This is a genomic window from Aquabacterium sp. (genome assembly GCF_035476535.1).
Taxonomy (GTDB): domain Bacteria; phylum Pseudomonadota; class Gammaproteobacteria; order Burkholderiales; family Burkholderiaceae_C; genus Pseudaquabacterium.
In genome coordinates this window covers 1-40,436 of the sequence record NZ_DATILJ010000050.1, presented here as the reverse complement: position 1 = coordinate 40,436, position 40,436 = coordinate 1, and the positions used below count along the sequence as shown (strand labels likewise).

At 68.5% G+C, this 40,436-nt stretch carries 32 protein-coding genes and 2 pseudogenes; 19 read left to right on the top strand and 15 right to left on the bottom strand.

The window, feature by feature from the left end; all coding sequences use genetic code 11:
* The 5 genes from VLK61_RS05290 to VLK61_RS05270 form a co-directional block, all read right to left on the bottom strand.
* Positions 1-1,700 (bottom strand): NADPH-dependent 2,4-dienoyl-CoA reductase (locus tag VLK61_RS05290; protein WP_325419018.1); only part of this gene is annotated, 1,700 nt, incomplete at its 3' end.
* Positions 1,701-3,254, bottom strand: coding sequence for a hypothetical protein (locus tag VLK61_RS05285; protein WP_325419016.1), 1,554 nt, complete (start codon positions 3,252-3,254; stop codon positions 1,701-1,703). It abuts the gene before it with no gap.
* A 3-nt stretch (positions 3,255-3,257) separates the two neighbouring features.
* Positions 3,258-4,058 carry an enoyl-CoA hydratase-related protein gene (locus VLK61_RS05280; protein ID WP_325419013.1) on the bottom strand — a complete coding sequence of 267 codons (801 nt, stop codon included), beginning with the start codon at positions 4,056-4,058 and terminating at the stop codon, positions 3,258-3,260.
* Positions 4,059-4,070: 12 nt separating this feature from the next.
* Entirely contained in the window at positions 4,071-6,227 is a 2,157-nt protein-coding gene (locus VLK61_RS05275) for an acetate--CoA ligase family protein (RefSeq protein ID WP_325419011.1), read from the bottom strand.
* Positions 6,228-6,295: 68 nt separating this feature from the next.
* The gene (locus tag VLK61_RS05270) at positions 6,296-6,949 is read right to left on the bottom strand and encodes a GntR family transcriptional regulator (protein ID WP_325419009.1); all 654 of its coding nucleotides are present in this window, start codon (positions 6,947-6,949) and stop codon (positions 6,296-6,298) included.
* A 195-nt stretch (positions 6,950-7,144) separates the two neighbouring features.
* On the opposite strand from VLK61_RS05270, the gene VLK61_RS05265 reads away from it, so the two are divergent.
* Complete coding sequence (locus VLK61_RS05265; protein ID WP_325419007.1) at positions 7,145-7,429, top strand: hypothetical protein; 285 nt, start codon at positions 7,145-7,147, stop codon at positions 7,427-7,429.
* A gap of 33 nt (positions 7,430-7,462) precedes the next feature.
* Here VLK61_RS05265 and VLK61_RS05260 read toward each other — a convergent pair whose 3' ends face one another.
* Both VLK61_RS05260 and VLK61_RS05255 read right to left on the bottom strand, forming a co-directional pair.
* The gene (locus tag VLK61_RS05260) at positions 7,463-7,675 is read right to left on the bottom strand and encodes a hypothetical protein (protein ID WP_325419005.1); all 213 of its coding nucleotides are present in this window, start codon (positions 7,673-7,675) and stop codon (positions 7,463-7,465) included.
* Between the two features lie 6 nt (positions 7,676-7,681).
* A complete protein-coding gene (locus tag VLK61_RS05255) occupies positions 7,682-8,203 on the bottom strand; it encodes a substrate binding domain-containing protein (protein WP_325419003.1) in 522 nt (173 codons plus the stop codon).
* Positions 8,204-8,345: 142 nt separating this feature from the next.
* On the opposite strand from VLK61_RS05255, the gene VLK61_RS05250 reads away from it, so the two are divergent.
* The 6 genes and pseudogenes from VLK61_RS05250 to VLK61_RS05225 form a co-directional block, all read left to right on the top strand.
* The gene (locus VLK61_RS05250) at positions 8,346-8,591 is read left to right on the top strand and encodes a carboxymuconolactone decarboxylase family protein (protein WP_325419002.1); all 246 of its coding nucleotides are present in this window, start codon (positions 8,346-8,348) and stop codon (positions 8,589-8,591) included.
* A 7-nt stretch (positions 8,592-8,598) separates the two neighbouring features.
* Positions 8,599-9,717: an alpha/beta hydrolase gene (locus VLK61_RS05245; protein ID WP_325419000.1), complete on the top strand. Its 1,119-nt coding sequence runs from the start codon at positions 8,599-8,601 to the stop codon at positions 9,715-9,717.
* 151 nt (positions 9,718-9,868) lie between these two features.
* Positions 9,869-10,294, top strand: coding sequence for a CopG family transcriptional regulator (locus tag VLK61_RS05240; protein ID WP_414636772.1), 426 nt, complete (start codon positions 9,869-9,871; stop codon positions 10,292-10,294).
* 25 nt (positions 10,295-10,319) lie between these two features.
* A complete protein-coding gene (locus tag VLK61_RS05235) occupies positions 10,320-11,510 on the top strand; it encodes an alpha/beta hydrolase family esterase (RefSeq protein WP_325418996.1) in 1,191 nt (396 codons plus the stop codon).
* A gap of 58 nt (positions 11,511-11,568) precedes the next feature.
* Complete coding sequence (locus VLK61_RS05230) at positions 11,569-12,831, top strand: phospholipase D-like domain-containing protein (protein WP_325418994.1); 1,263 nt, start codon at positions 11,569-11,571, stop codon at positions 12,829-12,831.
* Positions 12,832-12,858: 27 nt separating this feature from the next.
* Positions 12,859-12,957: pseudogene (locus VLK61_RS05225) on the top strand (VOC family protein); the annotation flags it as partial.
* Positions 12,958-12,960: 3 nt separating this feature from the next.
* On the opposite strand, the gene VLK61_RS05220 reads toward VLK61_RS05225, so the two are convergent.
* Positions 12,961-18,831, bottom strand: a complete 5,871-nt coding sequence (locus tag VLK61_RS05220; RefSeq protein WP_325418992.1) for an AAA family ATPase — start codon at positions 18,829-18,831, stop codon at positions 12,961-12,963.
* A 119-nt stretch (positions 18,832-18,950) separates the two neighbouring features.
* On the opposite strand from VLK61_RS05220, the gene VLK61_RS05215 reads away from it, so the two are divergent.
* The 4 genes from VLK61_RS05215 to VLK61_RS05200 all read left to right on the top strand — a co-directional run bounded on the left by VLK61_RS05215 (position 18,951) and on the right by VLK61_RS05200 (position 22,141).
* The gene (locus VLK61_RS05215) at positions 18,951-19,439 is read left to right on the top strand and encodes a TRAP transporter small permease (RefSeq protein ID WP_325418990.1); all 489 of its coding nucleotides are present in this window, start codon (positions 18,951-18,953) and stop codon (positions 19,437-19,439) included.
* A 12-nt stretch (positions 19,440-19,451) separates the two neighbouring features.
* Positions 19,452-20,735 (top strand): TRAP transporter large permease, encoded by a 1,284-nt coding sequence (locus tag VLK61_RS05210; protein WP_325418988.1) that lies wholly within the window; start codon positions 19,452-19,454, stop codon positions 20,733-20,735.
* Between the two features lie 11 nt (positions 20,736-20,746).
* Complete coding sequence (locus tag VLK61_RS05205; RefSeq protein WP_325418986.1) at positions 20,747-21,748, top strand: TRAP transporter substrate-binding protein; 1,002 nt, start codon at positions 20,747-20,749, stop codon at positions 21,746-21,748.
* 177 nt (positions 21,749-21,925) lie between these two features.
* Positions 21,926-22,141, top strand: a complete 216-nt coding sequence (locus tag VLK61_RS05200; protein ID WP_325418984.1) for a SlyX family protein — start codon at positions 21,926-21,928, stop codon at positions 22,139-22,141.
* 178 nt (positions 22,142-22,319) lie between these two features.
* Here VLK61_RS05200 and VLK61_RS05195 read toward each other — a convergent pair.
* Positions 22,320-22,790 (bottom strand): annotated as a pseudogene (locus VLK61_RS05195) (Bug family tripartite tricarboxylate transporter substrate binding protein); the annotation flags it as partial.
* Positions 22,791-23,104: 314 nt separating this feature from the next.
* Between VLK61_RS05195 and VLK61_RS05190 the strand changes: the two are divergent.
* The gene (locus VLK61_RS05190) at positions 23,105-25,711 is read left to right on the top strand and encodes a TonB-dependent receptor (RefSeq protein WP_325418982.1); all 2,607 of its coding nucleotides are present in this window, start codon (positions 23,105-23,107) and stop codon (positions 25,709-25,711) included.
* Positions 25,711-28,962, top strand: coding sequence for a response regulator (locus tag VLK61_RS05185; RefSeq protein ID WP_325418980.1), 3,252 nt, complete (start codon positions 25,711-25,713; stop codon positions 28,960-28,962). Before VLK61_RS05190 ends, VLK61_RS05185 begins: the two co-directional genes overlap by 1 nt.
* A gap of 58 nt (positions 28,963-29,020) precedes the next feature.
* On the opposite strand, the gene VLK61_RS05180 is transcribed toward VLK61_RS05185, so the two are convergent.
* Positions 29,021-29,503: a nuclear transport factor 2 family protein gene (locus tag VLK61_RS05180; protein WP_325418978.1), complete on the bottom strand. Its 483-nt coding sequence runs from the start codon at positions 29,501-29,503 to the stop codon at positions 29,021-29,023.
* 178 nt (positions 29,504-29,681) lie between these two features.
* Between VLK61_RS05180 and VLK61_RS05175 the strand changes: the two genes are divergently transcribed.
* Together VLK61_RS05175 and VLK61_RS05170 are read left to right on the top strand one after the other, a co-directional pair.
* On the top strand, positions 29,682-30,620 hold the full coding sequence (locus VLK61_RS05175; RefSeq protein WP_325418976.1) for a putative quinol monooxygenase: 939 nt from the start codon (positions 29,682-29,684) through the stop codon (positions 30,618-30,620).
* Between the two features lie 178 nt (positions 30,621-30,798).
* The gene (locus VLK61_RS05170) at positions 30,799-31,128 is read left to right on the top strand and encodes a hypothetical protein (protein WP_325418974.1); all 330 of its coding nucleotides are present in this window, start codon (positions 30,799-30,801) and stop codon (positions 31,126-31,128) included.
* Positions 31,129-31,222: 94 nt separating this feature from the next.
* Here VLK61_RS05170 and VLK61_RS05165 read toward each other — a convergent pair whose 3' ends face one another.
* From VLK61_RS05165 to VLK61_RS05150, 4 genes are read right to left on the bottom strand one after another with little or no spacing between them, the layout of a single operon-like run.
* Complete coding sequence (locus VLK61_RS05165; protein ID WP_325418972.1) at positions 31,223-32,227, bottom strand: amidohydrolase family protein; 1,005 nt, start codon at positions 32,225-32,227, stop codon at positions 31,223-31,225.
* 57 nt (positions 32,228-32,284) lie between these two features.
* Positions 32,285-32,980 carry a type 1 glutamine amidotransferase domain-containing protein gene (locus VLK61_RS05160; protein WP_325418970.1) on the bottom strand — a complete coding sequence of 232 codons (696 nt, stop codon included), beginning with the start codon at positions 32,978-32,980 and terminating at the stop codon, positions 32,285-32,287.
* Positions 32,981-33,026: 46 nt separating this feature from the next.
* Entirely contained in the window at positions 33,027-33,938 is a 912-nt protein-coding gene (locus VLK61_RS05155) for an alpha/beta hydrolase (protein ID WP_325418968.1), read from the bottom strand.
* A gap of 59 nt (positions 33,939-33,997) precedes the next feature.
* Positions 33,998-34,300 (bottom strand): superoxide dismutase, encoded by a 303-nt coding sequence (locus VLK61_RS05150; protein WP_325418966.1) that lies wholly within the window; start codon positions 34,298-34,300, stop codon positions 33,998-34,000.
* Positions 34,301-34,608: 308 nt separating this feature from the next.
* Between VLK61_RS05150 and VLK61_RS05145 the strand changes: the two genes are divergently transcribed.
* Positions 34,609-35,565, top strand: coding sequence for a LysR family transcriptional regulator (locus VLK61_RS05145; protein WP_325418964.1), 957 nt, complete (start codon positions 34,609-34,611; stop codon positions 35,563-35,565).
* A 3-nt stretch (positions 35,566-35,568) separates the two neighbouring features.
* On the opposite strand, the gene VLK61_RS05140 is transcribed toward VLK61_RS05145, so the two are convergent.
* Positions 35,569-36,477, bottom strand: a complete 909-nt coding sequence (locus tag VLK61_RS05140; protein WP_325418962.1) for an AraC family transcriptional regulator — start codon at positions 36,475-36,477, stop codon at positions 35,569-35,571.
* 412 nt (positions 36,478-36,889) lie between these two features.
* Between VLK61_RS05140 and VLK61_RS05135 the strand changes: the two genes are divergently transcribed.
* The 3 genes from VLK61_RS05135 to VLK61_RS05125 all read left to right on the top strand — a co-directional run bounded on the left by VLK61_RS05135 (position 36,890) and on the right by VLK61_RS05125 (position 40,410).
* On the top strand, positions 36,890-37,366 hold the full coding sequence (locus tag VLK61_RS05135; protein ID WP_325418960.1) for a (2Fe-2S)-binding protein: 477 nt from the start codon (positions 36,890-36,892) through the stop codon (positions 37,364-37,366).
* A 10-nt stretch (positions 37,367-37,376) separates the two neighbouring features.
* A complete protein-coding gene (locus tag VLK61_RS05130; RefSeq protein WP_325418958.1) occupies positions 37,377-39,671 on the top strand; it encodes a xanthine dehydrogenase family protein molybdopterin-binding subunit in 2,295 nt (764 codons plus the stop codon).
* Positions 39,672-39,954: 283 nt separating this feature from the next.
* Positions 39,955-40,410, top strand: coding sequence for a (2Fe-2S)-binding protein (locus VLK61_RS05125; protein ID WP_325418956.1), 456 nt, complete (start codon positions 39,955-39,957; stop codon positions 40,408-40,410).
* Positions 40,411-40,436: the final 26 nt, after the last annotated feature.

Sequence of the window (40,436 nt, the reverse complement as noted above, 5' to 3'; positions counted from 1 at the left end):
TGGATGCGCCGCGGCGAGGCCTCGACACGCGGCGCGCGCAGGCCGCTGTGCGGGCCGGGGCGCGTGTCCACGCCCCATTCCGCGTAGAACTTGTCGGCATCGAGCGCCGCAGGATCGCCGCTGGGGCCGCTGGGGCCGCTGTGCGCCAGGTAGGTCGCGACATCGAAGCCGATGCCGCCCGCGCCGATGATGGCCACGCGCTCGCCCACCGGCCGGTGGTCGCGCAGCACCGCCAGGTAGTCCAGCACGCTCGGATGATCCAGCCCTTCGATCTCGGGCCGGCGCGGCAGCACGCCGGTGGCCAGCACGATCTCGTCGAAGCCCGCCGCGTCCAGTTCCGCGGCCGTGACGCGGCAGTTCAAGCGCAGGGTCACGCCGGTGATGTCGATGCGGCGGCCGAAGTAGCGCAGCGTCTCGACAAATTCTTGCTTGCCGGGAATCTGCTTGGCCAGGTTGAACTGGCCGCCGATCTGCGCATCGGCTTCGAACAGCGTCACCGCGTGTCCGCGCTCGGCGGCGGTGGTCGCCGCCGCCACGCCGGCCGGTCCGGCACCGACCACGGCGATGCGCTTGCGCCGCGCGGCCACTTCGATGCGCAACTCGGTCTCGTGGCAGGCCACGGGGTTGACCAGGCACGAGGCGACGATCTGCTTGAAGCCGTGGTCCAGGCAGGCCTGGTTGCAGGCGATGCAGGTGTTGATGGTGTCGGCCTCGCCGCGCTCGGCCTTGCGCATGAAGTGCGGGTCGGCGAGCAGCGGGCGCGCCATCGACACCATGTCGCAGCTGCCCTCGGCGAGCAGGCGCTCGGCCACCTCCGGCGTGTTGATGCGGTTGCTGGCGACGATGGGCACCGAGACCTGGCCCTTGAGCAGCCCGGCCACCCAGGCCCAGCCGGCGCGCGGCACCAGCGTCGCGATGGTCGGCACCCGCGCCTCATGCCAGCCGACGCCGACGTTGATGATGCTGGCGCCCGCCGCCTCGATCGCTTTCGCCAGCTCGACGCCCTCGGTCAGGCTCGATCCGCCTTCGACCAGCTCCAGCATCGACAGGCGGTAGACGATGATGAAGTCGGCGCCGACCGCCGCGCGCGTGCGCCGCACCACCTCGAGCGCGAAGCGCATGCGCTTGGCCCACGAGCCGCCCCAGTCATCGCTGCGCTGGTTGGTGCGCGGCGCCAGGAACTGGTTGATCAGGTAGCCCTCCGAGCCCATGATCTCGACGCCGTCGTAGCCGGCCTCGCGCGCCAGCACGGCACAGGTGACGAAGTCGGCCAGCGTGCGCTCGATGTCCTCGGCCGTCATCTCGCGCGGCACCTGCGGCCAGGTCGGCGACTTGATGGCGCTGGGGGCCACGGCCATGCCGTGCTTCACGTTGCGCCCGCAATGCAGCACCTGCATCGCGATCTTGCCGCCGGCGGCGTGCACGGCATCTGTGATGAGGCGGTGCTGCGCCACCTCGGCGGCCGAGCTGAGCTTGGGACCGTGCGCGAAGGGTTTCGCTTCGTCGTTGACCGCCACGCCGCCGGTGACGATCAGCCCGACCCCGCCGCGCGCGCGTTCGGCATAGAAAGCCGCCAGGCGCTCGAAGCCGTGCTCCACCGGCTCCAGCCCGACATGCATGGAGCCCATCAGCGAGCGGTTGGCCAGTGTCGTGAAGCCGAGATCCAACGGCTGCAGAAGGTGCGGATACGGTGTGCTCATTCAATGCTCTTGTGATGCTGAAAAACGCCAGTCGACCAGGCCATCGGCGCCGTGCGTGGCCACGCCGTTGCGGCCGACGGGTTCGTGCTCGCCCGAGGTCAATGCCGCCAGGGTCGCGCCGTCGGTGGGCGGCACCCGGCAGAGAAAACGCTGGCCGGTCGGTGTGCGGGCGATAACGGTTGAAAAGCGCGGCTGCCCGGCGCGGTCGTAGGGCAGCATGTAGGTCTCCACCACCCCCGGGCCGGTGTAGCCCTCGATCAAGGCCGGCACCGGACCACGCAGCGCATCGGCCTCGGCCTGGTGCGCGTGGCGCTGCGGAAAACTGCCCGCGGGCACCGGCTCGCGCGTCAGCACCAGCGTGTGGTGGTGGGTGGCATAACCGCCATTGGCATAGATCAGCCCGTGGCGGCCGGCCCTGCGCAGCATCTGCGTCATCGTGGCCACGGCGTGCGTCATGCAGTTGGCGATCGGGCCGCCGCCGAAGGTCAGGCCGCCGTAAACGCTGTGGCGCCGCTCCAGCGGCCAGGGCAGCAGGCGCCGCGCCATCTTGGGCACGCAGGGAAAGCAGCTGTACAGCTCGACCAGGTCGAGATCGCCGGCGCTCAACCCGTTCAAGGCCAGCGCGCACTGGATCGACACGGCCATGCTGGGCGAGCCGTCATAGCGGTCGCGCGCCAGGAAGTCCGCAGGCTCGTGCGCGGACGCGCCGGGACCGAGATAGACCAGTTGCTCGTCGGGCACGCCCATCTCGCGGGCCTTGGCCAGGCTGGCGACGATCACCGCCGCGCCCTGGTTGACGCTGCTGTTGGCCACCATCAGCTTGCTGTAGGGGAACGAGACCGGCCGGTTGTCCGCCGACGTGGCGAGCAGTTCGGCGGGCTCGTGGCCACGGCGTATCCAGGCCTCCGGGTTGTCGGCCGCGGCGGCGGACAGGCCGGACCAGATCGCCGCGGTCTCGGCCTGCGCCTGCGCCAGGCTCTGGCCCCAGGCTGCGCGGCAGGCGTTTTCGTAGAGCGGGTAGACGTCGGTGGCGGTGAGCAGGCCGTATTGCTTTTTCAGCGGGCCGGCGCGCTGCTCGGTCACGGCGCGGAGCAGGTCCTGCTGCGGCGCGCCCGAGGTCGCCGCGCGGCGCGCCGCCGTGCGCAAGGCCTCGCCACCGACGACGGCCGCCACGTCCACCTCGCCCGCGCCGATGCGGTTGGCGGCATCGTTGAGCAGCCGCAGCGGGCTGTCACCGCTGGGCTCCGGCGTCAGCGCCACATGGGCCGGCGCGATGCCCAGCGCAGCCAGCAGGTAGGGCGTGATCTTGTTCGGCCCGGGCCAAGCGGCCGTAGGCCACGACATCTGCTCGACGATGTCCAGGGATTGCACCTGGCGCAGGAAGCCGCCGCCGGCATCGCTGTCGGCCCGGTGGAGCGCGGAAACCATCAGCGCCAGCGTGTCGAGCGCGGCGCTGTCGTCGTCGGGTCGGTCGTTGAGCTGGCCCACGCCGACGATGACGGGAATGCGCCGCGCCGCGGCGTGGTCATCAATCCTTGCGTCAAGCCTCGCCATGGCTCAGCTCTTCCACACCGGAGCACGCTTCTCGACGAAGGCGCGTGGACCTTCACGTGCGTCTTCCGAGGCCATCACCCGCGCCGTTGCCTCGGCGCTGAGCCGGCGCAAGGAGCCTTCGTTCAGCTCGGCGGCGGCGCGGCCGATGGCCAGGCTCTCGCGCACCGACAGCGGCGCGTTGGCCGCCACCTGGGCCGCCAGCGCCAGAGCCGCCTCCGGCAGCGCAGCGAGGTCGACCACGCGGTTGACCAGGCCGAGTGCATGGGCCCGCTGCGCGTCGATGCTGGCGCCGGTGGTCAGCATCTCCAGCGCAACGGCGCGCGGAATGGCACGCGGCAGGCGGTAGACGCCGCCCGCCGCGGCCAGCAAACCGCGCTTGGGTTCGGGCAGGCCGAACACCGCGTCCTGCGCCGCCACCACCATGTCGCAGGCCAGCGCGAATTCCAGTCCACCGCCCATCGCAAAGCCGTGCACCGCGGCGATCCAGGGCTTGTGCCGCGTCGCATAGACGAAGCCGGCGAAGCCACCGTCGCGCGTCATCAGCGACGGGCCACGGCCGGCCGCGATGTCGGCCAGATCGGCCCCGGCGCAGAACGCCGGACCCGGCGCGGCGGCGAGGATCGCCACGCGCAGCTCGGTATCGGCTTCGATGCTGCGCACGATCTCTTCCAGGCGCAGCGTCATCGCGACGTTGACGGCATTGCGCGCCTGCGGGCGGTTGAGCGTCACCCGCGCGATGTGGCGGTCGATGCGCTCGAACAGGATGGGCTCGTCGGCCACCTGCGGTGTCGATTGATTCGGCATGGTGCTCATCCCTCAGTGCGTCGACGCGGGCGCATCGGCCCACACCGCCAGCGCGTCCAGCGCCTCGATGTCATCGCCGCGCACCCACAGCGGGTTGACCTCCAGCGCGGCGAGCGTGTCGCCCAGTGCGAGCGCGGCATCGCCGATGGCGGCGATCGCCGCGGCCAGGCGGTCCAGGTCCACCGGCGGGCTGCCGCGAAAGCCCTGCAGCAGCTTGGCGGCGCGCAGCCGGCCGAGCAGGGCCTTGGCCTCCTGCGGGGAGACTGGCAGCACCTGCAGCTGGGTGTCGGCCAGCGCCTCGACCCACACGCCGCCGAGGCCGACCGCCAGGGTCAGGCCCCACTGCGGATCCCGCACGGTGCCGACCAGGATTTCGAGGCCGCCGCTGCGCATCGGCGAGACCAGCACACCGTCGACCCGCGCGTCGGGCCGGGCCTGGCGCACGCCGGCCAGCATGGCGTCGAAGGCCGCGCCGACGGCCGCGTCGCCCTGCAGATCGAGCCGCACGCCGCCGACCTCGGTCTTGTGCGCGATGTCCGGCGAGGCGATCTTCATCGCCACTGGTACACCCAGCGACGCGGCAAAGTCGATCGCCTCGCCGCGCGTTGCCGCGAGCCGGGCGGGAATCACCGGCACGCCGCGGCTGGCCAGATAGTCCAGCGTCGCGCGTTCGCTGTCGGGCCGCGCCATGCCCGGTGGCATCGGCAGCACCGGCAGGGGCCGCTCGGCGCTCGCCTGTGCGGCCAGCCAGGCACTCCAGCGGCTGATGTGGCCCAGCGCCACCACCACCGCCTCCAGGCCGCCAAAGGCCGCGGGCACGCCGCAGGCGGCCATGATGTCGCGGCTCTTCTGCGAGACCGGCCGCAGCGTCTGGTTGAGCATGGCCGATGGCTTGTCGAGTTGGGACAATGCCCGCCCGATGACTTCGATCGCCGGCACCTGCTGCCACTTGTCGTTCCACGGCATGCTGTAGACACAGCCGACGAAGCCGATGGCCGGGTCGTCGCCCAGCGCTTTCAGCACGCGGGCGAACAGGCCCGGGTCGCGCACCGCGAGACCGGTGATGTCGAAGGGATTGAGGGCTTCGCCCGGCCCGGGCACGGCCTCGCGCAATGAGGCGCGTGTGGCCGGCGAGAGCGTGGGCAGGCTCACGCCATGCGCCTCGGCGCGGTCGGCGATCAGCGTGCAGGCGCCGCCGGAAATCGACACGATGCCCACGCCGGGCGCGCGCAGCGGCCCGGTGTGGGCCAGCAGCCCGGCGGTGATCACCAGGTCTTCGAGCGTGTGCACACGCAGCACGCCCAGCTGCCGGCAGGCCGCGTCGAACACCGCATCGTTACCCACCAGCGCGCCGGTGTGGGCAGCGGCCACCTGGGCCGTCAGCTCGGTGGCGCCGGCCTTGAGCATCACGATGGCCTTCTGCTTGGTTGCCGCGCGACGTGCGGCGGCGGCGAAGGTCGCGGTGTCGCGCAGCGTTTCGGCAAACACCATGATGACCTGGGTGTTGTCGTCGTCCACCAGGAAGTCCACGCAGGCGGCGACGTCCAGCATCGCTTCGTTGCCGGTGGCGATGCACATCGACAGGCCGATGTTGCAGTCCTGCGCCATGTCGACGATCTCGATGCTGGTGGCGCCGCTCTGGCCCACCAGCGCCACCTTGCCCGGCAGGAAAGGCGGGTGGATCGGGATGGGTGTCATCGCGGCACGGATCGCCAGGTTGGCGAAGCCCAGGCAGTTGGGGCCGAGGAACGTGACGCCGGCCGCGCGCGCACGCCGCGTCAGCTCGGCCTGCAGCGCGGCGCCTTCGGGCCCGGCTTCGGCAAAGCCGGAGGTGAGGATGACCGCCGATTGGATGCCGCTGTCGACCACGTCGTCGAAGGCCTCGAGCACCGCTTCCAGCGGCACGAACAGGTAGGCGGCATCCACCGCTTCCGGAATCTCGCGGCAGGCCCGATAGCCCGGATAACCGTGCGCGGCGGCGCCGGTCTTGTTCACCGCGTAGATGCGGCCGGCGTAGCCGACCCGCTGGATGTTGGCATGCAGCAGCTGCGACCACGGTGAGCGCTCCGAGGCGCCGACCAGCGCGATCGACTGCGGATAGAACAAGCGCTTGAGTGCGGCCGGACCTGCCGCGTCTGCCGCACCTGCGGCGACCTGGGGGTGATTCATGTCTCTTCCTTCTTGTCGGACCCAAGCGTGCCGCGGCACGCGGGCATCACAGAAACATCACTGCAGCATCACAGGAAGGGCGCCAGCGCCTCGACGTCCTGCTGGAAGCTGTCCATCAGGTCGCGGCAATGCCCCACCGCGGCCTGCGGATCGCCGGCCTCGAGCGCCTGCACCACGGCCTCCATGCCTTGCAGGCGCAGGGGGCCCTTGATGCGCCACAGCACGACGACACGCTCGATGGTCGAAAACAGCTGGATCAGCATGCGGCGCAGCGGGCGGTTGCCGCTGGCCCGCAGCACCACGTCCTCATAGGCGCGCGCGGCCGTGATGAAGGCCTGCGGGTCGCCGTCGTGAGGGATGCGCTTGATCAGCTCCAGCGCCTTGCGCATCTCCTTCACGCCCTTGGCGTCCACCCGCGGGGCGCCCCACTCGTAGGCGGCGATCGTCAGCAGCTTGAAGACGGCCACATGCTCGCGCGCGCTTTGGCGATCGATGTGCGTCACCTGCTTGGGCCGGTTGGGCGGCATTTCGATCAGGCCCTCCGCCGTCAGCAGCGTCACCGCTTCCCGCACGGGGCTGGTGCTGGCGTCGTAGCGCTGGGCCAGTTCCAGGTCGCGAATGATGGTGCCGGGCAGCAAGGCGCCGCTGACGATGTCGCGCCGCAGCCTGTCGGCCACCGATTCCTTCAGCGTCTTGGTGGGGGTCTGGGTCGTGGTCGGCATGGCGTCGTATCCCCTTGCGCTGCGGCATCCCGCAGCTTGGGTCGACAAAAATGTATCACAGAATGCATTCTACAAAGCATTAATGAATCTACCTACGGCCCGAACGAACAGTCGCTGGTGGTTTGCCAGAAGGCCATGGCCTTGTTTCCGCACCGGCACAGGAACATCGAGAACACGGCGGCCGACTAGGCCGCCATGAGCGCCGTGCGGCTGCGCCGCCTGGACCTGGCGATCGAGCTGAGCACGTTTTCCATCGAATGCACCAAGGAGAACCGCAACGACGAGGACAAGCGCTCCCTGCCCTATCGCGTCCGCGGTGAAGCCCACATGCTGGGCGGCGACTGGGACAAGGCACAGGCCGATCTGACGCAGGCGCCGCCGTGGGCCTGGGCCAACGGTGTTGCGAACTGGCTGCTGGGCCGCGTGCATCACCACTTCGGCGACGGCAAGCAGCCGAAGAGGCATCAGCATCCTCGGTGAGAGTCCAGTCTGGCGCGCGGCAGACCGGTGTCTCTATTGGCTCGACATCTTTGGGCAATGGGCCTTTCGACCTTTGCTCTCGGCGGACGCCAATTCTCTTGACGTGAGCACGAACGAGGTCGAATCGACCAGCCGCTCGATGGCCAGGTCGATGAAAGCACGCACCCGTGCGGGCTGGGCAGCCCGGCTGCCGTAGTACAGGTGCATGCTCAGGTGATCCGCGACATGCTGGCTGAGCAGCGGCACCAGGCGTCACGTGCGGATGGGGCCGGCGCCGGTGACGCCGGTCAAGACGCCGATGACCTGCCCGGCCAGCACGGCGTCGATCTCCAACTCTTCCTCGTTGGTGCAGAGCGCCGCCACCACATCGTGATCGACGACGACGTTGCCCTCCTTCACATGCCATGCCGTCACCCTGCCGGTGATGGGATGGCGGAAGGCGCTGCAGCGGTGGCCGCTCAGCGCAGCCAGGCTATCGGGCGCTCCGTAACGCGCCAGGTAAGCGGGCGCCGCACAGATGATCAGTTGAATCGGGAACAGCCGGCGCGCGATGACGCCGTCCGCCGCCGCCAGGCCCATGCGGAAGCCGACATCCACCCGGTCTTCGACCCAGTTGCCGATGCGGTCGTCGAGTTGCACGTCGGGCTGCACGTCCGGGTACAGGCGGCAGAACTCCTCCAGCACGGCCCAGATGACGGCACGAAAGCTCGAGCGGGGCCCGACGATGCGCAGCGGCCCGGCGACCTCGTCCTTGGCACGCCGCGGAACCTGCATGGCCCGCTGCAGACCCAGCAGCGGCGGCTGGGCGGCAAGAGCGTGACCTGGCTGGAGAAGTTGAGCCAGCGCGGCTCGGCCTTCAAGGGCGCAACAGCTCTTCGGTGAAGTCGCGCCGGGCCTGGCCCAACTCACCGATGAGGTGCTCTACGGCGACGTGTGGATGCGGCCGGGACTGTCCAAGCGCGACCGCAGCCTGGTCACAGTCAGCGCCCTGGTCGCGATGAACCGGCCGGATCAGCTGCGCTCGCATCTGGCGCTGGCCGAGCAGAACGGGGTGACCCAGCAAGAGTTGGTCGAGGCCATCACGCACCTGGCCTTCTACGCCGGTTGGCCGAGTGCCGTGTCGGCGGCCGTGGTCGCCAAGGAAGTCTTCAAAGCGCCCTGATTGCACGATGGCCACAGCCGATACCGACATTCCTAACGCTCATATGACGCGCATAAGATTCCGCACAAGCGCCTTGCTCATGCTGGCCGCGCTCGCGCTGTCGGCGTGCGTCTCGGCTCCGCAGGGCAGCGCACCGACGCATCTGTCCATCCAGGCGCAAGGCAGCTTCGCGGTTGGCGGGACGGTGACCCGGACCGCCGGCACCTACGATCCACTGAAGCCCGGCCCTGAGGGACAGACGTATCACGGCGACCACGCCTATGCGTTCTACCAGGTGCCGGTCAACCCTCGGCCGCTGCCCCTCGTGTTCTGGCATGGTGCGGGGCAATCCTCGAAGACCTGGGAGACCACGCCGGACGGCCGGGAGGGCTTTCAGACCGTCTTTCTGCATCGGCGTTTTCCGGTCTATCTGATCGACCAGCCACGCCGCGGCAAGGCCGGCCGAAGCACCGTGCCGCTGGCAATGGCGCCTGTGCCTGATGAACAGCAGTGGTTCAACCAGTTCCGTGTCGGCGTGTGGCCCGCACTCTTCGAAGGTGTCCAGTTCTCGCGCGACCCGCAGGCACTGGCGCAGTACTTCCGCCAGATGACGCCGAACACCGGCGCCTTCGACGTGGAGGTCACGTCGAACGCCACGGCGGCGCTGTTCCAGAAGATCGGCCCGGCTGTGCTGGTCACCCACTCGCAAGCGGGCGGCCCGGGCTGGGTGGCGGCGATGAAAGCGCCCGACGTGCGCGCCGTCGTGGCCTACGAGCCGGGCAGCGGCTTCGTCTTCCCGCAGGACGAAGTGCCTGCGCCGATGACGAGTTCAGGCGGTTCGCTGGAGGCAGTTGGCGTGCCGCTGGCCGACTTCATGAAGCTCACGAAGATCCCGATCATCGTCTTCTACGGCGACAACATTCCCGACAAGCCGACGGCAAGCCCCGCCCAGGATTCCTGGCGCATGCGACTGGCCATGGCGAGGCTGTGGCGGGACGCGGTGAACCGCAGAGGCGGCGATGTCACGCTGGTGCACCTGCCTGAACTCGGCATTCGCGGCAACACCCACTTTCCGTTCTCCGACCTGAACAGTCTGCAGATCGCCGACCTGTTGTCGGACTTCCTGAAGACAAAGCGTCTGGACTGAACGGCCGGACAACTCCGGCATGGCCGCCTTCGAGTGGTGGCGACTGGTGAAGGCGAGACGACCTCGTTGCAGACACGGTCAAACATGAGCCGCTGTTCGGATGGGACAGATGATGCTCCAATGGAATCCATATGGATTCCAGGTGGATGGCATGAAGGCAAGCAGCGGCGCTGTTGAACCAAGGCAAAGGGTCGGTGAAACCGAAAAGATGACCATCAATGTCGGCGTCGTCGACCTGGGCCAGGTCGATCTTCTGGTGCAGGAGGGTTTCTATTCAAACCGCTCCGACCTGGTCAGAACGGCGCTGCGCAACCAGCTTGCATTGCATGCGGACACGGTCAAGCAGACAGTGGCGCGACGCACGCTGACGGTGGGCTTGCAGCACTTCAGCCGCGCAAGTCTCGAGCGCATCGTCGCCGCGGGTCAGCGGCTGCAGATCCAGGTCGTCGGCCTGGCTCGCATCGCCGACGACGTGACGCCCGAGCTCGCGCGCGCGGCCATCGAGTCCGTGACGGTACTGGGCGCCTTCCAAGCCAGTGCTGAAGTGCGACAGGCTCTGTCCGATCGCATCCAGTAGTTCTCCTCATCAACAGGAAGCGCCCATGAAGCACCGCTCAAGCTCGCACGTGCCGTCCTTCGACGCCACGAACATCACCGACACCATAGAGCGGGCCCTTGCGGCCGCGGGTCTCGATACCAGGTCGGGGCCCATGCGCGGCGTCACCGACACCATCCGCCGTGCGCTCTCCTCCAGCGGAATCGCCGCACCGATGCCGTCCCATGCCATCGACACCTCGTTCATCGATGTGGAAGCTCGCGTCGTCGGCAATCCGAACGACGGCACTGGCGGTCCTGCGCTCAAGCCGCCTGTCACCGCACGAGAGATGCCCGGCGCATTCGTCACCCGCGAGTTCAGCAATCGAGCTGGCACCCGGACGTACAAGCTGTACATCCCCACTCGGACATCGGATTCGCCGATGCCGATGGTGGTGATGCTGCATGGCTGCACGCAATCGGCGGACGACTTCGCCGCAGGCACCCGGATGAACCGCTTGGCTGACGAGCACGGATTCCTGGTCGTCTATCCGGAGCAGGCCGCCCATGCCAATCCTTCGAAGTGCTGGAACTGGTTCAAGGCTCAGGACCAGCTGCGCGACCAGGGCGAGCCATCGCTGATCGCCGGGATCGTGCGCGACGTGGCCGCGCGACACGGCGCCGACCCGCGGCGCCTGTTCGTTGCCGGGCTGTCGGCGGGCGCCGCGATGGCGGTCGTTCTGGGCGAGACCTATCCGGAGCTGTTCGCGGGCGTGGGCGTGCATTCGGGCCTGGCCTACGGCAGTGCTCACGACATCCCCTCGGCGATGTTGGCGATGAAGGGCGGCCGAAGCGGGCTGGCTCATCTGCACAGGCTTCCGGCCGCGCCGGCACCGCGGCGCAAAGCTGCGCAAGCCGTGCCGATCATCGTCTTCCACGGTGATCGGGACCACACCGTGCAGCATTCGAATGGCGCGGACATCGTCCAACAGGCGAGCGATGCCCACGCGGCCGAAACCGGGACTGCCTTGCACATACGCATGGAGCGCGGCACCGCATCGGGGGCGCGCAGCTACAGCCGCACGGTGTATGCCGACGCCAGCGGGCTGCCTCGCATGGAGTCATGGACCCTGCACGGCGGCGGCCATGCCTGGTCCGGCGGCGATACGAGCGGCTCCTACACAGATCGCAACGGACCGGACGCGTCGGTCGAGATGCTGCGGTTCTTCCTTGCTCAGACGCGTGCCGGTTCTGCATGACCCCTGCGTCACCGGCGCAGTGGCGCGAGGAGGGCGGGCCGATATCGGAGGTCCAGGTATGAGCGAGTCGTTTTGGGGCGGCATGCTGCTGACGGTCGTGGTCGTCCAGATTTTGGTGATCTGGTCTATCCGCCGCCACCGTGACCCGTCTCTGAAGATCGATTGCGACGCCCCGATCGACCAACTCATGACCAGCCTGTCAGGCCTCACGCTGGGCACCGCCGTCGGGGGCAACAAGGTCGAGGTGCACGAAAACGGCGCCTTCTTCGATCTGCTCGTCGCGCGAATCGGTGCAGCGCGCCACTCCGTGCATTTCGAGACCTTTCTGTGGAAGGAGGGCGTGCTTGGCGGCCGCGTGGCCGACGCGCTGATCGAACGCGCCCGGGCCCAGGTGCAAGTGCGCGTGCTGCTGGACGCCCAGGGCTCCAAGGCGGCGGGGAAGGAACTTGTGGAACGCATGCGCAACGCCGGTTGTCGCGTGACGTTCTTTCACAAACGAGCGTTGCGCAACATCGGCGTGCTGAACGACCGCGACCATCGCAAGCTTGTCGTGATCGACGGCAAGGAGGCGTTCACGGGCGGGCACTGCATCGTCGACGAGTGGCTTGGCAATGCTGAAGACGGGCAGCACTTTGCCGATGTCAGCCTCCACCTGCGCGGGCCGATCGTGCACAGCTTGCAGGGCGCTTTCAGCGAGAACTGGGCGGGCGAGACCGGCGAGCTGTTCCTGGGCGACGACGTCTTTCCGGAGCTCGAACCGGCCGGCGATGTGCGCATCCATGCCGTGTTTGCCAAGCCGGAGAACTCGGCGCCAACCGTGAAGATCCTGCATCACACCGCCATTTGCCTTGCACGCAAGCGCATCTGGATCCAGAACCCGTACTTCATTCCCGAGCCCGATGCCATCGATGCATTCGGCGCCGCCGTCAAGCGCGGTGTCGACGTGCGCGTGCTGATGCCTTCGACGAGCGGATCGGACAATCCGATGGTTCAGCATGCCGGGCATCGCAACTTCGAGAAGCTGCTGAAGTGCGGCGTGCGACTCTTCGAGTACCCGCACACACTGCTGCATCAGAAGATCATGACCGTCGACAGTGTCTGGAGCGCCGTCGGCTCGAGCAACTTCGACGACCGAAGCTTCGAGACCAATGACGAGCTCAGCCTTTCGATTGCCGACGAGACGCTGGCCCTGCGTCTCGACGCGATCTTCGAAAGATACGTCCAGCGCGCCCGTGAGGTCGACCTGGAACGCTGGATGCGCCGCGGGTCGTGGCACAAACTGAAGGACAACGCCTTCTACTTTCTGAATGAACTGCTGTAGCGCACTGCAACGCGGACCAGGCCCACGATCGACCACCTCGACCACATCGTGCTGACCACCCGGGACGAAGAGGCCTGCGTTCGCTTCTACGTCGACGTCCTCGGCATGCAGCTGGAGACTTTCGGCGGCTTAGCGGCTCTCCCATTCGAGACGCAAGTACTCTGCGATAGCGGCCAGCAGCTGCGACAGCTGCACCGGCTTGCTGAGGAAGCTGTTGACGCCCGCCTCCACGCACTCGCGCCGGTGCGCCTCGGTGGCCGAGGCCGAGATGGCGATGATCGGCAGCCCGGCTGAATCGGGCTGCGCGCGCAGCCGGCGTGTGAACTCCAGGCCGTCCATCACCGGCATCACGCTGTCCACCACCACCAGGTCCGGCCGGAACGCAGCCACTGCGCGCAGGGCATCGGCGCCGTTGATCGCCTCGGCGATGTCGAAGCCTGCTCCGCCCAGAAAGTCGACCAGCAAGGCGCGGTTGGCCGGCACGTCGTCGACCACGAGGACACGGCGCCGCGGGCCGCGGTAGCGCGCCAGGTGCGGTTCGGGCAGCGACGGCGTCCCCAGCGCGTCGGCCGACATCACTGACAGTTCCACCGAGAAGGTGCAGCCGCGGCCCGGCGCGCTGTGCAGGGCGATGGCGCCGCCCATGGCCTGCACCAGCGCGCGGGTGATGGTCAGGCCCAGGCCGGTGCCGGCCGCACGATGGCGCGTGTCGCCCACTTGCTCGAAGGGTTCGTACACCAGTTGCTGGTGATCCGCGCTGATGCCCACACCGGTGTCCTCGACGTTCAGGCGCAGGCGCACCTGATCACCGCGCACGGGCTGTGCCGACACGCGCAGCGTGACCGACCCGTGCTCGGTGAACTTCACCGCGTTGGACAGCAGGTTCAGCAGCACCTGGCGAAGGCGGCGCTCGTCGACCACCACCGCCGCGGGCAGGCCAGGGCCGGCGGCGAAGTTGAATCCGAGCCGCTTCTGCTCGGCCTTGACGCGCACGACATCGCACACCGCGCGCAGGAAGGGCGCCAGCTGCACCGGCGCCGGCGCCAGCTCGAGCCGGCCGGCTTCGATGCGCGACAGGTCGAGGATGTCGTTGATCAGCGCCAGCAGGTGGTCGCCGCTCTGGCGGATGATGTCGACGCCGCGCCGCTGCGCCTCGTTCAGCCCGCCATCCAGCTGAAGCAGTTGCGCATAGCCCAGGATACCGTTGAGCGGCGTGCGCAGTTCGTGGCTCATGTTGGCCAGGAATTCGCTCTTGGCGCGGTTGGCCAGCTCGGCCGCCCGGCGCGCCGCGCGCTCGGTCTCGGCCTGCCGGCGCTCGCTGAGGTCGAGCACGAAGCCCACGGTGCTGCGCTGCGCGGGGTCGAGCCAGGTGCCGCCGCACAGCACGGGTACCCGCGTGCCGTCGGGCCGCTGGTACTCCTTCTCGTAGGGCGCATAACGCCCGTCGGCGGCCAGTTGCTCGGTCGCGCGCTGCTCGGCCGCGTGGTACTCGGGCGGCGTGATCGTGCCCGTGTTCAGCAAGCCGGCGTTCAGGTCCTCGCGCGTGCGCCCGAGCAGTTGCAGGTAAGCGTCGTTGGCTTCGAAGATGTGCCCGTCGGCGTGCGCGAAGCGGATGCCGATGATGTTGGCGTCCACCAGGCGCCGGATGCGCGCCTGGCGCTCCTGCAGCGAGGCGTACAGGCGCGATGTCTCGAGCGAGATGGCCGCCTGCGCGGCCAGCGTGGCCAGCAGCTGCACGCGCTCGGGTGGGAAGGCCTCGTCCACCAGCGCGTGTTCCATGTACAGCACGCCCACCAGCTCGGCGCCGCGCAGCAGCGGCAGGCACAGCACCGAGCGCGGACGCTCGCGCAGCAGGTACGGGTCGGTCGAGAAGGCGTGCGGAAGGCCCGCGTCCGACAGCACGGCCGGCTCGCACGAGCGCGCGACGTAGTGCGCCACCGACCACGGCAGCGCGTCGGGCACGCCGTCCTGGCGTCCTTGCACGGCGATGCCCGATGCGCTCACGCGGGCCTGCGCCACCACGTGCAGCTCGCCCGACTCGGCCAGCAGCAGCACGCCGTGCTCGGCGCCCGCGGCCTCCATGGCGATGCGCATCAGCGCCTCGGGCAGGCGCTCGATGTCCATCGGCCCGGCCATCGCCTGCGAGGCCTTGGCGATCGCCAGCGCGGCGGCATCGGGCGCCGGCGGCAGGCGGCCGGCGAGCTGCGGGTGCCTGGCCTGCAGCTCGCGCCGAAGTCCATGCGCACCCCAGCTCGCGCAGGCCTCGCTGGCCTGGCGCAGGTAGGCACCCGCCGCGATGGCCAGGCCGCGCGCGGCGTGGAAGCGCGCCGCCAGCTCGCCAGCCACCACCGCGACCTGGCGGTTGCCATGGCGGTGCGCGGCCTGCAGCGCCTCTTCATAGGCCCGCGCGGCCTCATCGTCGCGGCCTTCGATGCGCGCCAACTCGGCGCGCAGCAGCGCCCAGCGCGACTGCTGGTTGGCCGGGCAGGCGCGCGCCCAGGCTTCGAAGCGCGGCAGCATCTCGGCGAGCGCCTGGCGCGTGGCCTGCTGCGCGGCAGCGTCCGACGCATCGAACAGCGATGTGCGCGCCAGCAGGTGGAACAGATGGTGCGTGGTGATGAAGGGGCGCGCCTCGTTTGCGTCGAGCAGCGCCGCGGCCTGCCGCGCCTCCTGCAGCGCCTTCTGCGGCTGGCCTGCCAGGAAGTACACCATCTGCCGCATCACGTGCCACATCAGCGGACCCGAGCGCGTGCCCCGGCGCTGGAAGGCGATGGTCAGCTCGGCCTCGGAGAAGCCCTCGTCGTCGAACGAGGTGGGCCCGCGCGTCAAGCCCTGCAGACAGCGCGCGGTCTGCACCACCAGCCGCACGGTCCACACCAGCATGACCAGCTGCGGCCGCTGCACGAAGGCCTGCGGGCGCCGCGCCAGCGCGACCAGATGGTCCAGCGGCTCGCCCTGCTCCAGCGCCAGAATCAGGTCGAACAGCATGCAGTTGCCGGCCAGCCAGGCGTCGCCATGTTCGAGGGCTTCGACCACCCCGCGCTGCAGCAGGTCGCGGCACGCCGAGTAGGGCTGCAGCCAGTGCTGGACGAAGGTGCCCTGGTGCATCAGCAACCGGTGGCGCACCCGGCTGCGCGGAAAGAACTGTTCGTCCAGCCGTGTCGCCAGCGCGGCGAACGCCGCGGCGCGGGCCAGGTCCTGCCGTCCGGCATACAGGTCGGCCAGCAGCTGGTAGCCGAAGCTCGACTCGGCGCTGTGGCCGTGGGCGAGCGACAGCGTCACCACCTGGGCTGCGGCCGCCGGCCACAGGTCCGGACGCGCGATGAACAGCGTCGGGGCAGCGTCGTTGAGCAGGGCCATCAGGGCGACGACACCCGGGTCGTCGGTGCGCGGCAGCGCCAGCAGCCCTTGCAGCGGGCCGCCGGCAAGGCGCTCGTGCAGCGCATCGTCCAGCGTGCGCAGCGCCTGCTCGACGCCGGCTTCGTCTTCCGGCAGTGCGAGCCCCAGCGAGCGCAGCGCGTCCAGCGCCACCGCAGCCCCTTCGGGCGCGTGCCCGCTGGTCGTCAGCAGGCCGATGCGCAGGCTGTAGGCACGCGCGCGATCAACGATGGTCTGGGCACGTTCCAGCATCTGCCCCAGCAGCGCCTGCGCCTCGTCCATGGCCCCGGTCAGGAACGCGCACTCGGCCAGTTGCGCGCGCACCTCGAAGCACTCGGCATAGTCGGCGGACCATGCATCGGCCGGCAGCAGTTGCCTGGCGCGCTGGAAGAAGCGGTATGCGGCAGCACCATCGGCCGCGGCCTTGGCTTTGGCGCCGGCGCGGATGTTCAGGCGGCGCAGCAGCGCCAGCTCGCCGGCCTCGTCAATCAGCGCGGCGCCTTCGTTGAGTGCGCTCACCACGTCAAACAGCCGCTCCTCCAGCGCCTCGGGGCTCAGGCTGCGCACCAGCAGCCGGCCCATCTGCAGCCGCAGGCCGGGCCGCTGCGAAGCCTGGATCAGCGAGTAGGCCGCCTCCTGCAGCCGGTCGTGCACGAAGCGCCAGCCGTCGCCGACGCGCAGCGCCAGCCCGGCCTCCAGCGCAGGCGCCATGGCCGCCTCGGCATCGGCGCGCGACACGCCCAGCGCCGCGGCCAGCAACGGCGGCGCGAAGGTGTGGCCCAGGCAGGCGGCATGCTGCAGCGCGCGCAGCGTGGGCGGCGGCAGGCGCTGCAACTGCGCCAGCAGCAGCTCGACGACGTTGCGCGCGTAGCCCTTGGCAGCGATGGCCTGCGTGTCCCAGGTCCAACGTCCGGCTGCGTCGTCCCGGCGCAGTGCCCCTTCGTCGACCAGCTCCAGCAGGAACTGGGTCGCGAACAGCGGGTTGCCCCCGGTGCGCTCGCCGATGCTGGCCGCCAGCGGCGCAGCCTGGGCAGGGCTGGCACCGACCGCATCGGCCACCAGGGTGCGCAGCGCGTCATCGTCCAGCGGCCCGAGCTCGATGGTGCACAGGCGCCCCGCCCTGCGGGCTTCGTCGGCCAGGGCCAGCAAGGGCTGGCTGGCCTGCGCCGTCTGCTCGCGGTAGGCACCGACCAGCATCACGGCGCCGATGGGCGCCTGCAGCAGCTCGCGCAGCCAGGCCAGGCTGCCCCGGTCGGCCCATTGCAGGTCGTCGATGAACAGCACCAGCGGCCGCTCAGCGGTGAAGGTAGCGACGAACTGCTGGAACACCAGGTGGAAGCGCAGCTCGGCTTCGCGGGGCGGCAGTGTGGGCACCGTCGGCTGCGCGCCGAGCACGTGCCCGAGCGGCGGCACCAGCTGCACCATGAGCTGGGCGTTGGGGCCCACGGCCCGCATCAGGCGCTCGCGCCAGGCCGCCAGGCCGGCGTTGGGTTCGCCGAGCACGCCCTTGACCAGCTCGGCGAAGGCCTGCGCGAAAGCGGCGTGGGGCGTCTCGGCCCCGTGCGGATCGAACTTGCCAGCCGCGAAGCGGCCGTTCTCGGCGGCCACCAGCGGTCGCAAGCCATGGGCCAGCGTGGACTTGCCGCTGCCCGCCTCGCCGCTGATCAGCACCAGCTCGCTGCGCCCGGCGCTGCGCACACGCTGGAACGCCGCCTCCAGCGCCTGCCGCTCGGCCTGCCGGCCATGCAGCGTGCGCGGCACGCGCAGGCGAGCGCGCGCGTTGTGCGTGCCCACGTTCAGCGCGTCGGCCTCCGTGTCGGTGCCGAGGATGCAAAGATCGAGGTCGAACAGCAGCGCGGCGGCCGACTGGTAGCGATCGTCCGGCGGCTTGGCCAGCAGCCGGGTCACGATGTCGCTCACGCCGCGCGGCATCGGCGCATGCGCCGACGGCGGCTGCGGCGCTCGCGCCACGTGGCAGTGCATCCACTCCAGCGCATCGCCGACCTCGAAAGGCAACCGCCCGGCGAGCAGGCGGTACATCAGCGTGCCCAGGGCGTACAGGTCGGCGCGGTGATCAACCTCCCGCTGCAGCCCGCCGCATTGCTCAGGGGCGAGGAAGGCCGCAACGGCCGGGTCGGCCCATTCAGGGGAGCGCGGCGCGCGCGTGGCGGCCACGTGCAGGTCCACCAGCAGGGTCTCGCGCCGAGCCCAGTCGACCAGCAGGTTGGCCGGCCGCAGGTCGAGGTGGGCGATGTGCGCTGCGTGCAGGCCCGACAGCGTCGAGGCAACCGAGCGCGCCACGCGCAGGGCATCGCGCCAGGGCATGGGCCGCGCCGGCAGCGTGGGCGCCATCGGCTCGCCGACGAACGGCTCCAGGACCATCGCGGCGCCGGCCTGCGGCCCTTCGCGCAGCGCCGTCGGCCGGGCCAGCCCCGGCACCGCCAGCGAGCGCAGCAGCTCATGCTCCTGCGCGAAGGCTTCACCCGCCGAGGGCGAGGCCAGTTTCAGAAGGGCCGGCGTGCCGGCCTGTACGTCGCGCGCCGCGACAATCAAAGAGGCGCTGGCTTGCAGCAAAGGTCGGGCGTCGTCGTAACCGAACGGAGGAACCAGGACAAACGGCATGCGATGACGACGTGTTAGCACCTCAGCGGCCGAGTGTATGCCCGGCACCGTGGCAGCGCATCGCGCCAAGCACCTACTTCCATGGCGCTGCCGCGCGGCCCAGAATGAAGCGACGATCGATGTCCAACATCCCGCACACCTACCTTCGCCTGCTCAAGGGCCTGCTCGTCGTTCTGGCGCTGCTGATGGTCGTGCTGGTCTTTGCCAACTTCGTGCTGCGTTACGCGTTCGCGTCGGGCCTGCCGGTGTCGGACGAGCTCTCGCGCTGGGCGCTGGTGTGGGTGGGCTTCATCGGCGCCACCGTGGCGCTGGCCGAGCGGCGCCACCTGGCGATGCTCGGCGTGGTGCGGGCGCTGCCGCCACGCGCCGCGCGCGTGGTGCTGCTGCTGGCGCAGATCGCCTGCCTGGCGGCGAGCGTGTTCTTCGGGGTCGGCGCTTGGCGGCAGGTGCTGTTGAACATGAACATGAGCGCGCCCGTCAGCGGCTGGCCGCTGGGGCTGGCGCTGTACGGCGCCGGCCTGTTCTTCGCCGTGCACGCGGTGCCCATCATCGCCTGGCAGATGCTGCAGACGCTGCGTGCCGAAGCCCCGCGCTGGCAAGAGGGCTGAGGACGGCTGACCATGGCGCTGCTGTTGTTCCTGGCCGCCGTGATGCTGACGCTGGCGATGGGCATGCCGATCGCGTACTCGCTGCTGATCAGCGGCATCGTGCTGATGGCCTGGCAAGGCATGCCGGATCCGCAGATCGTCGCCTTCACCGTGATCAACGGCAACGACAGCTACGCGCTGCTGGCGATTCCGTTCTTCGTGCTGGCCGGCGAGCTGATGAATGCCGGCGGCCTGTCGCGCCGCATCGTGGCCCTGGCCATTCATCTGGTGGGCCACCGTCACGGCGGACTGGGCTACGTGGTCATCGTCGTCGGCATCGTGCTGTCCACGTTGTCCGGGTCGGCGGTCGCCGATGCCGCGGCGATGGCCGCCTTCCTGATTCCGATGATGAAGCAAGACGGCTACGACACCGCCCGCTCGGCGGGCCTGGTGGCCACGGCGGGCCTGCTCGGGCCCATCATCCCGCCGAGCCTGGCGCTCATCCTCTACGGCGTGATGTCCAACACCTCGGTGTCCAGGCTCTTTCTGGCGGGTGTGTTTCCGGGGTTGATGATGGCGCTGGTGCTGGCGCTGACCTGGGGCTGGCTGATGCGCCGCGAAGAGCCGCCGCAGCGGCCGCGCGCACCGCTGGCCGAAGTGGCCCGCAGCCTGCGCGCCGCGCTGTGGGCGCTCGGGCTGCCGGTCATCATCATCCTCGGCCTGCGGTTCGGCGTGGTCACGACGACCGAGGCTGCGGTGGTGTCGGCGGTGTACAGCGCGTTCGTCGCCTTCGTGGTGTACCGCGAGCTGCCCTTGGCGGAACTGCCGCGCCTGGCCTTGTCGGCCATGATGACTTCGGCCGCCGTCATGTTCATCATCGCCTGCGCGATGCTCGGCAGCTGGATGATCGCGGTGTCAGGCGCGGCCCGCGAGCTGACCGCGCTCGCGGGCCCGCTGGTCGACAGCCCGCGGCTGCTGGTGGCTGCCGTCTGCCTGCTGGTGCTGCTGCTGGGCACGGCGCTCGAGACGGGCCCGATCCTGCTCATCCTGACGCCGCTGGTGATGCCGCTGGTGACGCGCGCCGGCATCGATCCGGTGTACTTTGGCATCGTGTACGTGTTGAGCGGCGTGATCGGCATGGTCACGCCGCCGGTGGGTTCGGTGCTCGCCGTGGTGGCCAGCGTCGGCAAGGTCGAGTTCGCGACGGTGACCCGAGGCGCGACACCGTTCATGCTGTCGCAGGTGCTGCTGCTGGGGCTGATGGTGCTGTTCCCGCAGCTGATCACGGTGCCTGCGAGTTGGCTGGCTCGACCTTGAGAGGAGTTGCCATGCTGAAGGCTATCGTCCATGTCCTGCTCGCCGCCGCGCTGCTGGCCGCCGGCGGCGCCGGCGCGCAGGTGCGCGAGCACACGATCAAGCTCGCGTTCGCGATCAGCGGCGACAACCCGCAGACGCGCGGCGCCGCGTTCTTCAAGAGCGAGGTCGAGCGGCTCTCCGGCGGACGCATGACGGTGACGCTGTACCCCGGCTCGCAGCTCGGGCCCGACCTGCAGGTGCTGTCCGGGCTGCGTGCCGGAGCCATCGAGGCCCAGCTCACCACGACCAGCCTGCTGGGCGGCATCGGCCGGGCCTTCAACGTCTACGACATCCCTTTCCTGTTCCGCGATTTCCGCGAGCTCTATGCCGTGTCCGACGGCGAGCCCGGGCGGCGCCTGCGCGACATCGGTCAGGAGAACGGCTTCGTCATCCTGAATCTGCACTCGGGGGCATGGCGCAACCTCACCAACCGCACGCGCCCCGTGGCCTCGGTGCAGGACATCAAGGGACTGAAGCTGCGCACGCTGCAGAGCGCAGTGTTCATCGACTTCTGGAAAGCGCTGGGTGCGAATCCGGTGGCGCTGCCTTTCCCGGAGCTCTACACCGCACTCGAGCAGGGCACGGTCGATGGCCAGGAAAACGCCAATGGCGTGACGGTCTTCGCCAAGCTGACCGAGGTGCAGAAACACTACACGGCCACGCAGCACAACGCCTACGTCGGCGTGCTGCTGTTCAGCGGGCCGGTGTGGCAGCGGCTGAACGAGGACGAGCGCAGCGTGCTCCGCCAGGCCGGGTCCAGCTCGCAGCAGTTCTGGCGCCAGGCCCTCGTCGACAACGACGCCGTGCTGCTGCGCACGATCGGCCAGAAGCTGACCGTGACCCCTTTGTCGCCCGTGGCGCGCGCCGAGATGGAGCGGCTGGCGCAACCGGTGATCGACAAGTACATGGCCGCCCTGGACCCGGACCTGGCCCGGCAGGTGCGCGCGGCCATCGCATCGGTACGCGAGCGATGAGCCGGACCGACGTTGACCTCGCGCCACCGCCCACCCCAGGGCCCCCGTCCCAGACGGTCGGCGCATCTCGACTTCCGATGGCGCGATGCAAGCAAACCCCGCCGATGGCCCGCCGAAAACCGGCGCAGCAGCCAGTGATCCCGACACCCGGACCAAGGCGCCGGTGACAATGCCGCAATGAAGCAACATGATGTCGAGCATCGCCTGACCGAACTGGAAATCAAGGTCAGCTTCACCGAGGACACGCTGGACCGACTGAACGACATCGTTGTCCATCAACAGCGACAGATCGAACTTTTGACACGCGAGCTGATCGAGCTGCGGAATCAGCGGGCCTCCGCAGACGCGCCGGCGTTTCGAAGCCTGCGCGACGAACTGCCTCCCCACTACTGAGCACCCCCAAACCTGCCGCTTCGCGTCAGGCCCCCCGAGAGGGTGAAGATGCCACCACTCGATGTGGACACCTGAGCCGCGCTGGCCGATCTGCTGCGGGAAGCGACCCCCGCAGGCATGAGCCGGACACTGTTCCGTTCAGTGCGGACGCCACGCAGCGCGACGCGGCGTGTCGCACTCAGGTGTCGAGCACGATGCCCTTGGCGCGGATGATCTCGCCCCAGCGCCGCGACTCCGCTCGGGCGAAGCCTGGAACTGCTCCGGCCTGCCCGGCATCGGTAACGCCTTCCTCGATGAGGGTCGCCACGCCGGGCAGAAGCGGGCTGCGCGTGCGCCCGCCAAAGGCCAGCACGCGTACTTTGCCGGTTTGCATGATGCTCAGGCCCGAGGCCAGGTCCAGGAACATGCACGGCACCTGGCCCGCCATCACATCCTGCTTCGCCGGCGCGGCACCGCGGTACGGGATATGGACCATGAAGGTCTGTGCCGGGAACGACGGGTGGACCACCAGCGCGAGCGGGAACTTGCCGATGGCGCCGATGTAGCTGAAGTCCTTCTCCGGATGCGATGGCAGCTTCTTGTAGAGGTGCTCGTTGAAGGCCATCAGCGCGTTGTCGGCCTGCAGGAGGGTGCGGCCGTCGGGCGCCGCCAGCACGGGTCCAGCTGTCGTGCGGTGCATCGGGCAGCGACAGTTCCGAGCCTTCGTAAGCCAGCGCTCTCGGGTTTTCCATAGTGTGACCCGCGCGGCAGCAGGGGGAGTATGGGATCCGCGATGCAACACCGGGGAAGCACGGGTCCGAGTGGCCGCGAGTTCCTGCTCGACGCCCGGCCGCTCGCCCGCGCGGCGTCCGGCCCCGCCTGGACGGCAGAGCCTTTGCGGTTCTATCGCCCCGCAAAGGCGGGTCCGAGCCCGCTGTACCGCGGCACATTGTGCGCGCACCGCAGGGTGGCATGGAGAGCCTGATGAAAGCATCCAACCTGGCCGTCCCGGCCGTCGCCATGGTGCTGTTGGTGCCCGCGACGCCTTCGGCGCAACAGAAGCCCGAGCAGGTGATCGTCACCGGCACTCGCCTCAGCATCGAATCGGCGGCCGAGCGCAAACGCCGCAGCGACGACATTGTCGACGGCGTCGTCGCAGAGGAGATCAACCGGCTGCCCGACCTCAGCGTGGCCGACGCGGTGCAGCGCATCACCGGCGTGCAGATCACGCGCGACAGGGGTGAGGCCTCGGTGGCGGCGGTGCGCGGGCTGGTGCAGATCGAGACCACGCTCAATGGGCGCGAGCTCTTCACCGCCGGCTTTGGCCGGGCGCTGGACTACGCCGACCTTCCCAGCGACATGCTGGCCGGCATCGATGTCTACAAGAGCTCGGCGGCGTCGCGCATCGAAGGCGGGCTCGGCGGCACGGTCGATCTGCGCACGCGCCACCCGTTCGACTTCCGCGAGCCGACGCTGGCGCTCGCGGCGCGCCTGCTGCACGGCAAGCTTGTCGACAAGACCGCCGGCCAGTTCTCGCTGCTCTACGGCCGCCGCGCCGCCATCGGTGCGGGCGAGGCGGCGCTGCTGGTGAACCTGGTGGCGCAGGACCGGGCCTGGCGCGAGGACCAGAAAGGCACCGGCGCGCCCATGCTCTGCAGCGCGCGCGCCACGTCGGGCTGCCGGCTCGACCTGGTGCCCGGCCAGGACACCGCCGTCCCCGCCAGCACGTCCGAGAGCACCAACTTCGGCCGCCGCCGCCGCAACGCCGCCAGCGTGATGCTGGGCTGGCGGCCGGGCGCGACCCTCGATCTCTACGCCGAAGCCCACCACGCCGAACTGCGCACCAAGCAGGACACCCAGCAATTCAACGCGGGCCCGAACTTCGGAGCCGGCAGCAGCTTCGACCCGGCGAGCGTCGTCCTCTTCCCGGGCACGCAGGACGTGCAACGCATCACCTGGACGCGCGTGCCGGTCTCGATCCTGGGCTTCGCGCGCGACACGATCGACCGCACGCGACAGATCGCCGCAGGCGGCTCGTGGTCGCCAGACAACCTGCGCCTGAGCGCCGACTTGAGCCACACGCGCAGCTTCAATCGGCTGTTCTTCTCCGGCCCCACGCTGGCGGGCACCGCGGCGCGCTTCACGCAGGATGTGTCGGGCACGGTACCGAACACGGCGGTGGAGGGCACCGATCTCGCCGATCCGGCGAACCTGCGCTACAGCTCACTCGCCTACCGCGTGCGCCCTTTGCGCGGCAGTCTGCTCGCCGGCCGGATCGACGCCGAATGGCAGCTCGACACCGCCGCGCTCGAGCGCGTTGCCGTCGGCTGGCGACGGGCCCGGCGCGAGGCCGACAACGCGCCCAACCTGATCTTCGGCGACGTCGCCGTGCCCGGCACCGTGCTGGCCGCCGACAAGCCGGGCCGCACCAGCGTCTACCCCTACGGGCCCTTCCTCGACGGGCACGGCAGCAGCATCACGCGCTACCTCGTCGACACGCTGGCCGACGCGCGCGACCCGGTGGCGTTGCGCGAAGCCTTCGGCATCACCACGCCGCTGCCCACCGCCGGCGGCCCGCTGGGCGTGTGGCGCATCCGCGAAGTCACCGATGCCGCCTACGCCCAGGCCGGCTGGCGCGTGCCGGCACTGCTGCTCGATGGCCAGCTCGGCGTGCGCCTGGTGCGCACGCGCTCCACGCTCTCCGGCAACCAGAGCGTACCCTCGACGGGCACGATCGAGCCGATCGCGATCGACACGACGACGACCGACTGGCTGCCGAGCACGAGCCTGCGGTGGCGCCCCGGTGGGCCCTGGCAGGTGCGCGCCGCGGCCTCGCGAACCATCACACGGCCCGACTTCAACCTGCTCTCGCCGTCCATCACGCTCACGCCGAACAGCGTCAACCCGCAGCTCAACCAGGGCACGGCCGGCAACCCGGCGCTGCGGCCGCTGCGGGCGACAAACGCCGACCTCGCCGCCGAGGCGTCCTTGGGCGCCGGCCACGCCGCGTCGGTGACGCTGTTCTGGAAGCGCGTGGACGGCTTCGTCACCACGCTCAGCCAGGCCGAGGCGCACGACGGCGTGCTGTACCAGGTGAGCCGGCCCTACAACGCGGATGCCGGCTACATTCGCGGCGCCGAGCTGTCCTACCAGCGCTTCCTGGACTTCCTTCCGGGCGCGTGGCGCGGGCTGGGGCTGCAGACCAACTTCACAGTCGTCGACAGCAGCACCTACGACCGCGTGCTGCGCGCCAACGTGCCGATGCAGAACCTGTCGCGCCGCAGCACGAACCTGATCGGGCTGTACGAGCACGGCGCCTGGTCGGCCCGTCTGGCGTGGAACTGGCGCAGCAGCTTCCCCAGCGGCACGACCAACATCGTCGGCCTCGGCGCCTTTCAGGCCACCACGCACGCCTACGGCTGGCTGGACGCTTCCGTGCGCTGGCGCCTCTCCGATCGCCTGACGTGGTCGCTCGATGGCGGCAACCTGCTGGGCACGCTGCGGCGCTCGTACTTCGGCGTCGAGACACGGCCGCAGAGCGCCTCGGTCAACGACCGCCAGATCGGCACCAGCCTGAGCCTGCGACTTTGATGGACATCCGCGTTCGATGGGGTTGCGCGCTCGGGCTGTGGCTGTTCCTGGCGGCGGCTACCGTCGCCGCGCCCATCGACGATTGGCGGCAGCGCGCGACCGCGGTGCGCAGGCTGGCCGACAACGACGCCCCGGTTGCCGCCACGCAGGCACTGCGCCTGCAGGCCGAGTTGCCGCCCGACGCGCCGGCGGCCGACCGCGTGCGCGCGCTCAACCTGCTGGCGCGCATCGACATCCACCTCGGGCGCACGGCGCAGGCCGTTGCCCGTGCCGAGCAGGCGCTGCGCGATGCCACCGCCGCCGGCGACCGTGCCGGCCAGGCCGAGGCCGACATGACCCTCGCGCTCGGCGCGGTGAACCAGAACCAGGTCGCGCGTCTGGTTGAAGTCACGTCGCACAGCATCGCGGTGCTGGAAGGCGTCGCCCGGCCCGACCTGCTGGCCGAAGCCTTGTTCCGCGGCGCGATCGTGTACCGCCGCGCCGGCCGGATCGAAGAATCGGTCACGATGGCGCTGCAGGCGATGGATGCGGCGCAGCGCTCGGGTGACCCGCTGGTCATGGCCTATGCCCACCACGGGCTGGCGGTCTCTTACCTGCAAAGTGAGCGCCGTGCCGAAACGGTGGAACAGCTCGAACAGATGCGCCGGCAGGCGCTGGCGGCGGGTTCAAGGCTGCAGGAGGGTTTTGCACTGATGGGCCTGTCCACCGAAGCCCACCGGCGCGGCGACCATGCCGAGGGCGACCGGCTTATCGGCCAGAGCATCGCGAACTTCACCGCCGTGGGCTCGCCTGTGAACCTGGGCCACGCTGTGCACAACCACGCCGAGCAGCTGCTGGCACAGCGGCGGGCGCGGGAGGCGCTGGCCGAGAACGAGCGCGCGCGCAGCATCTTCGCGACGGCCCAATTGCGGGCCGGCCGCTTCCATTCCACGATGCAGCGCAGCCAGATCCAGCAAGCGCTGGGGCATCATGCCGCCGCGCTCGCCGATGCGGAGGATGCCTATGCCGAGTCGCTGACGCTGGCACAGCCGGTGCTCCAGGCGAACGCCGCGCGCCGGCTGGCCGAGCTGGTGGCAAGCGCCGGCGACCCACGGCGCGCCTACCGGCTGGCCATCGAGGCCGCGCACCTTCAGGCGCAGGCCAGCACCGATCACAGTGCCGAACGCATGCTGCAGGCAGCGCAACGCCGCCGCGATGAAGCCCGCCAGCGCGAGCTGGCCGAGCTGCAGCGCCGCGGCGAGCAGCAGGCCGCCGAGCTGCGCGCGCGTGAGCTGCAGCAGCGCTGGCTGTGGACGGTACTGGCCGGCAGCATCGTCGCGCTGGCCGGCACTGTGGTCTTTCTCGAGCGGCTGCGCCGCTCGCGCGCCCAGGTGCGCGGGCTGGCCGAGACGCTGGAGCAGCGCGTGCTGGCGCGCACCGACGAGTTGCGCCAGCAGGCGCGCTACCTGCGCACGCTGATCGACATGCTGCCCATGTGGGCCTGGTTCAAGGACCGCGATGGCCGCTACCTGGCGGTGAACCAGGCCGCCGCGGACACCCGGGGTTTGAAGCCCGAGGAACTCGTCGGCAAGTCGGATCACCAGGTCTACCCTCCCGACGTGGCCGATGCATTCCGCGCCGACGACCTCGAGGTCATGGCCTCTCGCCGTGGAACGACGCTGGAAGAAGCCCAAGCGGTTCCAGGCGACACGATCTGGCTTGAAACCTTCAAGGCGCCGGTGATCGATGAGGACGGCACCGTGCTGGGCACGGTGGGCGTGGCGCGCGACATCAGCGAGCGCAAGGCTGCCGAAGGCGCCCGCGAAGCCGCCCTGGCCGAGGCGCAGCGCCTGGTGCGCATGCGCAGCGAATTCCTCGCGCAGATGAGCCATGAATTGCGCACCCCGCTCAACGGCATCCTGGGCTTCGCGCAGAGCTTGCAGAGCGAGCTGCCGCTGAGCGAACGACAGGCCAGGGGGCTCAGGATCATCGAGGAGAGTGGCCGGCATCTGCTCGGACTGATCAACGACATCCTCGACCTTGCCCGCATCGACGCCGGCAAACTGGTGATCAGCCCGAGCGACGTGAGCCTGCCGGACTTCCTGCAGGCGGTGTGCGACATGGTCTGCGCCAAGGCCGAAGAGAAAGGGCTGAGTTTCAACTTCGAGACCGTGCACGAGCTGCCGGCCGCCGTGCAGGTCGACGAGAAGTGCTTGCGCCAGGTGTTGCTCAACCTGTTGTCCAACGCCATCAAATTCACCGACAGCGGACACGTCACCTTGCGCGTGGAGGCGCTGCCGCCCGACGCACGGGATCGGCCGGACCCGACAGGCACGCAGGCGATGGTGAGTCTTCGCTTCGAGGTGCACGACACCGGCATCGGCATGAGCGAAGCGCAGCAGGTCCGTCTGTTCCAGCCGTTCGAGCAGCTCGCCGATGTCCGGCGACGCGAAGGCGGCAGCGGCCTCGGCCTGGCCATCAGCCGCCACGTGATCCGCATGATGGGCGCCGACATCGGGGTGCAAAGCCAGTTGGGCGAAGGCACGCTCTTCTTCTTCGAGCTCGAACTGCCGACCACCACCCTGTCGCAAGCCGTCGCCCGGTCCGCTCGCGGCCGGCCGACCGGCTACCACGGTCCGCGCAAGCGCGTGCTGGTGATTGACGACGAGGCAACGAATCGCGCGATGCTGTCGGATGTACTGAGCGCGATGGGATTCGATGTTCTTGAAGCGTGCGATGGCCGGGAGGGCCTGGACGTGGCCGGCAGAGCCCATCCCGATCTGATCGTGACGGATGTGGCGATGCCGGAAATGGACGGCTTCGAAGCGACGCGGCGACTGCGGGAGATGCCCGCGTTGAGCGAGGTGCCGGTCATCGCGACTTCGGCGAGCGCCACGCAGGACGTCGCCGTCCGCTGTCGCGACGCGGGTGCGAATGCTTTCATCCCGAAGCCCATCGAGCAGAGCACGCTGACCGACACACTGGCGCGCCTGATGGGCCTGACCTGGACTTATGCGCAAGCGCGGCCTCGCCTGCCGGACCTCGCCGGCCCCACGGGCAGGGAGTCGAGCCTCGTCTATCCGCCGATCGAGGAAATGCAGGTGCTGCGCGAGCTCGCCCGCGTCGGCAACATGAAGTCGCTGCGCATGCGCGCCGACCAACTGAGGTCGCTGGACACGCGCTACGCGTCGTTCGCTTCGCGCCTGGCCGTGCTGGCAGACGGCTATCAGTCCCGCGCCATCACGGCGCTGGTGGAAGGACAAGCCCAGTAGCGCTGCTGCACGAGCGCGGCGAGCGCTGAATCGGTCGCGCCGCCGCCGCGTCGGCCGATCAGGGCCGGCGAAGGTCGCCGTCCCAGTGCTCCGCGATCTTGCCGCCTTCGATGCGGAACATGTCGAACCAGGTGGTGGTGTAGGCCTTGGCCGGGTCCTTGGGGTCCTTGCGCTCGGCGACGAAGCTCAGCACGACGATGTCGCCCTCGGCCGTGATCGAGACCAGCGGCGCGGCGACGGCCGCGGTGATGTCCCTGCGCTTGGCGAACTTCGCGAAGAAGTCGACGAAGGCGGCCCGACCCGTCGGCACATTGGGGTTGTGCTGGATGTAGCCCTCGGTGAGGTACTTGTCGGCCCGGTCCAGATGGCCGGCTTCGAAGACTTCGCGCCAGAAGTCGTAGACCAGCCGCTTGTTGGCGGCCAGCTTCGCATCAGGGCTGGCGAGCAGTGCCTTGTGGTCGGGTGCGGCCGTGACCGGAACCTGCGCGAGTGCGGCGCTGCCGGCTGCGGTGATGAAGAGCGAGAACAGGAGTTTGAACATGACTTGAGGTGATGAGGAGAATCGAGACGGACTGTAGCGCCGTCATTTGAGAGCCGGCCGCCAACGCGCGTTGTACGCGGCCAGGGTCGTGGATGCCATCTTTTTCGCCGCCACCGCGCAAGGCGGCGAAGCGTTCGTCGCGCCAGTGTTGGCGCCGACACAAAAGTGAGCCGGATGAGTGCAGCCTGCCGACTGCCTGGTGAGCCAGGCAGCAGGCGGCAACTCCCTCCAGCATCAAGTGATTCCGCATAAGGCACCGGCTCACTGCGGCGTCGGCGCGGTGGCTCAATTCTCGATCGGCACCGACAATCCTGTCGTCGACAGCAGGATCATGCAAGCATTCAGGAGCATTCATCTACCGCGTCGCAGGTCCTGCGACCAGAATCCCCGCAGGACACAAATGATGATGACCACCCGAGCATTCATGGCCGGCATGGGAGCCGCCGTGCTGGGGCTGTGCACCGCACCGCCCGTTCTCGCGCAGACTTCGACGCGTTCGCTCATCCGCTGGGCAGAGCTCGACATTGACCCCGCACAGCTGGCCAGCTTCAAGGCTGCAGCCCAAGCGCTCAAGGAGGCGGTCCTTCGCACGGAGCCGGGCGTCGCCGTTTACCACGCCGTGTCCGAAGCCGACAACCCGGGTCGGATCCATGTGCTCGAGATGTATGACGATGCCGAGGTCTATCAGGCCCACCTGCAACAGCCTCACTTCCGGGACTTTCGCGCCACGACAGACAAGATGGTCACGGGCCGCCTGCTTCACGATGTCGTCGCCGTCAGACTGGGCGCGAAGGCACGCCTGAGCGCTTCACCTCTGGTTCGCATCGCGAAACTCGAGATCGACCCCGCTCAGTTGCAGGCTTACGAAGCAGCCGTGTCGGAGGAGATCGACGACTCCATCCGACTGGAGCCGGGCGTACTGACCATCTACGCCGTGGCTTCGGCGGATAGACGGAGCCAATTGCGCTTTTTCGAGATCTACGCCGATGAAGCGGCCTATCGCCAGCATCTGGAATCCCCGCATTTCAAGAAGTACGTGGAAACGACCAAGCCGATGATTGCGTCGCGGAGACTGTTCGAGACGCGTCCCCTGTTCCTTGGCCTGAGACAGCGCTGAACTTTAAACAGGCGATCGGTAACCAGGTGGTCACGCCTGTGAGTCGGGCGTTCAACACGTCCATCAGGTATCGCACTTGGCCCACGACAACAGCATGAACCCAGCCGGCGGGGTGCCGCCCCACCCAGTCACCATGCCGCCGGCTTTGGCTGTCAGGCGCCAGATGAGCGGGCGCGACATGAACGAGTCGCATCGCAATTCCACGCCGCCGGAGGCCCTGTTCGACCTGACCACGGTGGTTGCCGTTGCCGCGGCCGCTGCTCGGCTACACCACGGATTGGCCGAATCTTCCGTCGCCGAGGCCGCACTGGAGTTCGTTCAATCGTTTTTCGCCATCTGGTGGCCACTTCTCCCGGTTCTGCTCGTTTGCTGCGTCGCTATCGCAGCCGTGGCCTACGGTCTGTCTCCAGCTTGGGGACTGCTGATGCTGGCTGCCGGACCTGGGCTGCTGATTGCATGGGTTGTACGCGATCGCCGCCTGAAGCCAGAGAGGTTTGCCGTGCGTTGATGGCGAACACGCTCAGGATGCGGTCGACCCCGACGCTGCCGTCGGGCTTGACCGTCACCTCGGTTGGTTGTGGCCATGTCGAATCCCTTTCTGCTCACAAGCCCAGCAGGCGAGCAGCGTTGCCGTGGGCGATGAGCGCCTTGTCCGCGTCGCCCACGGGGAGGCGATCGATGAAGGCGCGTGCGCCGTCCAGGCTCTGGTAGGGATAGTCAATGGAATACACGATGCGCTCGGCCCCCATCAACGCATGGATGAACTGGAAGTGCGGCAGCGTCAGCATGCCGCTGGGCGACACATGTACGTGCTCGCGGTAGGTCTGCACGATGGGGCGCCGGAGGCCGGAGGCCTCTTGCGGAATGGAGTCCTCGAGCCTCTGCAAGAAGAAGGGCACCATCTCGCCCCAATGGCCGCTGATGACTTGCAGCCCGGGATAGCGGTCGAACACACCCGCGAGCAGCATGCGAACCACCTGGATGCCGGCTTCGTTGTGCCAGCCCCAGGCGAACATGGCCAGCCGCGCGCTCAGTTCGCGATCGAAGCCGCCGTAGTACGGCGCCTGCACGGCGGGCAGTGGGAGGCCGGGGTGAACATACAGCGGCACCTTCAGTTCGTCGAAGGCCGCCAGGATGGGCGCGTAACGCGCGTCGTCCAGGAAGGTCTCGCCGGGACGGCCATTGATGAGCGCACCCTTGAGGCCCAGCTCTTTCACCGCGCGTTCCAGTTCGCGCGCGGCTGCCTCCGGCGCCTGCCAGGGCAGCGTGGCGAAACCGGCAAAGCGCGTGGGGTGGGCTTGTGCCGCCAGCGCCAGCCGGTCGTTGGCTGCGCGGTTCAGCTCAATGGCCTGAGTGACAGGCAGCAACTGAGGGAATCCGCCGAAGGAAAGCACCTGCATGCTGATGCCAGCCGCATCCATGTCGGCCAGGCGTGCCGCGCCCATGTCCAGCGCCTTGCGCGCCGACTCGCTGGGCGCGATGACATGCGGGCGAGTTGGATCGGCGACCTGCCGACCGTCGACAACGCGGCTGCCCCAGTCGAGCAGATAGGGGGCCTCGGCGCGCACAAGACCCTGGGTGGCCGCGCCGATGGCGGGATCAAGCACATGCTCTTCGACGCAAATCAGTTTCACGCGGCTTTTCTTGCAGACATCAGCGGCCGATCAAGCCAACAGCGCATCGCGAAGCGCCTCGCCCAGGCTCGCCGCGGACTGCGGGTTCTGGCCGGTGATGAGACGGCCATCGACGACGACGTTGTTGGCCCAGTTGGCGGCGTTCTGGTGATGCGCACCGCGTTCGTTGAGAGTGGACGCCAGCAGAAAGGGCACGACGTGCGTGGACTGCACCTCCTCTTCCTCGCCATCGGTGAAGGCTGCCAAGCGCTTGCCTGCCACCAGCAGGCTGCCGTCGGAACGACGCGCGTTGACGAGGGCCGCCGGGCCGTGACAGACCGCCGAGACGATGCCACCGGCCGCATCGATCTCGCGGATCGCCTGTTGCACCGCAGCGCTGTCGGGGAAGTCCCACATCGTGCCGTGACCGCCCGCAAAGAAGATGGCCGAGTAGCGCGAGGGATCCACGTCATCCAGGCACAGCGTGCGGGCAATGGCGTGGCGGAAGTCGGTGTCGGCCCAGTAACGGGCAATGACTGGGTCTTTCATGTCCTCCAGCCCATCCAGCGGCGCGGCACCACCCTTGATGGAGGCGAACTCCACGGCGATTCCCGCCGCCTGCAGCTTCTCCAATGGGTGAGTGACTTCGGCCAGGTTATAGCCGGTGGGAATGCGCGTCTCCCCCTTCACCGCGTTGCTGGTGACGACGAAGAGGACGGGCTTGAGTTCAGAAGCTTGCTTGGTCATGACGTGCATTTCTCATTGGGAGCGAAGAGAGGAAGTCGGAGCAGGGCTACAGATTGCCGAAAAAGGGGACGAGCTTGGCAACCGCTTGATCCACGTAGTGCGGCACGTCGTACAGCGCGACGTGAGTAGCGCCTTCAATGACAAACAACTCTTTCGGCCCATTGGAAAGCGCGTACGCTTGTTCGCTGAAGACCTTCGTGTCGGCCTTGCTCCCGGCGATCAGCAGCAAGGGTTGAGTCAGCAGATCTGGAATCAGCGGAAACGTTGAAAAGGCCAGCATCTTGTCCAGACTGGTCAGCAGGAAGCGGCCCTTGGCGTTGGGGTGTTGGCCCCGCGGCGTCCGGTAATAGTCGTACGCTTCCCGCAGCATGACCGGTGTGTTGTCGTCGATGTCTTCGAAACGTTCCGGGACAAACGGGGCATAGACAGGCGCTGCCCCTCTCGCTTCGGCCGTACGCTGCCCAGCGGCCGCTTCCAGCGTTTTGATGTGCTCGGCCGCGGGAACAGGGAGGCCAAACATGCTCCTGGCGGCCTCGCCCATCGGGGTTGGGCTGACCCCCGCCACGGCTTTGAAGCGGCGCTCGGTCTGAGCCACGGCGAGTGCATAGCCGCCTCCGGCACAGACACCGTAAACACCCATTCGCTCGGCGTCGACGTAGGGAAGCGTCGAGAGAAAGTCCGCAGCGCAGCGCGCGTCTTCCACTCGGGTCGCCGGATCCTCCAAGAGGCGAGGCTCGCCACCGCTCGCGCCTTGGTAGGAAGAGTCATACACGACCACCACGAACCCATGAGCCGCAAGCCTCTTGGCATAAAGGCCGATGGTCTGCTCCTTCACGCCTCCCGCCGGGTGAATCCCGACCAGCGCGGGGTACTTCCCGTCTTCCTGGAAGTTGTCCGGAAGATGAAGGTTCGCCGAAATGCCTACGGCCTTGTTTGCAAACGACACTGCCTTGACCATGACGACTTCTTCCCTGTTGAAAACCGTGTGTGTTCAGATTCGCCCGCGCCGGACTGGGCCTATCCAGCGTTGCCGGGCGCAAACAGCGTTTCCCAATTCAGGAATGGACCCAGCGGGATGACATCCCAATCGATGAGCCCGGCCTTGGCCAGCGGAAATTCGCGCAGCGCCTGTCTGGCCGCCTCCACCGAGTCCGCCTCCGCCAGGATGGCGACACCAGGGCGGTCCTGGCGGAAATACATGTCGCGCACGACGCCGCTCTTGTAGAGCTGCCAGGCATGGCGGGCTTCGTTCAGCATATGCGGCTGGTACTTGTCCAGGCTCGCACCGGGCTGCGGAATGTCGAGGCAAAGCAGTTTCATGTCGTGGTTTCTCTTCTGAAAAATGGATAAAGCGCGACGGCGATCAGCGCCGACGCAAGCGCAGGCTGATCTCGGCCACGCGCGTTCCGAGATTGGCGGCCGTCTCCAGATCGCTGTGGATGGGTGCGAGATCGCGGCCCTGGCCACCGTTGGACTGCGTCATGGCGCCGATGCCCGGCATTCTGTTGACGGCGACGCTTCACCGTAAGCCGTGGTGCGGTTGATCGTCCCCCAACCTCAGGTTGAGAATGGATGGTCGAGCGTCCAAGGCGCTTGCTTCAGGTCAATCCCTTTCACGTGGAGACTTCGTGGATTCATCGCAGCGGGTTCGCGCCATCCTGTCGTTCGTGCAGGCAGCCAACACCGGCAGCTTCGCGGCCGCCGCACGCGCGCTGGGCGTCAGCTCAGCGGCGGTGAGCAAGAACGTCGCCGGCCTGGAGCAGGCACTCGGCGTGCGGCTGATGAACCGGACGACACGGACATTGAGTCTGACGGCCGAGGGGTCGGCCTTCCTCCGACAAGCCCGCATCGCACTCGACGCGCTCGATTCGGCCATCGATGCGGTCGCCGTCCAGCGCGTCGAGCCGCGCGGCCGCGTCCGCATCTCGACCAGCGCGGCATTCGGTCGCCAGCAACTGATGCCGGCATTGCCGAGCCTGCTGTCGCGACACCCGGCGCTGTCGGTCGAAGTCGATTTCGACGACCGTGTCGTCGACCTCGTGCGCGGTGGCTACGACCTGGCCGTCAGGGGTGGGCACATCGCCGATTCGGCCTTGGTCTCGCGCTCGATCTGCCGGATGAATCTGGCCCTCGTCGCGTCGCCGTCCTATCTGGCCGAGCATGGCGTACCCGTTTCGCCGCAGGACCTCGATCAACACCGGCTGATCGCCCGGCGCTTTCTGGGCGGACCGGTATCGCCATGGAACTTCCGATCCAACGATGACAGCATCACCACATTCGAGCCGGCACACGCCGCGGTCCTGACCTTGTCGGCACCCGAGACGCTGGTGCAGGCGGCGTGCGACGGTTCCGGCGTGGCGCAAGTCGGGGTGCATCACGCGTGGGCGCACCTGCAGAGCGGCGCATTGAAGGTCGTGCTTCATCGCCAACACGACCCTGGAAGCTACGAACTGGTGATGCAGTATCCGCATCGCGCATTGATGGCCCCAAGGGTGCGCGTAACGCTGGAACATCTGCTCGAGGCGTTTGCCCGGGATGAAGCGCTGCACGTGCCGCTCGAGGCCCTTGAAGCCTGCATGGCGTGAATTTCAGGGTCCAGCCTGCCGCAGCAGGCCCTCGACATCGCGGCGTGGTGGCGTCCCGAACTGGCGGGCGTACTCCCGAGTGAATTGGGACGGACTTCCATATCCCACGTGGTAGGCGGCGGCCGCGGCGTCCAGGCTCTCGGTGACCATCAGGCGCCGGGCTTCGGTCAGCCGCAGCCATTTCTGGAACTGAAGCGGGCTCATCGACGTAAATTGCCGGAAGTGATGGTGAAACCTGGACGGACTCATTTCCACCCGGCTGGCAAGCTCCTCGATACGAAGCGGCTCATGGAAGTTGGCCTTCAGCCACTCGATCGCGCGGCCGACGCGCTGGCTCTGGGTTCCGATCGAAGCCATCTGCCACAGGTAGCTTCCGCCATCGCTGCGCAGGACCCTGTAGAAGATCTCCCGCTGCACCAACGGCGCCAGCACTGGAATCAGCTCGGGCTCGTCAAGCAGTCCGACGAGCCTGTCGAAGGCCTCGAGAAGCGCGAGGGTCGTCTCTCCGAGCACCATGCCCCGGTCGCGCACCGATTGCCGGTCGGGCGGTCGCAGCTTGCTCTCCATCATCAACTCTCCGATCACGCTCACATCGAGCTTCAGTACGGCGCTCAGATACGGTGAGGCGGGCGAAGCCTCCGTGACCTGCAACACCACCGGCAAGTCCAGAGCGGTGATCAGGAAGCGGTGTCTGTCGTAGGCGTAGGTCTCGGATCCGAAGTGCGCGCGCTTCGCGCCCTGGACAGGCAGCGCGATGGCCGGCTCCACCATGCAGCTGATCGGCCCGCCGACCTCCGCGTGCCGATACAGGTTCAGGCCGGAGATCGCGGTGGCGTACTGCTCGCCGCCCGCCGTCCGACTCGCGATCCGCGCCGCGATGTGCGTTCGCACGCGCTCGAATTCGGCTTTCATCGATCGAATCATAGAGCGCTTGCAGATGCCGCCTGAGCTGATCCTCCCGTCGTCGGCAGGATCGTGCAAGCATCCAGGAGCATTCGGCTATCACGCTGCGGGTCCGGCGACCAGAATCCGCGCAGGATTCAAATGATGATGACCACCAGAGCATTCACGGCCGGCATGGACGATGCCGAGGCCTATCAGGTCCATGTGCGACAAGCTCACTTCCGTGACTTCCGCGCCGCGACCGACCAAATGACGGTCGACCGCCGGCTTCTCGACGTGGTACCCGTCAGGCTCGGCGCCAAGGCGCGCGGCTCGGCGGGCCGCGGGTGCGCAGGCTGCCGTTTGCGCGGAGCGGCCTGGTCCAGACCTGAAATTCCAGGCACCGCGTGGTTCGTTCACCGCAACGCCCATGGAGAGATCAGTGCCCCAGTACGTATTGAAGATCGATGGCGTGCAACGCAGGGTCAAGGCAGAAGCCGACGAACCGCTGTTGTACGCGCTCACGGATGGGCTGAAGCTCAACGGGCCGCGCTTCGGCTGCGGCCTCGCCCAGTGCGGCACGTGCACGGTGCTGGTCGACGGCCAGCCGGTGCGCTCTTGCGTCACGTTGACGCGCAGCGTCGTGGGGAAGGCGATCCGCACCCTGGATGGCCTCGCGCAAGCTGGGCGCCTGCACCCGGTGCAGGATGCGTTCGTCGAAGAACAGGCAGCGCAATGCGGCTATTGCGCCAACGGGTGGGTGATGAGCTCCGTCGCGTTGCTCGAGAAGAACCCCAAGGCCACGGATGACGAGATCGCGCAAGCCCTCTCCGGCTTGCAATGCCGCTGCGGCACGCACATCGCCATCCTGCGCGCGGTGCGCAGGGCGCGCGACAGCATGACGGCCGTGAAGGCCTGAGGAATCCGCGATGGATCAGCCAGTCAACCGCCGCGAATTTCTCCAGACCCACCTGGCCCTGGTCGTGGGCATCACGGGCATCACGGGCAGCGCGGCCATCGTTGGCGACGCCGCCGCGCAAGCGGCCGCACCGGGTGTCATCGGGCCCAACCCGTCACTGCTGGACACCTGGCTGCGCATCGGCACCGACGGCCGGGTACTCGTCAATTTCGGCAAGATGGATTGCGGCCAGGGCCTGGACGTCGCCATCGCCCAGATCGTCGCCGAAGAGCTCGACGTGCCAATGCAGTTCGTGCGAGTCGTGCTGGGCGACACCCGCGTAACGCCGAATCAGGGCGGCGGCAGCGGCAGCACCGGTGTGCGCCTGGGTGCAAGACCGCTGCGCAATGCAGCGGCCGAAGCCAGGCGCCTACTGCTGGAGATGGGCTCGAAGCAGCTCGGCGTGCCCGTCGGCGCTCTGGTGGTGCGTGACGGTGTCATCTCCGTTGCGCAGGACTCCGGCAAAAGTGTCAGCTACGCGCAGCTGATCGGCGGCAAGAACTTCGATGCGCCACTCAAGTGGAACAAGGTCGTGGGCAACGGCATGAATGCCGAAGGCCAAGCGAAACCGAAGGCGGTCTCCGAGTACCGGATCGTGGGCCAGGGCGTCAAGCGCGCCGATATCCGCGACAAGGTCACCGGCACGCCGCACTTCACCGCACACGTGCGGCCCGGCAAACTGCTGCACGCCAGGGCCGTGCGCCCACCCGTGGCCGGTGCCACGCCCGAAGCTGTCGAGGCCTCGTCGATCGCGAAGATCCCGGGTGCGCGGCACTTCGTGCAAGGGGGCTTCGTCGCCGTGGTTGCGGACAGCGAATGGAACGCGATCCGGGCGTCGCGTGCACTGCAAGTGCGCTGGTCGACCCCACCGGCCGCCTTCCCGGGGGGCGAGGCCGGGCTGTTCGACCGCATCCGCGCCGCCACCCCGACCGCCTCCAATGCGGTGCCCATGTTCGCCGGCAAGAAGGACCACGATGCCGCGCCCACCCTCGCGGCACTGGCCGGCTCGCGCAAGGTGATCGAGGCTGAATACGAATGCGCCTTCCAGTCGCACGCGCGCATCTCTCCTTCGTGCGGCGTGGCCGATGTGCGCGGCGACCGTGCCGAGATCTGGACCGACACGCAGAAGCCGCATTACCAGCGCGAGGGCATCGCCAAGTTGCTGGGCCTGCCGACCGAAAACGTTCAGGTGACGTGGATGCCCGGCGCGGGCTCGTACGGGCGCAGCGATGCCGACGAGGCGCCATTCGAGGCCGCCTTGCTCTCGCGCCATTTCGGCCGCCCGGTGCGCATGCAATGGATGCGCGACGAAGGCACGGCATGGGATCCCAAGGCGCCCGCGGCCGTGGTCAGCATGAAGGCCGGGCTGGACGACGCGAACCGGGTCACCGGCTGGTACTTCAAGGCCAAGGGCTTCAACGGCTGGGACGTCAAGTACTGGGCCGACGGTCCCGAGCAGGTGCTGGTGGGTCAGCTGCTGGGCGCCCGAAGAGCGGCCGCCTACAACTTCAACGTGCCTGAAGAGAGCTACAAGTTTCCCAACCACGTGCACTGGTGGGAGACGGTGCCGCCCTACCTGCAGGACGCTTCGCCGCTGCGCACGGCGCACATGCGCGCGCCACAGGAGATGCAGACCCGTTTCGCGCAGGAGTCCTTCATCGACGAGGTGGCGCATGCGGCGGGCAAGGACCCCGTGGCCTTCAGGCTGGAGCACATGCAGGACCCACGCGAGAAGGACGTGTTGCGTGCGGCCGCCGAGAAGCTCGGCTGGCAGCCCACTGCCGCGGGCAGCGGCCGCGGCAAGGTGAGCGTGGGCCGCGGCGTGGCGGTGCATGCCGGCTACGGCTCGTACGCTTGCGCCGTCTGCGAGGTCGAGGTGCACCAGGACACTGGACGCATCCGCGTGCGCAAGACCGTGGTGGCCCTGGATTGCGGCTTGGTGATCAACCCGATCGGACTGCGTGCCACGATCGAGGGCCAGATCATGCAAGGCCTCAGCCGGGCCTTGTACGAAGAGGTGCATTTCGACGAGCGCAAGGTGACCAGCACCGATTGGTACAGCTACCCCATCGCTCGCTTGGAGGACGTGCCACAGCAGGTGGAGCTGGTTCTGCTGAACCGCGCCGATCAGCCCATCGGCGGTGCGGGCGAACCAGCGATCGTCTGCTTTCCACCTGCTGTGGCCAACGCCGTGTTCAACGCAACCGGTATCCGCATCCGCCGCTACCCCCTCACACCGGAAGCCGTGAAGAAAGCTTTGAGCTGAGCCGCACGCGCGGATCGCATCGGCACCTGCGGTGCCTCCTCGTGCGCGGTTCCCGAGGCGAGTGGCGCGACCAAGGGAAATCCAGTACCCGCCCGCTTTCACCGGACGTATATCCTGTCAATCTAGCACCTGCCCGCGTCGTCGCACGAGGCTGGTCAAACGGGGCCGAGCCGAGTTCTGCCGAACCAGCGGCTGGGCTTCTGATGCCGTCAGGATGGCGGGATCGTGGCCATCGGCAAGTAGCCGCTCCTTATTGCAAAACAACTTTCCGGAACGAGAAGCGATGACCACGATCACAGTCAACGGCAAGCCGCACACGGTGCAGGCGAGCCCCGATACGCCCCTGCTCTACGTGCTGCGCAACGAGGTGCTGTTGAACGGCCCGAAATACGGCTGCGGTCTGGCGCAGTGTGGCGCCTGCATGGTGCTTGTCGGCGGTCAGGCGATGCCCTCCTGCGTGCTACCCGTCTCGGCGGTCAGCGGGCCGGTGGTCACGGTCGAAGGGCTTGGCACACCGGACAAGCCCCATCCGCTGCAGAAGGCGTTCATCGAAGAGCAGGCCGCGCAGTGCGGCTACTGCACCAGCGGCATGATCGTCAGCGCAGCCGCGCTACTGCAGGGCAGGAAGCAGGTCAGCGACGCCGAGATCCGCGCCGGCCTGGAGCGCAATCTGTGCCGTTGCGGTTCGCACATGCGGGTCATCGCGGCGGTCAAGAAAGCGGCCGGGGGGCTGGCATGAAGCGGCGCGACTTCCTGCTCAAGGGC

Excerpts from the sequence above, each read along its gene's own strand:
- VLK61_RS05185 (WP_325418980.1), top strand. The coding sequence starts at position 25,711 with ATGGACATCCGCGTTCGATGGGGTTGCGCGCTCGGGCTGTGGCTGTTC.
- VLK61_RS05220 (WP_325418992.1), bottom strand. The coding sequence starts at position 18,831 with ATGCCGTTTGTCCTGGTTCCTCCGTTCGGTTACGACGACGCCCGACCT.
- VLK61_RS05275 (WP_325419011.1), bottom strand. The coding sequence starts at position 6,227 with ATGAATCACCCCCAGGTCGCCGCAGGTGCGGCAGACGCGGCAGGTCCG.
- VLK61_RS05245 (WP_325419000.1), top strand. The coding sequence starts at position 8,599 with ATGGCCACAGCCGATACCGACATTCCTAACGCTCATATGACGCGCATA.
- VLK61_RS05230 (WP_325418994.1), top strand. The coding sequence starts at position 11,569 with ATGAGCGAGTCGTTTTGGGGCGGCATGCTGCTGACGGTCGTGGTCGTC.
- VLK61_RS05200 (WP_325418984.1), top strand. The coding sequence starts at position 21,926 with ATGAAGCAACATGATGTCGAGCATCGCCTGACCGAACTGGAAATCAAG.
- VLK61_RS05255 (WP_325419003.1), bottom strand. The coding sequence starts at position 8,203 with ATGCAGGTTCCGCGGCGTGCCAAGGACGAGGTCGCCGGGCCGCTGCGC.
- VLK61_RS05215 (WP_325418990.1), top strand. The coding sequence starts at position 18,951 with ATGTCCAACATCCCGCACACCTACCTTCGCCTGCTCAAGGGCCTGCTC.
- VLK61_RS05190 (WP_325418982.1), top strand. The coding sequence starts at position 23,105 with ATGAAAGCATCCAACCTGGCCGTCCCGGCCGTCGCCATGGTGCTGTTG.
- VLK61_RS05130 (WP_325418958.1), top strand. The coding sequence starts at position 37,377 with ATGGATCAGCCAGTCAACCGCCGCGAATTTCTCCAGACCCACCTGGCC.
- VLK61_RS05125 (WP_325418956.1), top strand. The coding sequence starts at position 39,955 with ATGACCACGATCACAGTCAACGGCAAGCCGCACACGGTGCAGGCGAGC.
- VLK61_RS05265 (WP_325419007.1), top strand. The coding sequence starts at position 7,145 with ATGAGCGCCGTGCGGCTGCGCCGCCTGGACCTGGCGATCGAGCTGAGC.
- VLK61_RS05205 (WP_325418986.1), top strand. The coding sequence starts at position 20,747 with ATGCTGAAGGCTATCGTCCATGTCCTGCTCGCCGCCGCGCTGCTGGCC.
- VLK61_RS05155 (WP_325418968.1), bottom strand. The coding sequence starts at position 33,938 with ATGGTCAAGGCAGTGTCGTTTGCAAACAAGGCCGTAGGCATTTCGGCG.
- VLK61_RS05180 (WP_325418978.1), bottom strand. The coding sequence starts at position 29,503 with ATGTTCAAACTCCTGTTCTCGCTCTTCATCACCGCAGCCGGCAGCGCC.
- VLK61_RS05285 (WP_325419016.1), bottom strand. The coding sequence starts at position 3,254 with ATGGCGAGGCTTGACGCAAGGATTGATGACCACGCCGCGGCGCGGCGC.
- VLK61_RS05160 (WP_325418970.1), bottom strand. The coding sequence starts at position 32,980 with ATGACCAAGCAAGCTTCTGAACTCAAGCCCGTCCTCTTCGTCGTCACC.
- VLK61_RS05270 (WP_325419009.1), bottom strand. The coding sequence starts at position 6,949 with ATGCCGACCACGACCCAGACCCCCACCAAGACGCTGAAGGAATCGGTG.
- VLK61_RS05235 (WP_325418996.1), top strand. The coding sequence starts at position 10,320 with ATGAAGCACCGCTCAAGCTCGCACGTGCCGTCCTTCGACGCCACGAAC.
- VLK61_RS05210 (WP_325418988.1), top strand. The coding sequence starts at position 19,452 with ATGGCGCTGCTGTTGTTCCTGGCCGCCGTGATGCTGACGCTGGCGATG.
- VLK61_RS05170 (WP_325418974.1), top strand. The coding sequence starts at position 30,799 with ATGAACGAGTCGCATCGCAATTCCACGCCGCCGGAGGCCCTGTTCGAC.
- VLK61_RS05140 (WP_325418962.1), bottom strand. The coding sequence starts at position 36,477 with ATGAAAGCCGAATTCGAGCGCGTGCGAACGCACATCGCGGCGCGGATC.
- VLK61_RS05150 (WP_325418966.1), bottom strand. The coding sequence starts at position 34,300 with ATGAAACTGCTTTGCCTCGACATTCCGCAGCCCGGTGCGAGCCTGGAC.
- VLK61_RS05280 (WP_325419013.1), bottom strand. The coding sequence starts at position 4,058 with ATGCCGAATCAATCGACACCGCAGGTGGCCGACGAGCCCATCCTGTTC.
- VLK61_RS05240 (WP_414636772.1), top strand. The coding sequence starts at position 9,869 with ATGAAGGCAAGCAGCGGCGCTGTTGAACCAAGGCAAAGGGTCGGTGAA.